General features: G+C 66.8%; 52 protein-coding genes and 3 tRNA genes (2 of these 55 running past the window's edge). 44 read left to right on the top strand and 11 right to left on the bottom strand.

What is annotated here, in order from left to right:
• Positions 1-11 carry the final stretch of a transketolase gene (locus FBZ89_RS12035; RefSeq protein WP_145750229.1) on the top strand. 2,338 nt of this gene lie to the left of the window's left edge, so 11 of the gene's 2,349 nt are visible here — the last part of the coding sequence; its start codon lies off the left edge, out of view; its stop codon occupies positions 9-11.
• Positions 12-65: 54 nt separating this feature from the next.
• On the opposite strand, the gene FBZ89_RS12040 is transcribed toward FBZ89_RS12035, so the two are convergent.
• Positions 66-770, bottom strand: coding sequence for a GNAT family N-acetyltransferase (locus FBZ89_RS12040; protein ID WP_145750230.1), 705 nt, complete (start codon positions 768-770; stop codon positions 66-68).
• 369 nt (positions 771-1,139) lie between these two features.
• Between FBZ89_RS12040 and FBZ89_RS12045 the strand changes: the two genes are divergently transcribed.
• The 32 genes from FBZ89_RS12045 (at position 1,140) to FBZ89_RS12200 (ending at position 32,295) form a co-directional block, all read left to right on the top strand.
• Positions 1,140-1,224, top strand: a tRNA-Leu gene (locus FBZ89_RS12045).
• 108 nt (positions 1,225-1,332) lie between these two features.
• Positions 1,333-2,673, top strand: coding sequence for a trigger factor (gene tig, locus FBZ89_RS12050; protein WP_145750231.1), 1,341 nt, complete (start codon positions 1,333-1,335; stop codon positions 2,671-2,673).
• Between the two features lie 131 nt (positions 2,674-2,804).
• Positions 2,805-3,440: an ATP-dependent Clp endopeptidase proteolytic subunit ClpP gene (gene clpP / locus FBZ89_RS12055; RefSeq protein WP_145750232.1), complete on the top strand. Its 636-nt coding sequence runs from the start codon at positions 2,805-2,807 to the stop codon at positions 3,438-3,440.
• 265 nt (positions 3,441-3,705) lie between these two features.
• Entirely contained in the window at positions 3,706-4,971 is a 1,266-nt protein-coding gene (gene clpX / locus FBZ89_RS12060) for an ATP-dependent Clp protease ATP-binding subunit ClpX (protein ID WP_040849805.1), read from the top strand.
• Between the two features lie 360 nt (positions 4,972-5,331).
• Positions 5,332-7,740 (top strand): endopeptidase La, encoded by a 2,409-nt coding sequence (gene lon / locus FBZ89_RS12065; RefSeq protein WP_145750233.1) that lies wholly within the window; start codon positions 5,332-5,334, stop codon positions 7,738-7,740.
• Between the two features lie 159 nt (positions 7,741-7,899).
• Positions 7,900-8,172 (top strand): HU family DNA-binding protein, encoded by a 273-nt coding sequence (locus FBZ89_RS12070; protein ID WP_004274300.1) that lies wholly within the window; start codon positions 7,900-7,902, stop codon positions 8,170-8,172.
• A gap of 326 nt (positions 8,173-8,498) precedes the next feature.
• Positions 8,499-8,573 (top strand) — tRNA-Val (locus tag FBZ89_RS12075).
• Between the two features lie 311 nt (positions 8,574-8,884).
• Complete coding sequence (locus FBZ89_RS12080) at positions 8,885-9,748, top strand: hypothetical protein (RefSeq protein WP_145750234.1); 864 nt, start codon at positions 8,885-8,887, stop codon at positions 9,746-9,748.
• Entirely contained in the window at positions 9,748-9,960 is a 213-nt protein-coding gene (locus FBZ89_RS12085) for a hypothetical protein (RefSeq protein ID WP_145750235.1), read from the top strand. Before FBZ89_RS12080 ends, FBZ89_RS12085 begins: the two co-directional genes overlap by 1 nt.
• Before the next feature lie 54 nt (positions 9,961-10,014).
• The gene (locus FBZ89_RS12090) at positions 10,015-11,700 is read left to right on the top strand and encodes a Na+/H+ antiporter (RefSeq protein WP_145750236.1); all 1,686 of its coding nucleotides are present in this window, start codon (positions 10,015-10,017) and stop codon (positions 11,698-11,700) included.
• 189 nt (positions 11,701-11,889) lie between these two features.
• Positions 11,890-12,114, top strand: a complete 225-nt coding sequence (locus FBZ89_RS12095; RefSeq protein WP_145750237.1) for a hypothetical protein — start codon at positions 11,890-11,892, stop codon at positions 12,112-12,114.
• Between the two features lie 176 nt (positions 12,115-12,290).
• Positions 12,291-12,367: transfer RNA gene (locus FBZ89_RS12100), tRNA-Asp, on the top strand.
• Positions 12,368-12,813: 446 nt separating this feature from the next.
• Complete coding sequence (locus FBZ89_RS12105) at positions 12,814-13,182, top strand: NADH-quinone oxidoreductase subunit A (RefSeq protein ID WP_040849814.1); 369 nt, start codon at positions 12,814-12,816, stop codon at positions 13,180-13,182.
• Between the two features lie 97 nt (positions 13,183-13,279).
• Positions 13,280-13,852, top strand: a complete 573-nt coding sequence (locus FBZ89_RS12110; protein ID WP_040849827.1) for a NuoB/complex I 20 kDa subunit family protein — start codon at positions 13,280-13,282, stop codon at positions 13,850-13,852.
• Positions 13,853-13,873: 21 nt separating this feature from the next.
• Positions 13,874-14,521: an NADH-quinone oxidoreductase subunit C gene (locus FBZ89_RS12115; protein WP_145750238.1), complete on the top strand. Its 648-nt coding sequence runs from the start codon at positions 13,874-13,876 to the stop codon at positions 14,519-14,521.
• Positions 14,522-14,529: 8 nt separating this feature from the next.
• Positions 14,530-15,723, top strand: coding sequence for an NADH-quinone oxidoreductase subunit D (locus tag FBZ89_RS12120; RefSeq protein WP_145750239.1), 1,194 nt, complete (start codon positions 14,530-14,532; stop codon positions 15,721-15,723).
• Positions 15,720-16,352: an NADH-quinone oxidoreductase subunit NuoE gene (nuoE, locus tag FBZ89_RS12125; RefSeq protein ID WP_145750240.1), complete on the top strand. Its 633-nt coding sequence runs from the start codon at positions 15,720-15,722 to the stop codon at positions 16,350-16,352. Before FBZ89_RS12120 ends, nuoE begins: the two co-directional genes overlap by 4 nt.
• A 5-nt stretch (positions 16,353-16,357) precedes the next feature.
• Positions 16,358-17,638, top strand: coding sequence for an NADH-quinone oxidoreductase subunit NuoF (gene nuoF / locus FBZ89_RS12130; RefSeq protein WP_145750241.1), 1,281 nt, complete (start codon positions 16,358-16,360; stop codon positions 17,636-17,638).
• Positions 17,639-17,658: 20 nt separating this feature from the next.
• Positions 17,659-19,725 carry an NADH-quinone oxidoreductase subunit NuoG gene (gene nuoG, locus FBZ89_RS12135; RefSeq protein WP_145750242.1) on the top strand — a complete coding sequence of 689 codons (2,067 nt, stop codon included), beginning with the start codon at positions 17,659-17,661 and terminating at the stop codon, positions 19,723-19,725.
• Positions 19,718-20,737 (top strand): NADH-quinone oxidoreductase subunit NuoH, encoded by a 1,020-nt coding sequence (gene nuoH, locus FBZ89_RS12140; RefSeq protein ID WP_145608522.1) that lies wholly within the window; start codon positions 19,718-19,720, stop codon positions 20,735-20,737. The genes nuoG and nuoH overlap by 8 nt, the downstream gene beginning before the upstream one ends.
• Positions 20,738-20,827: 90 nt before the next feature.
• A complete protein-coding gene (gene nuoI, locus FBZ89_RS12145) occupies positions 20,828-21,316 on the top strand; it encodes an NADH-quinone oxidoreductase subunit NuoI (RefSeq protein ID WP_088873695.1) in 489 nt (162 codons plus the stop codon).
• 167 nt (positions 21,317-21,483) lie between these two features.
• Entirely contained in the window at positions 21,484-22,092 is a 609-nt protein-coding gene (locus tag FBZ89_RS12150) for an NADH-quinone oxidoreductase subunit J (RefSeq protein ID WP_040846282.1), read from the top strand.
• A 15-nt stretch (positions 22,093-22,107) separates the two neighbouring features.
• On the top strand, positions 22,108-22,416 hold the full coding sequence (gene nuoK / locus FBZ89_RS12155; protein ID WP_040846291.1) for an NADH-quinone oxidoreductase subunit NuoK: 309 nt from the start codon (positions 22,108-22,110) through the stop codon (positions 22,414-22,416).
• A gap of 5 nt (positions 22,417-22,421) precedes the next feature.
• Complete coding sequence (gene nuoL / locus FBZ89_RS12160; protein WP_145750243.1) at positions 22,422-24,368, top strand: NADH-quinone oxidoreductase subunit L; 1,947 nt, start codon at positions 22,422-22,424, stop codon at positions 24,366-24,368.
• 19 nt (positions 24,369-24,387) lie between these two features.
• Positions 24,388-26,073: an NADH-quinone oxidoreductase subunit M gene (locus FBZ89_RS12165; RefSeq protein WP_145750244.1), complete on the top strand. Its 1,686-nt coding sequence runs from the start codon at positions 24,388-24,390 to the stop codon at positions 26,071-26,073.
• Positions 26,074-26,091: 18 nt separating this feature from the next.
• Positions 26,092-27,531 carry an NADH-quinone oxidoreductase subunit NuoN gene (gene nuoN / locus FBZ89_RS12170; protein ID WP_145750245.1) on the top strand — a complete coding sequence of 480 codons (1,440 nt, stop codon included), beginning with the start codon at positions 26,092-26,094 and terminating at the stop codon, positions 27,529-27,531.
• A complete protein-coding gene (locus FBZ89_RS12175; protein ID WP_246172144.1) occupies positions 27,528-28,316 on the top strand; it encodes a biotin--[acetyl-CoA-carboxylase] ligase in 789 nt (262 codons plus the stop codon). The genes nuoN and FBZ89_RS12175 overlap by 4 nt, the downstream gene beginning before the upstream one ends.
• A gap of 17 nt (positions 28,317-28,333) precedes the next feature.
• Positions 28,334-29,125 carry a type III pantothenate kinase gene (locus tag FBZ89_RS12180; RefSeq protein WP_145750246.1) on the top strand — a complete coding sequence of 264 codons (792 nt, stop codon included), beginning with the start codon at positions 28,334-28,336 and terminating at the stop codon, positions 29,123-29,125.
• Positions 29,126-29,169: 44 nt separating this feature from the next.
• Complete coding sequence (locus FBZ89_RS12185) at positions 29,170-30,834, top strand: ribonuclease J (protein WP_186457317.1); 1,665 nt, start codon at positions 29,170-29,172, stop codon at positions 30,832-30,834.
• A 97-nt stretch (positions 30,835-30,931) separates the two neighbouring features.
• Positions 30,932-31,195 carry a DUF1467 family protein gene (locus tag FBZ89_RS12190; RefSeq protein WP_145750247.1) on the top strand — a complete coding sequence of 88 codons (264 nt, stop codon included), beginning with the start codon at positions 30,932-30,934 and terminating at the stop codon, positions 31,193-31,195.
• A 60-nt stretch (positions 31,196-31,255) separates the two neighbouring features.
• Positions 31,256-31,762: a hypothetical protein gene (locus FBZ89_RS12195; RefSeq protein ID WP_145750248.1), complete on the top strand. Its 507-nt coding sequence runs from the start codon at positions 31,256-31,258 to the stop codon at positions 31,760-31,762.
• Positions 31,762-32,295: a hypothetical protein gene (locus FBZ89_RS12200; RefSeq protein WP_145750249.1), complete on the top strand. Its 534-nt coding sequence runs from the start codon at positions 31,762-31,764 to the stop codon at positions 32,293-32,295. The genes FBZ89_RS12195 and FBZ89_RS12200 overlap by 1 nt, the downstream gene beginning before the upstream one ends.
• 78 nt (positions 32,296-32,373) lie before the next feature.
• Here the strand turns inward: FBZ89_RS12200 and FBZ89_RS12205 are convergent, their stop codons facing one another.
• From FBZ89_RS12205 to FBZ89_RS12215, 3 genes are all read right to left on the bottom strand, one after another.
• Positions 32,374-32,718: a YXWGXW repeat-containing protein gene (locus FBZ89_RS12205; RefSeq protein WP_211115201.1), complete on the bottom strand. Its 345-nt coding sequence runs from the start codon at positions 32,716-32,718 to the stop codon at positions 32,374-32,376.
• A 266-nt stretch (positions 32,719-32,984) separates the two neighbouring features.
• A complete protein-coding gene (locus FBZ89_RS12210; protein WP_145750250.1) occupies positions 32,985-33,323 on the bottom strand; it encodes a hypothetical protein in 339 nt (112 codons plus the stop codon).
• 70 nt (positions 33,324-33,393) lie between these two features.
• Positions 33,394-34,575: an iron-containing alcohol dehydrogenase gene (locus FBZ89_RS12215; protein WP_145750251.1), complete on the bottom strand. Its 1,182-nt coding sequence runs from the start codon at positions 34,573-34,575 to the stop codon at positions 33,394-33,396.
• 79 nt (positions 34,576-34,654) lie between these two features.
• Here FBZ89_RS12215 and FBZ89_RS12220 point away from each other — a divergent pair, with 79 nt between their 5' ends.
• On the top strand, positions 34,655-35,212 hold the full coding sequence (locus FBZ89_RS12220) for a DNA-3-methyladenine glycosylase I (protein WP_145750252.1): 558 nt from the start codon (positions 34,655-34,657) through the stop codon (positions 35,210-35,212).
• 44 nt (positions 35,213-35,256) lie between these two features.
• On the opposite strand, the gene FBZ89_RS12225 is transcribed toward FBZ89_RS12220, so the two are convergent.
• Positions 35,257-36,153: a LysR family transcriptional regulator gene (locus tag FBZ89_RS12225; protein ID WP_145750253.1), complete on the bottom strand. Its 897-nt coding sequence runs from the start codon at positions 36,151-36,153 to the stop codon at positions 35,257-35,259.
• A 752-nt stretch (positions 36,154-36,905) separates the two neighbouring features.
• Entirely contained in the window at positions 36,906-38,198 is a 1,293-nt protein-coding gene (locus FBZ89_RS12230) for an NCS2 family permease (RefSeq protein ID WP_145750254.1), read from the bottom strand.
• 76 nt (positions 38,199-38,274) lie between these two features.
• On the opposite strand from FBZ89_RS12230, the gene FBZ89_RS12235 reads away from it, so the two are divergent.
• From FBZ89_RS12235 to FBZ89_RS12245, 3 genes are all read left to right on the top strand, one after another.
• Positions 38,275-38,721 carry a hypothetical protein gene (locus tag FBZ89_RS12235; RefSeq protein ID WP_145750255.1) on the top strand — a complete coding sequence of 149 codons (447 nt, stop codon included), beginning with the start codon at positions 38,275-38,277 and terminating at the stop codon, positions 38,719-38,721.
• Between the two features lie 86 nt (positions 38,722-38,807).
• Positions 38,808-39,356, top strand: coding sequence for a hemerythrin domain-containing protein (locus FBZ89_RS12240; RefSeq protein WP_186457318.1), 549 nt, complete (start codon positions 38,808-38,810; stop codon positions 39,354-39,356).
• A gap of 130 nt (positions 39,357-39,486) precedes the next feature.
• Entirely contained in the window at positions 39,487-41,304 is a 1,818-nt protein-coding gene (locus FBZ89_RS12245; protein WP_145750256.1) for a DUF885 domain-containing protein, read from the top strand.
• Between the two features lie 63 nt (positions 41,305-41,367).
• Here the strand turns inward: FBZ89_RS12245 and FBZ89_RS12250 are convergent, their stop codons facing one another.
• From FBZ89_RS12250 to FBZ89_RS12265, 4 genes are all read right to left on the bottom strand, one after another.
• The gene (locus FBZ89_RS12250; protein WP_145750257.1) at positions 41,368-43,059 is read right to left on the bottom strand and encodes a methyl-accepting chemotaxis protein; all 1,692 of its coding nucleotides are present in this window, start codon (positions 43,057-43,059) and stop codon (positions 41,368-41,370) included.
• 182 nt (positions 43,060-43,241) lie between these two features.
• Entirely contained in the window at positions 43,242-43,730 is a 489-nt protein-coding gene (locus FBZ89_RS12255) for a hypothetical protein (RefSeq protein WP_145750258.1), read from the bottom strand.
• A 216-nt stretch (positions 43,731-43,946) separates the two neighbouring features.
• On the bottom strand, positions 43,947-44,915 hold the full coding sequence (locus FBZ89_RS12260) for a helix-turn-helix domain-containing protein (RefSeq protein WP_145750259.1): 969 nt from the start codon (positions 44,913-44,915) through the stop codon (positions 43,947-43,949).
• Positions 44,916-45,064: 149 nt separating this feature from the next.
• Positions 45,065-46,756 (bottom strand): methyl-accepting chemotaxis protein, encoded by a 1,692-nt coding sequence (locus tag FBZ89_RS12265; RefSeq protein WP_145750260.1) that lies wholly within the window; start codon positions 46,754-46,756, stop codon positions 45,065-45,067.
• A 448-nt stretch (positions 46,757-47,204) separates the two neighbouring features.
• Between FBZ89_RS12265 and proS the strand changes: the two genes are divergently transcribed.
• From proS to FBZ89_RS12295, 6 genes are all read left to right on the top strand, one after another.
• Entirely contained in the window at positions 47,205-48,521 is a 1,317-nt protein-coding gene (gene proS / locus FBZ89_RS12270; protein WP_145750261.1) for a proline--tRNA ligase, read from the top strand.
• Positions 48,522-48,651: 130 nt separating this feature from the next.
• A complete protein-coding gene (locus tag FBZ89_RS12275) occupies positions 48,652-49,932 on the top strand; it encodes a lipoprotein-releasing ABC transporter permease subunit (protein WP_145750262.1) in 1,281 nt (426 codons plus the stop codon).
• Positions 49,925-50,674 (top strand): ABC transporter ATP-binding protein, encoded by a 750-nt coding sequence (locus tag FBZ89_RS12280; protein WP_246172146.1) that lies wholly within the window; start codon positions 49,925-49,927, stop codon positions 50,672-50,674. Before FBZ89_RS12275 ends, FBZ89_RS12280 begins: the two co-directional genes overlap by 8 nt.
• Entirely contained in the window at positions 50,671-51,585 is a 915-nt protein-coding gene (locus FBZ89_RS12285) for a DNA-3-methyladenine glycosylase family protein (protein ID WP_145750263.1), read from the top strand. The genes FBZ89_RS12280 and FBZ89_RS12285 overlap by 4 nt, the downstream gene beginning before the upstream one ends.
• Before the next feature lie 127 nt (positions 51,586-51,712).
• Positions 51,713-52,684 (top strand): aspartyl protease family protein, encoded by a 972-nt coding sequence (locus FBZ89_RS12290; RefSeq protein WP_145750264.1) that lies wholly within the window; start codon positions 51,713-51,715, stop codon positions 52,682-52,684.
• Between the two features lie 11 nt (positions 52,685-52,695).
• A complete protein-coding gene (locus FBZ89_RS12295) occupies positions 52,696-53,733 on the top strand; it encodes an aspartyl protease family protein (protein ID WP_145750265.1) in 1,038 nt (345 codons plus the stop codon).
• A 24-nt stretch (positions 53,734-53,757) separates the two neighbouring features.
• Here the strand turns inward: FBZ89_RS12295 and FBZ89_RS12300 are convergent, their stop codons facing one another.
• The gene (locus FBZ89_RS12300) at positions 53,758-56,220 is read right to left on the bottom strand and encodes an ABC transporter permease (RefSeq protein ID WP_186457319.1); all 2,463 of its coding nucleotides are present in this window, start codon (positions 56,218-56,220) and stop codon (positions 53,758-53,760) included.
• 262 nt (positions 56,221-56,482) lie between these two features.
• Here FBZ89_RS12300 and tcuC point away from each other — a divergent pair, with 262 nt between their 5' ends.
• Positions 56,483-56,729, top strand: partial view of an MFS transporter gene (gene tcuC, locus FBZ89_RS12305; RefSeq protein WP_145750267.1) — the beginning only. 1,040 nt of this gene lie beyond the right edge of the window; the window shows 247 of its 1,287 coding nt (coding positions 1-247); it begins with the start codon at positions 56,483-56,485; its stop codon lies beyond the right edge, outside the window.

Here is a 56,729-nt window from a genome sequence, read left to right on the forward strand (position 1 = left end):
TGCTGGGATAGGTAAAGAGAGGGGAGCCGCCGGCCTGAGGTTCCGCGCCGGTGGCTCCCGGCCCCTCAAAATTCTCCCAGCGCCTTGATCTGAGTCCCGTCGCTGGTGAAGTTCTCCGGCGCGAGCCAGGCCGCCAAACGCTGGCGGCGCGCGGGCCATTCCGCATCCAGAATGGAAAAGACGTTGCTGTCCCAGTTGCGGCCCTTCAGCCACAGGGTCTGGCGCAGCAGCCCCTCATGGGTGAAGCCATAGCGCAGGGCCGCCTTGACGGAGGCGACATTGGGCGGGCCGCAGCGCCATTCCAGGCGGCGGTAGCCCGATTGGCCCGCCCCTTGGCCCAGCGCGTAGTCGATCAGCAGGAACACGCCCTCCGTCCCCGTCACCTTGCGGCTGAGGAGGGGGCCGTAGACCAGGCCCATTTCCACCGTTCCCATGTCGGGGTTGGCGTTCAGCAGCAGCAGCAGGCCGGCGGCCACCGGCGCGCCGCCCGTCTTGTCCATCACCGCGTACATGGTCTGCCCCGGCCGGGGCAGGCGGTCGCGCAGCCACTGGGTGAAGGCCGCCTCGTCCGTGAAGGGGCCGCCGGGAATGTGGTCCCACAGGCCGGCGTGCCGGCCGATCGCCAGCCACAGTCCCTGCGCGTGACGGTCCAGGTCGATCCGTTCCAGATCCACCGTCCGGCCGGGCAGCCGGTCGGCGGTCAGGGCAGGGCGGGGCAGGTCGGGGGTGAGGGGCGGCGGCGATGGGGCGGTCATGGTGGCGGCGGTCATGCGGCGGGGAACCTCGGTTGGCGCGGGTAGCTTTGGGGAAGTACAGCATAACAAGCACTTCGTTGCCGCCGATAGCCGGCTTCATGGGGTGATTGCTCCATGAGTTCCGGAATGGCCGCCACTTTCGGTCTGGCCGGCGGGGCTGGCCGGCGGGGCTGACCGGTGGGGCGGGCGGCGCTCGGCCCTTTGATAGGCTCCACCCTTGGCCTAGATTCCTATTTACGCGGGTGCGCGGGTGCTATAGATCGGACGGCGCCTGGAAGGATCCGGGCGCTATTCCCATGCCTATTCCCTATTGGCGCCGCCGGCGCCGGTGGGGACTGGCTCTCGGGAAGGGGCGTCCAAGCGATCCTAGAGCCGGGTTTGGCCGCGGGCGTGGCGGAACTGGTAGACGCGCCGGATTTAGGTTCCGGTGACGAAAGTCGTGGGGGTTCGAGTCCCTTCGCCCGCACCAAGCACGAGATATCAACCCAACCGCCCGTGGTCCGTCCGGCCCCGGGCACCCAGGGGCCGGGAACGCCGGCATCCGGGGCCGATCAAAGAGACAGGTTCGAATAGTCCCATGAACATCACCGAGACCAGCACCGAAGGCCTGCGCCGCGAATACACGGTCGTCATCCCCGCCGCCGACGTGGCCGGCCGCGTGGACGCCCAGTTGAAGGAAATTGGCAAGACGGTGCGCATGCCGGGCTTCCGCCCGGGCAAGGTGCCGATGTCGGTGCTGAAGCAGCGCTATGGGCAGTCGGTGATGGGTGAGGTGCTGGACAAGGCCATGTCCGACAGCGCCGCCAAGGTGGTCGAGCAGCACAGCCTGCGTCCCGCCCTGCAGCCCAAGGTCGAGATCGTGAAGTTCGAGGTCGAGAACGCCGCCAGCGACCTGGAGTTCAAGCTGGCCTACGAGGTGTTGCCGGAATTCGAGCCCGCCGACCTCAGCGGCGTCGCCATCGAGAAGCCGGTGGTCGAGATCACCGACGAGCAGGTGGACGAGGCCGTGGGCCGCATCGCCGCCGGCCGCAAGACCTCCGCGCCGCTGACCGAGGACCGTCCGGCCGCCAAGGGCGACATCGTCGTCATCGACTTCGACGGTTCGGTCGACGGTGAGAAGCGCCCGGGCATGAAGGGCGAAGGCCATGAGCTGGAGCTGGGCTCCGGCAGCTTCATCGATACCTTCGAGGAACAGCTGGAGGGCACCCGCGCCGGTGACCACCGCACCGTCAACGTCACCTTCCCCGAGGGCTACCACGCCGCCGAGCTGGCCGGTAAGGCCGCCGTGTTCGAGGTGGACGTGAAGGAAGTGAAGCAGGCGGTCGAGGCGACCATCGACGACGAGTTCGCCAAGGGCCTGGGCTTTGACGACCTGGCCGCGCTGAAGACCGTGATCCGGGATCGCCTGGGCGGCGACTACACCGTCATGAGCCGCCTGCGCGCCAAGCGCGCTCTGCTGGACCAGCTGGCCGAGCTGCACAGCTTCGAGGTGCCGCAGGGCATGGTCGATATCGAGTTCGACCAGATCTGGAAGCGCCTGCAGGACGAGCTGAAGGCCGGCGACGCGGGCGAGGACGCCGGCAAGGACGAGGAGGAGCTCCGGAAGGAGTACCGCGACATCGCCGTCCGGCGTGTTCGTTTGGGGCTGGTCCTTTCCGAGATCGGTCAGAAGAACAATATAACGGTGGCGAGGGAAGAGCTGAACCAGGCCGTGCTGGCCGAGGTGCGGCGCTACCCGGGCCAGGAGCGTGAGGTTTTCGACTTCTTCAAGAACAACCCCCAGGCGGTGGAAAGCCTGCGGGCCCCGGTTTTTGAAGACAAGGTTGTCGACTTCATCCTGGGACAGGTTAAGGTGACGGAGAAGCCCGTGTCGGCTGAAGAGCTGATGCAGGACCCCGATGAGGAAGAGGCGGCCTAAGGTCGCGTCTCCCGTCTTCGGTTTCTGACGGGCCTCGGTATTCAAACGGAATGGGGGAGGGATCGTCCCTCCCCCGGACCGGCAACGGGCCCGGGGATGGCCCCCGGGTCGGACGCAGCGCTGGAGCAGGCATGATCGACTTTGAGCCGCAGATGAACACGCTGGTCCCCATGGTGGTCGAGCAGACCAATCGGGGTGAGCGCGCCTACGACATCTATTCGCGCCTGTTGAAGGAACGGATCATCTTCCTCGTCGGTGGCGTGAACGACGCGGTGTCCAGCCTGATCTGCGCCCAGCTTCTGTTCCTGGAAGCGGAAAACCCGACGAAGGAAATCTCCTTCTACATCAATTCGCCGGGCGGCATCGTGACCTCGGGCCTGGCGATCTACGACACCATGCAGTACATCCGCTGCCCGGTGGCGACCCTGTGCATCGGCCAGGCGGCCTCCATGGGCTCGCTGCTGCTGGCGGGCGGCTCCGAGGGCCGGCGCTACTCGCTGCCCAACAGCCGCATCATGATCCATCAGCCCTCCGGCGGCGCCCAGGGCCAGGCGGCGGACATCGAAATCCAGGCGCGCGAGATCCTGAAGATCCGGCACCGCCTCAATGAAATCTACGTGCGCCACACCGGCCAGCCGATCGACAAGATCGAGCGGGCGATGGAGCGTGACAACTTCATGACCGCGGACGAGGCCAAGGCGTTCGGTCTGATCGACGACGTCATCGCCACCCGTCCCGGCGCCGGCGGGACCGCCCAGGCGGCCTAAGGTGCCAACGGTTTAGCGTCCGGGCTCCGGCGGGACTGACCTTCCGCCGGAACGCCCCACCGGGATACCCCGGTATGGGTGTTCGGACACGAAGAGACACACGGGGGGTTGAAAGCCCAGCGTTCCGTGGTGTTGAATGGGCAGGCAGTGGCGGGTGAGCGGTGTTTCATCCCCTTGTCCCGCCGGCCGATCCCGGGAGGATCGGGCCCCGGTTCCGTCATCGTGATGGCTCCGGGTGACTGTCCCGGTGATGTACGGAGCTTTTATGACCAAGTCGACCGGCAGCGATTCGAAGAATACCCTCTACTGCTCCTTCTGCGGGAAGAGCCAGCACGAGGTGCGGAAGCTCATTGCCGGCCCCACGGTGTTCATCTGCGATGAATGCGTGGAATTGTGCATGGACATCATCCGCGAAGAGAACAAGACGACGCTGGTGAAGTCCCGCGACGGCGTTCCCACCCCGCGCGACATCTGCGCGGTGCTGGATGACTACGTCATCGGGCAGAGCCACGCCAAGCGCGTGCTCTCGGTCGCCGTGCACAACCACTACAAGCGGCTGGCACACGGCACCAAGCACAGCGACGTCGAACTGGCGAAATCCAACATCCTGCTGATCGGCCCCACGGGCTGCGGCAAGACCCTGTTGGCCCAGACGCTCGCCCGCATCATCGACGTTCCCTTCACCATGGCCGACGCCACCACGCTGACCGAAGCCGGTTACGTGGGCGAGGACGTGGAGAACATCATCCTCAAGCTGCTGCAGGCCGCTGACTACAATGTCGAGCGGGCGCAGCGCGGCATCGTCTATATCGACGAGGTCGACAAGATCAGCCGCAAGTCCGACAACCCGTCCATCACCCGCGACGTGTCGGGCGAGGGCGTGCAGCAGGCCTTGCTGAAGATCATGGAAGGCACCGTCGCCTCCGTGCCGCCCCAGGGCGGGCGCAAGCATCCGCAGCAGGAATTCCTGCAGGTGGACACGACCAACATCCTGTTCATCTGCGGCGGCGCCTTCGCCGGTCTGGAGAAGATCATCGCCGCTCGTGGCAAGGGCACGTCCATCGGCTTCGGGGCCGATGTGAAGGGTCCGGACGACCGCCGCACGGGCGACGTGCTGCGCGAGGTGGAGCCCGAGGATCTGCTGAAGTTCGGCCTCATCCCGGAATTCGTCGGCCGTCTGCCCGTGGTGGCGACGCTGAACGATCTGGATGAGGAAGCGCTGATCGAGATCCTGACCAAGCCCAAGAACGCGCTGGTGAAGCAATATCAGCGCCTGTTCGAGATGGAGGACGTGAAGCTGTCCTTCGCCGAAGAGGCCCTGAAGTCCATCGCCAACAAGGCCATCCAGCGCAAGACCGGCGCCCGTGGCCTGCGCTCCATCATGGAGTCCATCCTGCTGGAGTCGATGTTCGATCTGCCGGGCCTGCAGGGCGTGGACGAGATCGTCATCAATGGCGAGGTGGTCGAAGGCCGCGCCCAGCCGCTGTACATCTACGCCGACCGGAAGGCGGAGGCGGCACCCGTCGCCTGACGGCCCCCGTGCATCCGCGATAGCCAGTTCGGATAGTTTTGAGACCCGGGAAACCCCTGATCGTGGGGGTTTCCCGGGTTTTATTTTGCCTTCGCCGCCTAATTGGCCCGGAATCCAGGCACTTGGGAACGCTCAGGCCCCATACGCCGGCGCGCATGCTTGCAAAAGCGCGATTTTCCCGCCGCGCGGTCCTTCCGTAGCGCAGATTTCGTCGGGTTCAAGCCCTTGAAGGGGGTGTGTCGGTGTGCCACGTTACCAGGGCGACCTCCCGACGCCGTGCCCATGACGGGGCGGCTGGTGGATGGCGGGCCAGGCCCATTACGGGCTGGCCGCTGAGATTCTGAGTGGAAGGTCAGATCTATGTTGGAAGCCACCCGAGGAACCCTTTACCCGGTCCTCCCCCTGCGCGACATCGTGGTGTTCCCGCACATGATCGTGCCCCTGTTCGTGGGGCGCGAAAAGTCGGTGCGCGCGCTGGAAGACGTGATGAAGGATGACAAGCAGATCCTGCTGGTCACCCAGAAGAACGCCGCCCAGGACGATCCCACGCCCGACGACATCTATTCCGTCGGCACCATCGGCACCGTGCTGCAGCTGCTGAAGCTGCCCGATGGGACGGTGAAGGTGCTGGTCGAAGGCGGGCAGCGCGCGCGCATCGTCAGTTTCGAGCGCAACGAGGACTTCTTCCAGGCCTATGCCGAGCCCATCGAGGAAAAGACGGGCGAAGCGCAGGAGGCGGAGGCCCTGGCCCGCGCCGCGGTGGCCCAGTTCGAACAGTACATCAAGCTGAACAAGAAGATCCCGCCGGAGGTCCTGGTCTCGGTCAACCAGATCGAGGAGCCGGGCAAGCTGGCCGACACCATCGCCTCGCACCTGGCGCTGAAGATTCCGGAGAAGCAGCAGCTTCTGGAAGCGGCGACGGTGGGGGAGCGGCTGGAGAAGGTCTACGCCTTCATGGAAGGCGAGATCGGCGTGCTGCAGGTGGAAAAGCGCATCCGCAACCGCGTCAAGCGGCAGATGGAGAAGACCCAGCGTGAGTACTATCTGAACGAGCAGATGAAGGCCATCCAGAAGGAACTCGGCGAGTCCGAGGATGGCAAGGACGAGGTCGCCGAGCTTGAGGAGCGCATCGCCAAGACCCGCTTCAGCAAGGAAGCCCGGGAAAAGGCGCTGGCCGAGGTCAAGAAGCTGCGGACCATGAGCCCCATGTCCGCCGAGGCGACCGTCGTGCGCAACTACCTGGACTGGATGCTGTCCATTCCGTGGAAGAAGCGCACCAAGGTGAAGAAGGACATCAAGGGGGCCGAGGCCATCCTGGATGCCGATCACTACGGTCTGGAGAAGGTCAAGGAGCGCATCCTGGAGTACTTGGCCGTGCAGCAGCGCATGGACAAGGTGAAGGGTCCCATCCTGTGCCTGGTCGGCCCGCCCGGCGTCGGCAAGACCTCGCTCGGCAAGTCCATCGCCAAGGCCACGGGCCGCAACTTCGTCCGCGTGTCGCTGGGCGGCGTGCGGGATGAGGCCGAGGTGCGCGGCCATCGCCGCACCTACATCGGCTCCATGCCCGGCAAGGTCATCCAGGGTATGAAGAAGGCGAAGTCGTCGAATCCGCTGTTCCTGCTGGACGAGATCGACAAGCTGGGCGCCGATTGGCGGGGCGACCCGTCCTCCGCCCTGCTGGAGGTCCTGGATCCCGAGCAGAACGGCACCTTCAACGATCATTACCTGGAGGTGGACTACGACCTCTCCGACGTGATGTTCGTCTGCACGGCCAACACCCTGCGCATGCCCCAGCCCCTGCTGGACCGCATGGAGGTGATCCGGCTGTCGGGCTACACCGAGGACGAGAAGATCGAGATCACCCGCGGCCACCTGATCGACAAGGAGCTGAAGGCCCACGGCCTGAAGGCGGGTGAGTTCACCATCTCCGACGACGCGTTGCGCGACCTCATCCGCTACTACACCCGGGAAGCCGGCGTGCGCAGCCTGGAGCGTGAGATCGCCAACCTGGCCCGCAAGGCCATCAAGGAGATCTTGATGAAGGGTGTCGACAAGGTGTCGGTCACCCGTCGCAACCTCGACAAGTATGCCGGCGTGCGCCGGTACCACTATGGCGAGGCGGAGAAGGAGGATCTGGTGGGCTGCACCACCGGCCTTGCCTGGACCGAGGTGGGCGGCGAGCTGCTGACCATCGAGGCGGTGATGTTGCGCGGCAAGGGCCGCGTCACCACCACGGGCAAGCTGGGCGACGTTATGAAGGAATCGGTGCAGGCCGCCGAGAGCTTCGTGAAGTCCCGCTCCGCCCAGTTCGGCATCAAACCGACGCTTTTTGAGCGCAAGGACATCCACGTCCACGTGCCCGAAGGAGCTACGCCTAAGGACGGTCCTTCCGCCGGCGTCGCGATGACCACGTCCATCGTGTCGGTGCTGACGGGCATTCCCGTGCGCAAGGATGTCGCCATGACCGGCGAAATCACCCTGCGCGGCCGGGTTCTGCCCATCGGGGGCCTGAAGGAGAAAATGCTGGCGGCTTTGCGCGGCGGCATCAAGACCGTGTTGATTCCAAAGGATAATGAGAAGGATCTCGCTGACATTCCCGATAACGTCAAGCGCGGCCTGACCATCATCCCGGTGTCGACGGCGGACGAGGTATTGGCCAACGCCCTGGTGCAGCCGCTGGTGCCGATCGAGTGGTCGGAGCCGGAAGTCGTTGAGCCTGTTGCCGCGAAAGCCGCGGAAGACGGTAAGGACGACGTGATTCGGCATTGAAGTACGAACCGAAATCGTGTGAATTGAAGGCCTGACGCGACGGCCCCGGGGCGGATAACCCCGGGGCCGTACGTCCGAACCGAATCCCAATCCCGGCGCGTGCCCCGCGACCGGGACGAAATCCAAGATCAGATCCTGCTTCAAGAAGGGGGGCCTTAAGTGAATAAGAACGATCTCGTTGCCGCCGTCGCCGCTAGTGCGGAGCTGTCCAAGGCTGATGCGAACAAGGCGGTCGATGCGGTGTTCGAGGGCATCACCGAAGCCCTCAAGAAGGGTGATGAGGTTCGCCTGGTTGGTTTCGGCACCTTCGCCGTTGCCGAGCGCGCCGCTTCGGAAGGCCGCAACCCGCGCACCGGTGAGGCGATCTCCATCGCCGCCAGCAAGCAGCCGAAGTTCAAGCCCGGCAAGGGCCTGAAGGACGCGCTGAACTAAGAACGGCTAAGCGCCGTTTTACGCCGGTCTTGGGGGGCTGGTCGCCGCAGCCTGCGGCCCGCCCCCAGTTCCGGATGTTCAGGCACGCCGCTCCAACGACGGGGCGGGGCGCGCTCGGGGGGACACCGGCCATGGCCGGCCACAGTCCCGAGCCCAGTGCATATAAAAGGCGGGACACCGATGGGTGTTCCCGTCTTTTTTGTTTCCGCGGCGTAATTTATTTTTCCAGCCCCCCTTTCGCAAAAGGGGTTCCCAAACGCGCCCCGTGCGGCTAAAGCCTCATCTCCCGGCGCCCCGCTTGACGGCGGGGGCTGGTTGGACGCGACGGGCGGTTAGCTCAGGGGTAGAGCAGGTGCTTTACACGCATCGGGCCGGGGGTTCAAATCCCTCACCGCCCACCATCGCCACAGGCTCAGAACGGCATGCCGCCAGTCTTTCGCCCGGACGCCCGCGGCGGGGCGCCGAACGGGTCGACGGCCGGGTCGATAGCGGGGGCCGCTACGCCGTTTGGCCCCGGATTGTCACTTTGACCGGCGGGGCAAACCTGTAATCATCGCCCCGGGTTGCCTATATAGGGGCGATCCGGCGGCACGGGGCATTTCTGTGACTGGCAGCGCGCGCGGAGCCTTCCCATCGTCACCTTTATGCGGTGGGGACGGTGGCGGCCGCGTATTTGAGGACGGCGGCGACGGCGTCCGGTTTTGGAGGGGGCATGGCGTCGAACGGGCAGTCGATCTGGGGGGAAGTGATCGACCTTTATCGCGAGGTGTTCGCCGCCCCCGTGCGTATCGCCCGTTTCCTGGGCATGCCGGCGGTCTTCAGTCTGGCCGCCGCCCTGTTTTTCCAGTTCCGCAGCATCCAGTACCTGGGCCATGAGCCCGACCAGGAACAGTGGGGCGAGTTCGGCTTCATCTTTCTGGTTCTGGTCGTCTTCCAGACCTGGGCGCACATGCGCTCCCTCTCCGCCTGGGGGCGCTGGGTCCGCACGGGGCAGGAACCGGTGACCTTCCTGCAGCCGGGATTTGGCCGCAACGAATGGGCCGCCACCGGCTGGCAAATCCTTTATTTTTTCATGCTGCTTATCGCCTTGATGGTGCTGATGTTCGCCCGCGCCCTGGTCACGGATTCCTCGGTGGAGGATCAGGCGGGCCCGGGTGTGTGGCTCGCCGTCCTGGCCGGGGCCATAGCGGTGGGCGTCCTGGCCCTGCACGTCACGGTGCGCCTCGGTATAGGCCTGATGGCCGTCCTGGCGGGAGAGACGCCGGCCTTCAGCCGCTATTGGGGCGCCTCGTCCGTCCTGGGCTGGCGCCTGACCGGCGTGGTGCTCATCAGCCAGGCGGTGCTGCAGGTGCCCTGCTTCCTCATCAACCGCCTGCTGATGGGGGATTGGCTGACCGCCAGCACCACCTCGCCCCCCGACGTGGTCGTCAGCCTCTTGTGGACCTTGGCCATGGCTGTGGTGAATTTCATCTGCGTCGCCTTGCTGGGCGTGGCCCTGGCCCGGGCGCACCGGGCCTTGAGCCAGGACGGCACGGCCGCCCTGGTCCTGCCGGCCGCGGGTGGCCAGGGGCGGTGATGGGTCTCCTGCCGCCTGACGGGGCCGGGGGACTAACCCGCCAGCATCGTATCTTGCTGATCATCCTGGGCCTGGCCATGATCGGCGGGCGCGTCTGGGATATGAACCATGATCGCAGCGCTGGCCCATGGATGAACGTCCTGGTCATCCTCCTGGGCGCCGTCGTCCTGGCGGCGGCCCTGCTGGCGGGCCGGGGCGGTTCCGGACGCTAATTCGCTCCACCTGGAAACGCCCACCCGCCCCCGCGCCTGGACTAGACCCGCCCCATGGAAACGATGACCGCCGTCCTGATCCTGCTGCTGACCGTGGCGGTTTCCGGCGTCATCAGCCGGTTCGTGACGCGGGTGCCCCAGCCCCTGATCCAGGTGGCGCTGGGGGCGGCCCTGGGTTGGGCGTCGGGCGTGCCCATCGTCCTTAACCCCGACCTCTTCCTGCTGGTGTTCATTCCGCCATTGCTGTTCCTGGACGCCTGGCGATTCCCGGCGACGGAATTGCGGCGCCTGGGCGGCATCATCCTGACCCTGGCGGTGGGCCTGGTGGTGTTCACGGTGGTGGGGGCGGGCCATGTCATCCACTGGCTGCTACCGGCGATTCCCCTGTCCACCGCCTTCGCCCTGGCCGCCGTGCTGTCACCCACCGACGCCGTGGCCGTTTCCGGAATGACGGGCGGTGGCGGCATGCCCCGCCGCCTGAAGCACATATTGGAGGGGGAGGCGCTGCTGAACGACGCCTCCGGCCTGGTGTGCCTGCAGTTCGCGGTGACCGCGGCGCTGACCGGTACCTTTTCCATCGGGGCCGCGACCGCCGCCTTCCTCTGGGCGGCGGGGGGTGGCCTGCTGGTGGGGTTGGTGGTGGTCGCCGCCGTGCGCTTGGCCCAGGGCTGGATCGTCCGCGCGCGGGGCGATTCCCCCGGCGCCACCATCCTGACCATGCTGCTGGTGCCCTTGGCCGCCTATCTGGCGGCGGAGCATCTGGACATGTCCGGCATCCTGGCGGCCGTGGCCGCCGGCATGACGCTGAACCTGCTGCCGCTGGAGGAGTCGGGCGAGGTGGCCACCCGCCTGCAGGGCACGGCGGTGGGCGACATGATCCAGTTCACCCTCAACGGCGTCATCTTCGTGCTGCTGGGCTGGCAGCTGCCCGGCATCCTGGTCCAGGCGCCCATGATCGCCATGCAGGCGGGCGCGCCGCACACCGGCCCCATGGAAACGCAGGTCGGCCTGGGATGGCTGGGCCTGCATGTCCTCATCATCTGCGGCGCGCTGATGGGCCTGAGGGTGGTCTGGGTCTGGCTGTCGCTGGCCATCGGGCGGGTTCTGGGCCGGCGGCGGGGGCGCGGCCGCCCCGGCGGGCCATCCGGCTCCATCCGGCGCCTGATCGGCGTCACCGCCGTCGCGGGCGTGCGCGGGGCCGTCACCCTGGCCGGCGTACTGTCCCTGCCGCAATGGTTGCGCGAGGGGGTGCCCTTCCCCGGGCGCGACGTCGCCATCTTCCTGGCCTCGGGCGTGATCCTGGTGTCGCTGCTCTTGGCCAGCCTGACGCTGCCCTGGCTGCTGCGGGGCCTGAACATGCCGGAGGAGGATGCGGCGGTGGAGGAGGAGAGGGTGGCGGAGGCGGCCTTGGCCCGCGCGGCCCTGCGCCGGCTGGAGCAGGCCCACCATGCCGTCTCCCCCGCCGCGTCGGAGGCCGACCTTTATATCGAGGCGGCGCTGCGCCTGATGGAGTTTTACCGCCGGCAGGTGGAGGACCCGGACATGCCGGTGGGTGCGCGGGCCCAGAACCGGCGGCGCCTGGCCATCGAAGCGGAGCTGCGGCTGGCGGCGGTCCGGGCCAAGCGCGACGAGCTGGCGCGTCTGCACCGCACCCACGCCATCAGCGACGAGACCTGGCGCCGCATGATGCACAGCCTGGACATGATGGAAGCCTCGCTGGGCCGCTCCCGGGTCCTGTAGATCCCGGAAACGGCGCCGCGCCGCCACTTGCGGTGGCGTCCAGGCTGGCCGCGGGGCACATGGCTGCCCCTATCCAACAGCAGTGGTCGTTTTCCCGTCGGGCGCCTCCCCGGAAAGTGCTACCCTTGGACCAGCCCCGGACGCATGAGTCCGGGGGGCCTGCCTGGCAACGAACCGGAGCATAGGATCATGGAGAGTGATGGGCGCCGCCTGGGCGATCGGATTCTGAGCGCGCTGGAACTGGCGGTGGAGCAGGGCAACCTTACGGTGGCGGAGCCGCTGGCCCAGGCCCTGGAACTGAGCATGACGGCCTTCGGCGGGCCCGATGCCGTGGACCATCGCGGCGTGCCGATACGCCTGCTGGACGCGCTTGACCAGCTGGACAACCTGCGTCGCGCGCAGAAAGTCGCCTAAAATCAGTTACTTATAAAAAAATCAAAAAAATCGCCGCCGCCGCGTTTTTCTTGTTTGACAAGGGGTGGGCGTTTTTACTACAAACCGCGCACCGCAGCGACGCTGACGGCGCGAAACGCACCGAACGATGAAACGGACGGCGCGAAATAAGGCCAGAAAGCAAAGTTGCGAACGACGCGGGTGTAGCTCAGTTGGTTAGAGCGCCGGCCTGTCACGCCGGAGGCCGCGGGTTCAAGTCCCGTCACTCGCGCCACTTCATCGAGCCTGGACAGAAGGTTCGATGCGTTAGCAAGGCCGCGCTGGCAACAGCGCGGCCTGCTTGCTTTCCGGGTTCTCGCACCTGCGGTAGAGTGGCGGTTGAGAGTGGCTCTCAACAACTCCGTTTCCGGACATTTCCCCCATATTTTCAGCGCCTTGGCCCCTGCGGGACGCATGGCGTAATTTGCTTTCCTTGGGCACGGCACCCGCCTATATTCCAACACGCCCGGCCCCAAGCCGGGCTTTTGTTGCAGGCGTCCGGACCTCCGCATGGGTCCGGAGGTTATGTCCAGAACCGGCGGGCAGGCCGGGTGGGGCCAAAAACCGACAATCAGATGTGTGGGCCTGGGCTTCATGCACTTGGTTGCGGCTGGCACCTTCCGCAAGCCCCGTCGGGCCAACCGGGACGAAATTTGGGGCACACTCATGTCCAGTCAGGTTATGTCCACCGAGCTGCTGAGCCAGTATCTGCCGATCATCATCTTCCTGGCCATCGCCGGGGTGATCGCGGCGGCGATGGTCTTCGGCTCCATGCTGGTCGCCAAGCAGAAACCGGATAGCGAGAAGCTGTCGGCGTACGAATGCGGCTTCGAGCCGTTCAACGACGCCCGCAGCAAGTTCGACGTGCGCTTCTACCTGGTCGCCATCCTGTTCATCATCTTCGACCTGGAAGTGGCTTTCCTGTTCCCCTGGGCCGTGTCGCTGGGTCGCATCGGCCTGTTCGGCTTCTGGTCCATGATGGCCTTCCTGGGCATCCTGACCATCGGCTTCATCTACGAATGGAAGAAGGGCGCGCTGGACTGGGAGTGATCCCCCGGGGGGGGGGACCCCAGCCCGGCGCTTGAGCCTTTTCCCTCGTTCCTTTGCATCGCTGCCCGTTCACACCGGAGCCAGACCCGTGACGTCTTTGCCAACCCACTCTTCCGTTTCCCCCGCCGGTGTTCCCGCCGGTGCGGGCGCGCCCCTGCCGCCGGGCCCCGCCCAGGACGCCTACATCAAGGCCGTGACGACGGAGTTGCAGGACAAGGGCTTCGTCGTCGCCAAGCTGGACGCCCTGCAGGAATGGGCGCGCACCGGGTCGCTGTGGCCCATGACCTTCGGTCTGGCCTGCTGCGCCGTGGAAATGATCCACGCCTACATGAGCCGCTTCGACCTGGACCGGTTCGGTGTGATCCCACGCCCCAGCCCGCGCCAGTCGGACGTGATGATCGTGGCCGGCACCCTGTGCAACAAGATGGCCCCGGCCCTGCGCAAGGTCTACGACCAGATGGCGGAGCCGCGCTGGGTCATCTCCATGGGCTCCTGCGCCAACGGCGGCGGCTATTACCACTACAGCTATTCCGTGGTGCGCGGCTGCGACCGCATCGTGCCCGTGGACATCTACGTTCCGGGCTGCCCGCCCACGGCTGAGGCGCTGGTCTACGGCGTGCTGCAGTTGCAGAAGAAGATCAAGGGCGGTAACCGCCTGGTTCGGCGCTAAGCGGCCCTCGAGGGATCGGGAATGAACGAAGAAACCCTACAGGCGCTGGGCGCCAAGATCGCGGCGGCCCTGCCGGGCGCCGTGACCGGCACTGAGGTCCAGAACGGCGAGCTGGTGGTTCGCACCACGCGTGAGGGCTTGCTGCAGACCCTGACGGTGCTGCGCGACGACGCCGGCTGCCGCTGCACCCAGCTGGTGGACATCACCGCGGTGGACTGGCCGTCCAAGCCGGAGCGGTTCGAGGTCAACTACATGCTGCTGTCGGTGTCCAAGAACCTGCGCGCGCGGGTGAAGGTCACCACGGATGAGGACACGCCCGTCCCGTCCTGCGTCCCGCTGTTCCCGGCCGCCGGCTGGTATGAGCGCGAGACCTGGGACATGTTCGGCGTGTTCTTCGCGGGTCACCCCGACCTGCGCCGCATCCTGACCGACTACGGTTTCGAGGGTCACCCCCTGCGCAAGGACTTCCCCCTGACGGGCTACGTCGAGGTCCGCTACGACGACGAGCAGAAGCGCGTCGTCTATGAGCCGGTGAAGCTGACGCAGGACTTCCGGGCCTTTGATTTCATGTCGCCCTGGGAGGCGATGACCGATGTGCAGCTGCCGGGCGACGAGAAGGCGGTCATCCCGCTGGGCGCGTCGCTGCGCGACGGCAGCGTGAAGAAGTGAGATCGGCCATGGCCAATCCTGTCGAAAGCCAAATCAAACCCTACACGATGAACTTCGGGCCGCAGCACCCTGCCGCCCACGGCGTGTTGCGCCTGGTTCTGGAGATGGACGGCGAGATCGTGGAGCGGGCGGACCCGCACATCGGTCTGCTGCATCGCGGCACCGAGAAGCTCATTGAGTACAAGACCTACATCCAGGCGATGCCCTACTTCGACCGGCTGGACTACGTGTCCCCGATGTCGGAGGAGCACAGCTTCGTCCTGGCCGCGGAGAAGCTGTTGGGCATCACCCCGCCCAAGCGCGCGCAGCACATCCGCGTGCTGTTCGCCGAGCTGACCCGCATCCTGAACCACCTGCTGAACGTCACGACGTTCGCCATGGACGTGGGCGCGCTGACCCCGGCCCTGTGGGGCTTCGAGGAGCGCGAGCTGCTCATGGAGTTCTACGAGCGGGTGTCGGGTGCCCGCATGCACGCCAACTACTTCCGCGTGGGCGGCGTCCATCAGGACCTGCCGGCCGGCATGCTGGACGACATCGAGGTCTACGCGGCCAAGTTCGAGAAGTTCGTCGACGACGTGGAAGGCTTGCTGACGGCCAACCGCATCTTCAAGCAGCGCCTGGTCGACATCGGCATCGTCTCGGGTGACGAGGCGCTGGCCTGGGGCTTCACCGGCCCGGTGCTGCGCGCCTCCGGCATCCCGTGGGACCTGCGCAAGGCCCAGCCCTACGACACCTACGCCGAGTATGACTTCGACGTCGCCGTGGGCAAGACCGGCGACTGCTACGCCCGCTACCTGGTGCGCGTGGAGGAGATGCGGCAGTCCAACCGGATCGTGCAGCAGGCCGTGGCCAAGCTGCGCCAGACCCCGGGTGCGGTGAAGGTGGACGACCGCAAGATCGCCCCGCCGCCGCGCGGCGATATGAAGCGCTCGATGGAATCGCTGATCCATCACTTCAAGCTGTACACCGAGGGCTACCACGTCCCCGCCGGCGAGACCTACACCGCCACGGAATCGCCCAAGGGCGAGTTTGGCGTGTACCTGGTTTCCGACGGGTCCAACCGTCCTTATCGCTGCAAGATCCGGCCGACGGGCATCGCCCATCTGCAGGGTGTTGATTTCATGTCCCGGGGCCACATGCTCGCCGACGCCGTCGCGATCATCGGCTCCATCGATGTCGTGTTCGGAGAGATCGACCGATGAGCGCTTCCGAGACCCCTGCCGGTCCGGCGACCTTCGAATTCACCGCCGACAACCTGGCCCTGGCCCAGCGGATCATCGCCAAGTATCCGGAAGGCCGCCAGGCGAGCGCCGTGATGCCGCTGTTGGACCTGGCCCAGCGCCAGCACGACAACTGGCTGCCCCGCGCCGCCATGGACTACGTCGCCGGCATGCTGGGCATGGCCCCCATCCGCGTGTACGAGGTCGCCAGCTTCTACACCATGTACAACCTGAAGCCGGTGGGTAAGCACTTCGTGCAGGTCTGCACGACCACGCCCTGCTGGCTGCGCGGCTCGGACGAGGTGTTGGCGGCGTGCAAGCGCAAGCTGGGCATCGGCCCGGGCGAGACCACGGCCGACGGCCAGTTCACGGTGGTCGAGGTGGAGTGCGCCGGCGCCTGCGTCAACGCACCCGTCATCGCGCTCAACGACATCTATTACGAGGATCTGGACGGCCCCTCCACCGAGGCGCTGCTGGACACCCTGATCCGGGGCGAGACGCCCAAGCCCGGCCCGCAGAACGGCCGCATCAATTCCGCGCCCATCGGCGGTCCGACGACCCTGATCGAGATGGCGCAGCGTAACGGCGTCAAGCCGGCGTCGCAGGAGTAAGGCCGATGTTGCGCGACGAAGACCGCATCTACACCAACCTCTACGGCTATGAGGACTTCCGCCTGGACGCCGCCCGCAAGCGCGGCGACTGGGATGGTACCAAGGACATCCTGGCCCGTGGTCGCGACACCATCATCGAGCAGGTGAAGGAATCGGGCATGCGCGGCCGCGGCGGCGCCGGTTTCTCCACCGGCCTGAAGTGGTCCTTCATGCCCAAGAAGGTGGACGGTCCCGTCTACCTGGTGATCAACGCCGACGAGGGCGAGCCCGGCACCTGCAAGGACCGCGAGATCCTGCGCCACGATCCGCACAAGCTGATCGAAGGCTGCCTGATCGCCGGTTTCGCCATCGGCGCCACCGCCTGCTACATCTACATCCGCGGCGAGTTCTACAACGAGGCGTCCAACGTCCAGGTCGCCATCGACGAGGCCTACGCCGCCGGCCTGATCGGCAAGAACGCCTGCGGCAGCGGCTACGACTACGACATCTACCTGCACAAGGGTGCGGGCGCCTACATCTGCGGCGAGGAAACTGCGCTCATCGAGTCCATCGAGGGCAAGAAGGGCCAGCCGCGCAACAAGCCGCCGTTCCCCGCCAACGCCGGCCTGTATTCCCGCCCGACCACGGTCAACAACGTGGAAAGCATCGCGGGCGTTCCCACCATCCTGCGTCGCGGCCCCGCCTGGTTCGCCGGCATCGGCCGCCCCAAGAACGTGGGCACCAAGCTGTTCTGCATCTCCGGCCACGTGAACAAGCCGTGCAACGTGGAAGAGGAGATGGGCATCCCCCTGAAGGAGCTCATCGAGCGCCATGCGGGCGGCGTGCGCGGCGGCTGGGACAACCTGCTGGCCATCATCCCCGGCGGCTCCTCCGTGCCAGTGATGCCCAAGAGCGTCTGTGACACCGTGCTGATGGACTTCGACAGCCTGCGCGAGGTCGGGTCCGGTCTGGGTACGGCCGCCGTGATCGTCATGGACAAGTCCACCGATATCGTCCGCGCCATTGCCCGCCTGTCGAAGTTCTACATGCATGAGAGCTGCGGCCAGTGCACGCCCTGCCGCGAAGGCACCGGCTGGCTGGCCCGCGTCATGGACCGCATGGTTCGCGGCCAGGCCCGCCTGGAAGAGATCGACATGCTGCAGGACGTCACCAAGCAGATCGAAGGCCGCACCATCTGCGCCCTGGGCGATGCCGCCGCCTGGCCCGTGCAGGGCCTGATCCGGCATTTCCGTCCGGAGATGGAACGCCGCATCGCCGATTATCGCCAGAGCATCGCTGCCGAGTGATCGGTGGAAGGATTTGAGACATGCCGAAACTGACCATCGACGGTATCGAGCTTGAAGTGGCGCCTGGCACCTCCGTGCTGCAGGCCTGCGAGCAGCTGGGCATCGAGGTTCCGCGCTTCTGCTATCATGAGAAGCTGTCGGTCCCGGCCAACTGCCGCATGTGCCTGGTGGAGATGGAGAAGGCGCCCAAGCCCATCGCCAGCTGCGCCATGCCCTGCGGCGAAGGCATGGTGATCAAGACTGACACCGAGACCGTGCACAAGGCGCGCAAGGGGGTGATGGAGTTCCTGCTCATCAACCACCCGCTGGACTGCCCCATCTGCGACCAGGGCGGCGAATGCGACCTGCAGGACCAGGCCGTGGGCTATGGTTTCGACCGGGGCCGCTATGGCGAGGAAAAGCGCGCGGTCAAGGACAAGAACCTGGGCCCGCTGATCAAGACGATCATGACGCGCTGCATCCACTGCACGCGCTGCATCCGCTTCAGCGATGAGATCGCGGGCGTGTCCGTGATGGGCGCCACCGGCCGTGGCGAGCACATGGAGATCGGCACCTACGTCGAGGCTGCCGTCTCGTCCGAGCTGTCGGGCAACCTGGTGGACGTGTGCCCGGTGGGCGCGCTGACCTCCAAGCCCTACGCCTACACCGCCCGCCCCTGGGAACTGCGCAAGACGGAATCGGTGGACGTCCTGGACGCCGTCGGTTCCAACATCCGCATCGACACCCGCGGCGGCGAAGTGCTGCGCATCCTTCCCCGCCTGAACGAGGCGGTGAACGAGGAATGGATCAGCGACAAGACCCGCTACGCCCATGACGGCCTGAAGCGCCAGCGCCTGGACCGCCCCTACATCCGCGAGAACGGCAAGCTGCGCGCCGCTTCATGGGAAGAGGCCTTGGCCCTGACCGCCTCCAAGCTGAAGGGTGCCGCGCCGGAGAAGATCGCCGCCATCGCCGGCGACCTGGCCGATGCCGAAAGCCTGCTGGCCCTGAAGGACCTGCTGGGCGGCATGGGTGTGGCCAGCCTGGAAAGCCGCCAGGACGGCAGCGCCATCGACGCCGCCGACCGCGCCGGCTACATCTTCAACAGCACCATCGCGGGCATCGAGCAGGCGGACCAGATCCTCCTGATCGGCACCAACCCGCGCTGGGAAGGCAGCCTGGTCAACGCCCGCATCCGCAAGCGCTACCTGCAGGGTGGCCTGACCGTCACCGTGCTGGGCCCGCGCGTCGACCTGACCTTCCCCATCGAGCACCTGGGCAACGACGCCACGCTGCTGAACGCCATCGCCGACGGCAGCCACCCCTACGCCGAGACGCTGAAGGCCGCCAAGAAGCCCCTGCTGATCCTGGGCTCCGGCGCCCTGGCCCGTCCGGACGGCGCCGCCGTCTGGGCCGCCGCCCGCGCGGTGGCCGAGGCTTGCGGCCTGGTGCGCGAGGATTGGAACGGCTTCAACGTCCTGCACCGCGCGGCCTCCCGCGTAGGCGCCCTGGACCTGGGCTTCCTGCCCGCCAAGGGCGGCCGCGACCTGGCCGGCATCCTGGACGGCGCCCGCAAGGGCGAGGTCGAGGTGGTCTACCTGCTGGGCGCCGACGAGATCGACGCCCAGAACTTCGGCCGCGCCTTCGTGATCTACCAGGGCCACCACGGCGACCGGGGCGCCCATCGCGCCGATGTCATCCTGCCGGGTGCCGCCTACACCGAGAAGAACGCGACCTACGTCAACACCGAGGGCCGCGCCCAGCATACCCGCCAGGCCACCTTCCCGGTGGGCGAGGCGCGCGAGGATTGGAAGATCGTCCGCGCGCTGTCGGGCGCCCTGGGCAAGCCCCTGCCGTATGACACCCTGCAGCAGCTGCGCAAGCGGCTGGCCGACGCCAACCCGGTGTTCGCCCAGATCGACCGCGCCACGCCGGCCGCCTGGGGTGCCTTTGGCACCGCCGGTGCCGTGGCCGCCGCCCCCTTCACCCTGCCGGTGGAGAACTTCTACATGACCGACGCGATCAGCCGCGCCTCGGCCACCATGGCCGAATGCACGGAGGCCTTCGTGTCGCCCGCCGTTGCCGAGAGGACCGGTACCCATGGCTGATTTCCTCGCCCTGCACCTGGGGCTGCCCCTCACCTGGGCGACCCTGGTGGCGATCATCCTGAAGATCCTGGTGATCACGGTGCCGTTGCTGATCGCGATGGCCATGATGACCTATATGGAACGCAAGGTGCTGGCCGCCATCCAGCTGCGCCAGGGCCCGATCCTGGTCGGCCCCTTCGGTCTGCTGCAGCCGTTCGCCGACGGCCTGAAGCTGATGACCAAGGAAACCATCATCCCGGCCGGCGCCAACCGCGCCGTGTTCCTGGTCGCGCCGATGATCACCTTCATCCTGGCGCTGGTGGCCTGGGCGGTCATCCCCTTCGGCGAGGGCCTGGTGCTGTCCGACATCAACGTCGGCGTGCTCTACCTCTTCGCCATCAGCTCGCTGGGCGTCTACGGCATCATCATGTCGGGCTGGGCGTCCAACTCGAAGTACGCCTTCCTGGGCGGCTTGCGCTCCGCCGCGCAGATGGTGTCCTACGAGGTTTCCATCGGCTTCGTCATCATCACCGTGCTGCTGTGCGTCGGCTCGCTGAACCTGTCGGACATCGTCCGGGCGCAGACCCACCTGTGGTTCTGCATCCCGCTGTTCCCCATGTTCGTCGTGTTCTTCATCTCGGCGCTGGCGGAAACCAACCGCGCCCCCTTCGACCTGCCGGAAGGCGAGTCCGAACTGGTGGGCGGTTTCCACACCGAATACTCGGCCATGACCTTCGCCCTGTTCTTCCTGGGCGAGTACATCAGCATGCTCCTGATGAGCGGGATGACCTCCATCCTGTTCCTGGGCGGCTGGCAGCCGTTCCCCCTCCTGGGCTTCATCCCCGGCCCGCTGAACCTGATCATCAAGATCTGCCTGCTGATGTTCGTGTTCATCTGGGTGCGCGGCACGCTGCCCCGCTACCGCTATGACCAGCTGATGCGCCTGGGCTGGAAGGTCTTTCTGCCGTTCTCCCTGGTCTGGGTGATCCTGACCTCCGGCTTCCTTGTCTACTTCGACAAGCTGCCGCACTGAGCGATGCGTCCCCGCCCCGGGGCGGGACTTTGGTACTGACTTGTGACCGCGGGGGGAGCCGCCCCCCGCATCAAGGAATGAGGTGACGACATGGCCTGGCTCGACCGTACGGCGCGCGGCCTGTTCATGACCGAGCTGGTGAAGGGCTTCGCCCTGACCTTCAGCTACATGTTCAAGCCCCGGGTGACGCTCAACTACCCGTATGAGCGCAGCCCGCTCAGCCCCCGCTTCCGCGGCGAACATGCGCTGCGCCGCTACCCAAATGGGGAAGAGCGCTGCATCGCCTGCAAGCTGTGCGAAGCGGTGTGCCCGGCCCTGGCCATCACCATCGAAGCGGAACCCCGTGAGGACGGCTCGCGCCGGACCACCCGCTACGACATCGACATGACCAAGTGCATCTACTGCGGTCTCTGCCAGGAGGCCTGCCCCGTGGACGCCATCGTCGAGGGGCCGAACATCGAGTTCGCCACCGAGACGCGCGAGGAGCTTTTCTACAACAAGGAAAAGCTGCTGGCGAACGGCGACCGCTGGGAACCCCTGCTGGCGGCCAACATCGCCGCGGATGCGCCCTACCGCTAAGCCTTGAGTGCGCCTTTAACGCCTTCTGACGCCTAACCCCGTGACACCCGCGCGCGGGATCGCCCGCGCCCCCGACGTCGAGTCAGGGACCCAGACGATGGGCCCGGTTACCGGAGAGAAATCTTGATCGCCAACGTCCGCAACCCGCACCGGAAGGAGAGCCGCCGATGATACTGCCCGCTCTCGCCTTCTATCTGTTCGCCGCCGTGCTGGTGCTGGCCGGCATGCTGGTGATCACGGCGCGCAACCCGGTGCACTCCGTCCTGTTCCTGATCCTGGCCTTCTTCAACGCGGCCGGCCTGTTCGTGCTGATCGGGGCGGAATTCGTGGCGATGATCCTGGTCATCGTCTACGTGGGTGCCGTGGCGGTGCTGTTCCTCTTCGTCGTCATGATGCTGGACATCAACTTCCAGGAACTGCGCAAGGGCTTCCTGCGCTACCTGCCGGCGGGCCTCGCCGTGGGGGCGGCCCTGCTGGCGGAACTGGGCCTGGTGATCTCCGGCTGGGTCTACGCCGGCCCGGCGGACAGCGTCCGCGCGGCGCCGACGCCGGAAAGCGTGGGCAACGCCCAGGCCCTGGGCGACCTGCTCTACACCCAGTACGCCTTCATCTTCGAGGCCTCCGGCCTGGTGCTGCTGGTCGCCATGATCGGCGCCATCGTGCTGACCCTGCGCTCGCGCAAGGGCGTGCGCCGCCAGGTCATCGCCGACCAGTTGGCCCGCCGCCGCGAGGACGTGGTGGCCGTGGTCAAGGTCCAGACCGGGGAGGGCGTGTAAACCATGGGAAACATGATGGATATCGGCCTGGGCCACTACCTGTCGGTGGCGGCCATCCTGTTCATCCTGGGTGTGTTCGGCATTTTCCTGAACCGCCGCAACGTCATCATCATCCTGATGTCGATCGAGCTGATCCTGCTCGCCGTCAACATCAACCTCGTCGCCTTCTCGGTCTTCCTGCACGATCTGGTGGGACAGGTGTTCGCCCTGTTCATCCTGACCGTTGCGGCTGCCGAGGCCGCCATCGGCCTCGCCATCCTCGTCATCTACTTCCGCAACCGTGGCTCGATCGCGGTTGAGGACATCAACCTGATGAAGGGTTGAGGGCCATGGCCGTTATCGCAGCAATCTTCCTGCCGCTCCTCGCGGCGTTCATCGCCGGCTTCTTCGGCCGTCGCATCGGTGACCTGGGCTCTCAGCTCGTCACCTGCGGCGCCATGGTGGTGGCACTGATCCTCTCCGTCATCCTGTTCATCGACGTGGCCGTGAACGGACACGCCACCGTGGTTCCGCTGGCCAACTGGGTTGCCAGCGGCGACTTCCACGTCGATTGGGCCCTGCGCGTCGATACCCTGACCGCGGTCATGCTGATCGTGGTCAACGGCGTATCGACCATGGTCCACATCTACTCCGTCGGCTACATGAGCCATGACCCGGACAAGCCCCGGTTCATGTCCTACCTCAGCCTGTTCACCTTCATGATGCTCATGCTGGTGACCTCGGACAACCTGCTGCAGATGTTCTTCGGCTGGGAGGGCGTCGGTGTCGCCTCGTACCTGCTGATCAACTTCTGGTTCGAGAAGAAGAGCGCCAACGACGCCTCCATGAAGGCGTTCCTGGTGAACCGCGTGGGCGACTTCGGCTTCGCGCTGGGCATCTTCTCGATCTTCATCATCTTCGGCAGCGTCGAATTCGGCACGATCTTCCCGGCCGCCGCCGGCAAGGCCCACGCCACCTTCAACTTCCTGGGTTGGCATGTGTCGGCGCTGGACTGCGCCTGCTTGCTGCTGTTCGTCGGCGCCATGGGCAAGTCGGCCCAGCTGGGCCTGCACACCTGGCTGCCGGACGCGATGGAAGGCCCGACCCCGGTGTCGGCCCTCATCCACGCCGCCACCATGGTGACCGCCGGCGTCTTCATGCTGGCCCGCATGAGCCCGGTGTTCGAGTACGCCCCCACCGCGCTGGCCGTGGTGACCGTGCTGGGCGCCCTGACCGCCTTCGTCGCCGCGACGATCGGCATGACCCAGTTCGACATCAAGCGCGTCATCGCCTATTCGACGATGAGCCAGCTGGGCTACATGTTCTTCGCCATCGGCGTGTCGGCCTACCAGGCCGCCGTCTTCCACCTGATGACCCACGCCTTTTTCAAGGCCCTGCTGTTCCTGGGCGCCGGTTCCGTCATCCACGCCATGTCGGGCGAGCAGGACATGCGCAAAATGGGCGGCATCGCCAGGCTCATCCCCTTCACCTATGTGGTGATGTGGATCGGCAACCTGGCCCTGGCCGGTGTCGGCATTCCCGGCGTGTACGGCTTTGCGGGCTTCTACTCCAAGGACATCGTCCTGGAGGCGGCCTATGGCTCCGGCACCGCCGTCGGCCACTTCGCCTACTGGCTGGGCATCGCCGCCGCCTTCATGACCGCCTTCTACTCCTGGCGCCTGCTGATCATGACCTTCCATGGCAAGCCGCGCGCCTCCAAGGAGGTCATGGACCACGTGCATGAAAGCCCGCTGGTCATGACCGGTCCGCTGACCGTGCTGGCCATCGGCGCCCTGGTCGCCGGTATCGGCGGCTACGAGTGGTTCGTGGGCCATGCCGCCCGCGCCGAATTCTGGCGCGGCGCCATCCAGGTCCTGCACGCCCATGACAGCATCCACGCCGCCCATGAGGGGCCGGAGTGGGTGGGCCTCCTGCCGCTGATCGTCGGCCTAGCCGGCATCGGCCTGGCGTACGTCTGCTACATGTTCGTGCCCGGCATCCCGGCGACCTTCACCAAGATCGTGAAGCCGCTGCATGTGCTGGTCTTCAACAAGTACTTCTTCGACCAGATTTACGACGTGCTGTTCGTGAAACCGGCCCAGGTCCTCGGCTTCGGCCTGTGGAAGGCCGGTGACGGCGCCATCATCGACGGCCTGGGCCCCGATGGTGTCGCCAAGACCACCCGCGGCGTGGCCGCCGGCGTCAGCCGTTTGCAGTCCGGGTACGTCTACCACTACGCATTCGCCATGGTGATCGGCGTGGTCGCGCTGGTCGGCTGGTTCTACTTCAAGCCCTGAGCAGGACGAGGCATCTAAGATGGCTGATTGGCCGATCCTGTCGCTGACGACGTTCCTTCCGTCGATTGGCGCCCTACTCATCCTGCTGGTGCGCGGCGAAGAACAGGCCGTGGCGCGAAACGCGAAGGCGATCGCCCTCGCGACCTCGCTTCTCACCTTCATCGTTTCGCTGTTCATCCTGGTGAAGTTCGACCCCTCCAGCGCCGGCTTCCAGCTGGTGGAGGAACACAGCTGGATCCCCGCCTTGGGCATCCAGTACCTGCGCGGTATCGACGGCGTGTCCGTCTGGTTCGTGCTGGCCTCGACCTTCCTCACGCCCGTCTGCGTGCTGGCCTCCTGGGACAGCATCGAGAAGCGCGTGAAGGAGTTCATGATGGCGCTCCTGCTGCTGGAGACCATGCTGGTCGGCATGTTCACCGCGCTGGACTTCATCCTGTTCTACATCTTCTTCGAAGGTGTCCTGCTGCCGATGTTCCTGATGATCGGCGTGTGGGGTGGTCCGGGCCGCATCTATGCCGCCTACAAGTTCTTCATCTACACCTTCGTCGGCTCCGTCCTGATGCTGCTGGCCATCGTCGCCATGTACCTGCAGGTCGGCACGATGGACATGCGGGTGATGCTGGACCACACCTTCGACCCGTCCATGCAGAAGATCCTGTGGCTGGCCTTCTTCGCCGCCTTCGCGGTGAAGACCCCGATGTGGCCGTTCCACACCTGGCTGCCCTTCGCCCACGTGGAGGCGCCGACCGCCGGTTCGGTCATGCTGGCTGGCGTCATGCTGAAGATGGGCGGTTACGGTCTGATCCGCGCCAACCTGCAGATGCTGCCCATCGGCTCGGCCACCTACACCAACCTGGTGTTCGTGATGTCGGTCGTCGCCATCATCTACACCTCGCTGGTGGCGCTGGCGCAGACCGACATGAAGAAGATGATCGCCTATTCCTCCGTGGCCCACATGGGCTACGTCAGTATGGGCATCTTCTCCGCCAACGCCCAGGGCCTGGACGGCGCCATGTTCCAGATGCTGTCGCATACCGTGGTGTCGGCGGCCCTCTTCCTCTGCATCGGCGTGGTCTACAACCGCCTGCACACCCGTGAGATCGCGCGCTACGGCGGCATGGCGCACAACATGCCCAAGTACGCCGTGGTGTTCATGCTGTTCATGCTGGCCTCGGTCGGCCTGCCCGGCACCTCGGGTTTCGTGGGTGAGTTCCTGTCCATGCTGGGCGCGTACGAGGCTAACACCTGGGTGGGCCTGTTCGCCTCCACCGGCCTGGTGTTCGGCGCCGCCTACATGCTGCTGCTCTATCGCAAGCTGTTCTACGGCAAGCTGGAGAAGCCGGACGTGATCGCCATGCCCGACCTGAACGGGAAGGAGATCCTCTACTTCGCCCCGCTGGTCGCCATCGTCATCATGATGGGCGTCTACCCGAAGAGCTTCAGCAGCGTGTACGCCGCGTCGCTGGACCACATCCTGTCGCACCACCGCGAGGCCCTGGCCGCCGAGGGTCTGACCCCGCCGGTCGCCAACCCGGCCTCCGCCTTCGTCCCGGCCGCCAACGCCGGGACCCTCTCGGCCCATCCGGCGACCAGCGAGACGCCGGGCACCGAGCCGGCGGTTGAGCCGACCACTTCTGAAACGCCCGCCGAAGCGCCCGCCCAGAGCGAGCCCAAGGCGGACGCCAACCCCGACGCCGGCCACTGATCCAGCGGGAAACGATCCATGCAACCTGTCCTTACCGATCTGATCCCGGCCCTGCCTGAGATCTTCCTGGCCGTGGCGGCGCTGGCGCTGCTGATGCTGGGTGTGTTCAGCGGCAAGAACGGCACCCGCCTGGTCAGTGGCCTGGCTGTGGTGGCGCTGGTGGTCACCGCCGTGCTGCTGTTCCGCCAGGAAGGCTACGACGTGGCCTTCTCCGGCCTGTTCATCACCGATGGCTTCGCCGTCTTCTCCAAGCTGCTGGTCCTGCTGGGTACCGGCCTTTCCATCATCATCGCCCAGAACTTCATCGCCCGCGAGGACATGGACCGGTTCGAATATCCGGTGCTCATGCTGCTGGCCACCGTCGGCATGATGATGATGGTGTCGGCCAACGACCTGCTGACCCTGTATGTCGGCCTGGAACTGCAGAGCCTGTCGCTCTACGTCATCGCGTCCTTCCGCCGCGATTCCGCCAAGAGCACCGAGGCCGGCCTGAAGTACTTCGTGCTGGGTGCCTTGTCCTCCGGCATGCTGCTGTATGGCATCAGCCTGATCTACGGCTTCGCCGGCACCACCAACTTCATCACCATCGCCCAGGTTCTGCAGGCCGGTCCGGCATCTCTGGGCGTCATCGTCGGCTTGGTCTTCGTCGCCGCCGGCCTGGCCTTCAAGATTTCCGCCGTGCCCTTCCATATGTGGACGCCGGACGTGTACGAGGGCGCCCCCACCCCGGTTACGGCCTTCTTCGCCGTGGCGCCCAAGGTGGCCGCCATCTGCCTGTTCATCCGCGTGCTGGAGGGGCCCTTCGGTTCCCTGCTGCCGCAATGGCGCCAGGTGATCGAGTTCTGCTCCGTCGCCTCCATGGTGGTGGGCTCCCTGGCGGCCATCCGCCAGAGCAACATCAAGCGCCTGATGGCCTACAGCTCCATCGCCAACATCGGCTACGCCCTGGTCGGCGTGGCGGCGGGCACCGCCGAGGGCGTGCAGGCCGTGCTGATCTACATGGCGATCTACCTGGTGATGACCGTCGGCACCTTCGCCATCATCATCGGCATGCGCCAGAAGGGTAAGGCCGTGGAAGAGATCGCCGATCTGGCGGGCCTCTCCAAGACCAACCCCATGCTGGCCCTGGCCCTGGCCGTCTTCATGTTCTCCATGGCGGGCGTTCCGCCGGCGGCCGGCTTCTTCGGCAAGCTGCTGGTGTTCATGGCCGCATGGAAGGCCGGGCTGTACCCGCTGTCCATCATCATGGCGCTGACCAGCGGCATCAGCCTCTACTACTACCTGAAGATCTGTAAGGTCTCCTGGTTCGACGACGTCAAGGAGCCGCTGGACCGTCCCACGGCCGGCTTGTCCTGGATCGTCACCGCCACCGCCTTGGTGGTGTTCCCGGTGGCCCTGGTGATCGGCACCCCGGTGCTGAACGGCGCCGCCGCCGCCGCCGCCAGCCTGTTCCATTGAGCGGGCGGGCGCTGACCCCCAGCACCCCGTCCCACCGTCTGCCGGAGTGGATCCGGCCGACGGTGCTGGAGCGCTGCGGCAGCACCAATGATATCGTCAAGGACATGGCCCGTGCTGGCGCGCCGGAAGGCACGCTGGTGCGGGCCGTTCGCCAAGAGGCGGGGCGTGGCCGGCGCGGCCGCTCCTGGACCTCGGAGCCTGGCAATCTCTACTGTACCCTGTTGCTGCGCCCCGGCGGCACGCCCCAACGGGCGGCCGAGCTGTCCTTCGTCACCGCGCTCGCGGCGGGGGAGGCGGTGGACGGCCTCATCGCCGCCGCGCCCAAGCTGAAATGGCCCAACGACGTCCTGGTCGAGGGCGCCAAGATCGCTGGTATCCTGCTGGAATCCGAGGCGGAGGCGGACGGTAGCGTCGCCTGGGTGGCCGTCGGCATGGGCATGAACGTGCGACACCATCCGGACACCCCGGGCTACGCCACCACGTCCCTGCTGACCCAGGGCGCGGATGTGGAGCCCGACCTGGTCATGGCCGCCTATGCCCGCGCCTTTGACCGTTGGTACCGCCGCTGGCAGAATTATGGTTTCGCGCCCGTGCGCGCCGCCTGGCTGAACGCTGCCCAGGGTATCGGCGGTCCCGTCGCCGTCCGCCTGCATGACCGCGCGTTCGAGGGACGCCTGGTCGATCTGGACGCCGATGGCGCCCTGCTGGTGGAAACCGCCGGCGGCACGGTGAAGGTCACGGCCGGCGACGTCTTCTTCCCCCACGCTGTCCAGTCCACCGCCTGAGATAGGGAGCCCGCCCCATGCTGCTCGCCATCGACGCCGGCAACACCAACGTGGTCTTCGCCATCTATGACGGCGACACGCCCCGGGGCCGTTGGCGCATTTCCACCGACAGCCGCCGCACCTCCGACGAGTACGCGGTGTGGCTGACATCGGCCATGGCCCTGAAGGGGCTGGCGGCCCAGGATGTCAACGCCGCCATCCTGTCCTCCGTCGTCCCGGCGGCCACACCCGACCTGATCCGGCTGTGCATGGATCATTTCGGCTGCGTACCCATGCGCATCGGCGACCCGGCGGTGGACGTGGGCATCGAGATCCGCATCGACAACCCGCGTGAGGCCGGCGCCGACCGCCTGGTCAACGCCGTTGCGGCAACGGAACGATATCCGGCGCCGCTGGTCGTCCTGGATATCGGCACCGGCACCACCTTCGACGTGGTCGATGCCGACGGCGCCTTTGCCGGCGGCATCATCGCCCCCGGGCCCACCCTGTCGCTGGATGCCCTGCACCGCGTGGCCGCCCAATTGCCCAAGGTGGACATCGCCAAGCCCGACCGCGTCATCGGCCGCGGCACAGTGGGCGCCATGCAATCCGGCATGTATTGGGGCTATACCGCGATGATCGAGGGCCTGCTGCGCCGTATCAAGGCAGAGCTGTCGCCCAGCGGCACACCCCCCGTCACCGTCATCGGCACGGGCGGTATGGTGCGGGTGTTCGCGGAGGAAACGGGCATGGTCGATCACATCGATGCCGACCTGACCCTACGCGGCCTCTTGCTCATCCATCGCCGCAACGCCAAATCAGGGGGCTGACGCCCCGTTCGCCCATCCCGCCGTTTCCCGTTTTCCAGGTTTCCATGATCGACGATTTGCTGTCCCCCGACGCCCTGTATTTCCTGCCGTTGGGTGGGTCCGGCGAAATTGGTATGAACCTCAACCTCTATCGTCACGCCGGCAAGTGGCTGATGGTCGACCTGGGCGTCAGCTTCGGCGATGACGCCGCGCCGGGCGTGGACGTGGTCATGCCCGATCCCGAGTTCATCGCCGAGCGCCGGGAAGACCTGGCCGGCCTGGTGCTGACCCACGCGCATGAGGACCATTTGGGTGCCGTGCAGTACCTATGGACTGAGCTGCGCTGCCCCGTCTACGCCACGCCCTTCACCGCCGCCGTGCTGCGCGCCAAGTTGCGCGAGACGGAGTTCAGCGGCCTGGTGCAGATCATCGAGGTGCCGCTGTCCGGCCGCTTCCAGGTCGGCCCCTTCGATATCGAGCTGATCAGCCTCACCCATTCCATTCCCGAGCCCAACGCCCTGGTCATCCGCACCCCCGGCGGCACCGTCCTGCACACCGGCGACTGGAAGCTGGACCCCGACCCCCGCGTGGGCGCGCCGGTGGACGAGGCGGCGCTGATCGCCCTGGGGCACCAGGGGGTCACCGCCTTGGTCTGCGACAGCACCAACGCCACCGTGCCCGGCACCTCGGGGTCGGAGGGCACCGTCGCCGTGGGGCTGGAGGAGCTGATCGGCCGTTACCCCGGCCGCCGCGTGGCCGTGGCCTGCTTCGCCACCAACGTCGCCCGCCTGCATTCCATTGCCAAGGCCGCCGCCGCGCACGACCGCCAGGTGGCCCTGGTGGGCCGCAGCCTGCGCCGCATCAATGGGGCGGCGCGCGCCACCGGCTACCTCAAGGATCTGCCACCCTTCGTCACCGAGCATGACGTGGGCTATCTGCCGCGCGAGGCCCAGGTGTTGATCTGCACCGGCAGCCAGGGGGAGCCGCGCGCCGCCCTGGCCCGTATCGCCGATGGCGACCACCCCGAGATCGACCTGGAGCCGGGCGACGTGGTGGTCTTCTCCTCCCGCGAGATTCCGGGCAACGAAAAGGCCATCGCCAAGGTGCAGAACGGCCTGATCCGCCGGGGCATCGAGGTGGTGACGGCCAGCGACGCCGATGTCCACGTCTCCGGCCATCCGGCGCGGGATGAGCTGGCGCAGATGTACCAGTGGGTGCGTCCTTTCCTGGCCGTGCCGGTGCATGGTGAGCAGCGCCACCTGAAGGCCCACGCCGACCTGGCGCTGGAATGCCAGGTGCCACGCGCCCTGGTGCCGGAGAATGGCGTCGTCATCCGCATCGGCCCGGGAGAGCCGGAGATCATCGGCACCGTGCCTTCGGGCAAGCTGTGCCTGGACGGTCGCCGCCTCGTGCCCCTGGGGGGCACTCTGCTGCGCACGCGCAACCGCATGGTCTTCAACGGCGCGGCGGTCGTCACCCTGGTGATGGACGATACCGAGCTGCTGGCGGACCCCAAGCTGTCGGTCATCGGCCTGCTGGACGGGGAAGAGGACGCGCTGTTCATCGAGGGCCTCGTCAAGGGCATCGGCCAGGCGGTGGACAAGCTGGCCGAGGCGGAGCGGCGGGATGACGCGGCCGTGACCGAGGCCGCGCGCCTGGCCGTGCGCCGCACCTTCCACGCGGCCCAGGGCCGCAAGCCGGTGACCGAGGTGCACCTGGTACGGGTTTAGGCCGACAGGGGAAGCGGCGCCCCTGGGACGCCGCCAAAACGGCCCGGGTGCGCGCCTTTCCGCGCGCTGACCGCGGGCCCTGGGGATGGGAAGCGTCATGAGCCTGGTCACGCTGGTCGCGATCTATTTCACGCTGTGGTGGGTGGTTCTGTTCGCGGTGCTGCCCATTGGCGTGCGGCGCGATGACAGCCCGCAAAAGGGCAATGATCCCGGTGCCCCGGTATTTCCCGACCTCAAGCGCAAATTCATATGGACGAGCCTGATTTCAGCGGTAATTCTCGGGCTCGTCTGGGCTGTTTTTCATTTTGGCCTCATTAACTACGACCAGCTGTTCGATCCCCCGGGGAATGCGCCTTCTTGAGGCGAGCGGGGTTGGCGCGGCCGGTCGCGGTTGGTCCGGGCCGGTACGGTCGTCTGGGGAATGCTGATCCAAATCCTGATGGGGTTTTCCGCCCTGCTGCTGCTGGCCGCCATTCTGCTGTGGCTGTGGCGGCAGACCGTGGAATTGCGCCTGCGTAAGTCGCTGGGATCTTCCACCGACAAGATGCGCGCCGTTTCCAACGAGAAGACGCAAGTTCTGTCCTTCCTGGAGCAGCAGCGTATGGCGCTGGGCTCGAAGCGGTCGGACGCGGCCAAGATGCGCATGGCCATTTCCCAGCTGCGCATCGACAACAACGACATGCGCGCCCGCGACTTCTACGTCCTGCACCAGATCGGCGAGCCCTCGAAGGATAAGGAGGAGTACGCCTGCACCCTCATGCCCTCGGCCACGGTGGAACCGGGGCGCGAGCTGCCGGCCGCCCTGCGTGGCATCGACCACCGCGGCAGCATCTGGGCTGAATCGGAGGCCGCCGCCCGGCGCCAGATTGAAATGCACTTCCCGGAAAAGGGCCCCTTGCGCCCCACCGGCTTCCGTCGGGGGGCGTGATGGAACTGGGTTGGTTGATGCTGTTGATGATCGGCCTGCTGGCGGCGCTGCTGTTCCGCCAGTGGCGGGAACTGACGGTGCGCCGGCTGGAACTGAGCCGCCAGCTGGAAAAGCGCGAGGCCCTGGTGGCCCAGTTCCGGCAGGAGATCGACGGCACCTCCGGTGAGCTGGAACAGATCACCAACACCATGGACACGGTGGACACCACGCTGGAGGAACTGCGCGAGGAGCTGGACAACCTGGACAAGGAGCGCAAGGCCCTGCGCGAACGGCGGCTGCAGCCCCTGGTCCTGCTGGACCGCCAGACCTTGAATGCGCAGCACTTCTGGGAACTGACCATCTCCAACCCCGATTTCGGCGAGACGGCGACCGCCCGCATGGCGCCGTCCGATTATGTCGACGATTGGGTGTCCGGCCGCGTCTACCTGGTGGGGGCCGATACGGCGGAGGAGGCGACCAAGCGCGCCGCCCAGCGCTTCAGCGCCTCCATGGGATACCGGGTCCTGGGCGCCGTGGCTTTCCGCCGGCGTTGAAGACCCCTGAATACGCATAAGGAAGGGGCGGCACCGGTGGACCCGATGCCGCCCTTTTTCATTCAGCCCTGGCCGTGGTTAGCGCCAGTGGCCCTCGACCCACATATGGCGGCCGTCGGGGCGGGTCCGCCAGTGGCCGGGCACCCAATGGGCATGGGGATGGGGCGGGGCGGCGTAATGGCCTTCCTCCCAGTCCCAGCGATCATGCCAGGCCCAGTGGCCGCCCACCCAGACATGGCCGGGTTCCGGCGGCGGGGGAATCACCTCGTGACGCGGCGGCGGCGGGGCCTCGCGCACCCACAGGTCCACGCCCACCTGGGCGTTGGCCGTGCCGGCGCCGGCGATGAACAGGCCACCGGTCAGGGCCACGGCCAGGGCGGCGGCGCTGACGGTGACGCGGGCGGACTTCATGACGGACTTCATGGGGTCACCTCTTGGTTTGATCGGGCCGATATCATTGGCGCCACCGTTGTTACGAAGAAGACGGCAAGGTCCCGTCGCATTTAACGCAGGTAAACGCCAATCACCCGGCCATCACCGCCAATGAGGCCAAGGATTGATGGCAAAATAGTGTCGCCGCCGGCTCCACATTTTGTCCGCTCTACTGGAAAATGTTCATATGTCCACCGGTGGCTATGTCGTCCGGGCTATCCAGTCCGGTTGAGGCGTTTTGCCGCCATTTGGATGGATCAGGGCGTGGCCCAAGAAAACTGCTGCGCCACCTGAAGCAGCATCAGGGCGCCCAATACCGCCACGCCGCCCAGGCAGCCCAGGATGATGGCGTAGCCGCCATAGAAGAAGGGATGGGGCGGGCGGCCGTTGCGGATCATTTGGCGCGCCAGCAGGAAAAACATCCACACGCCGGAACACAGCGCGCCGATGCCGAACACCAGGCGCAGCACCAGCACCACGGCCATGGTGCCGCCGATGAACCCCGCCGCCACGCTGACGGCGGCCAGGGTGACGAAAAAGGCCAGCACGTTGCGGAACAGGCGGCGGCGGGCGGCGGGCGACAGGGTCGGGGTCATGGGCGGAGGGGACGCTCTCAGCGGATCAGAGGATGGGGGATCAGAGGCCAGCGGATCAGAGGCCAGGGGATCAGAGGACGGCGCTGTACAGGGCCACGGCATCGTCCAGGGTGACGGGGCGGGGGTTGTTGACCAGCAGGCGCTGCACCTTCATCGCGTCCGCCGCCAGCAGGGGGATGTGATCGGCGGTGACGCCCACGTCCGCCAGGCGCCGGCCGAAGGGCATGGCGCCCATCAGCCGGGTCATGGCGTCCACGAAACCGTGGGAAGCGGCCGTATCGTCGGCGCCGCTCAACGCCGGGTCGATCAGGCGGCCCAACTCGGCATAGGCCCGCTCCGCATGGCCGCGATTGAAGGCCAGGATCGGGGCCAGCACCAGGGCGTTGCTGTGGCCGTGCGGCACATGGAAATGGCCGCCCAGGGGATAGGCCAGGGCGTGCACCGCCGCCACCGGCGCGTTGGCGAAGGCCATGCCGGCCAGAAGCGAGCCCTGCAGCATGGCGGCGCGGGCCGCCACGTCGCGGCCGTCGGCCAGCACACGGGGCAGGTTGGCATACAGCAGCGTCAGCGCCCGGGTGGCCAGGCTGTCGGACAGGGGGTTTTTCTTAAGCCGGCTGGTGTAGGCCTCGATGGCATGCACCATGGCGTCGATGCCGGTCATGGCCGTCACCGCCGGGGGCAGGCCCAGGGTCAGCGTCGCGTCCAGCACGGCGGCGTCAGGGTAGAGCAGAGGACTGACCACGCCCTTCTTCTCATGGCTGGGCGTGGTGACGATGGCGATGGCCGTCACCTCTGAGCCCGTGCCCGCCGTGGTCGGCACCTGGATCAGCTTCAGCCGGGGGCCACGCGCCAGGTTGATGCCGTAAATGTCGGGCAGGTTCTGCGGATGGCCGGCCAACAGGGCTACCAGCTTGGCCGTGTCCAGGGAACTGCCGCCGCCCAGGCCGATGACGGCATCCGCCTGGGCCGCGCGGGCGGTGGCCACGGCGTGCAGCACCACCGCCTCCGGCGGGTCAGCCTGTACCTCGGTGTACAGCACGGTCTCGATGCCGGCGGCACGCAGGCCGGCCAAGGCCGGTTCCACCACCCCGGCCTTCACCAGGCCGGGATCGGTCACCACGAAGACGCGCCCCACCCCAAGGTCGCGCGCCAGTTCCCCCAGCCGCCCGGCCCCACCCACCTGGGCCAGGATGCGGGGCGTGGTCTCGAACGTGAAGTCGGTGTGATGGGCGTCGGTGATCGCTGGGGTCATTTGGGGTTTCCTCCTGCCGCGTCCCCTTCTAGCATCCGCCCGCGTCATCCTCCTACCCTTCACCACAGGATTTCAGCCCATGTCGGGATATTGCGTCATCGCCCCGGGCCATCCCTTCCACGGGCCTTACCATGAGCGGGAACATGGTTTCCCAACGACGGATGAGGCGGTGCTGTTCGAGCGCCTGATGCTGGAGGTCAACCAGGCCGGCCTGTCCTGGCTGGTGGTGCTGCGCAAGCGGCAGGCCTTCAACGCCGCCTTCCATGGCTTCGACGTCGATAAGGTGGCCGCCCTCGGACCCAGTGACGTGGAACGCCTGATGCAGGACGCCGGCATCGTGCGCAACCGCCTGAAGATCGAGGCCGCCATCCACAACGCCCGGGTCATCCAGGGTCTGCGCGCCAGCCACGGCGGCTTCGCCGCCTGGATCGCCGCGCACCATCCCCTGACCAAGGCGGCGTGGGTGAAGCTGTTCCGCCGCACCTTCCGCTTCACCGGCGGCGAGATCGTGGGCGAATTCCTGATGAGCATCGGCTATCTGCCGCTGGCCCATGCCGAGGACTGCCCTGTGGATCATGAGCTGGCCGCGCTGGGCCAGCCCTGGCGCAAGGCCGTGGCCGAGGGGTTTGCATATTAGTATGTGGTCCTCAGGTGCCGGTGCCAGCATGCGCTGGTTTACCTTCAGCCTGTCGCTTTGAACGTCGCGACCAGTGTCGCCAAGGCTGCGCGGCTGCGCCGGTCGCTGACGGCAGAGCGCAGCACGACCGGCGCGCTGGGCAGGGGCGGCAGGCCGAAGCGCCCGCCCACCTCGATGGCGCCCAGGGGCGCCGCGCGCGGCGCCAGGGCCGCGACGCCCAGGCCCGCCAGCACGGCGGCGCCCACCGCGGCCACACCGCCGCCCACGAACACTTCCGTCCACGCGATGCCGGCGGCGTCCAGCGCCCGCACGGCATGGCCGCGCACACCGCACGGGGCGGACAGGGTGGCGATGGGCAGCGGGGCGGCCGGCGGCGGCTCCCAGCCCGGGGCAGCGAACCAGCACAGCGGGTCGATGAACAGCGGCTCCCCCGCCTCGGCCGCCAGTTCCGCCGGGCGTCCGTCCAGGGGTGGTTCCAGCCGCAGGATGGCGGCATCCAGTTCTCCGCGTTCCAGCAGGCCGCCCAGGTCGCGCGAGGCGGCGATGCGCACCTCCATCACCAGGGCGGGGTCACGGCCCTGCAGGCGGGCCAGCAGGCCGGGCAGATCGCGGCCGGCGACGTGGTCGCTGATGCCGATGACCAGGCGATGCGGCGCCTCCTCCAGCCCGGCCAGGGCCAGGTCGTGCGCCGTCAGAAGCCGGCGCGCCGGTTCCAGGAAGGCGGCACCCTGCGACGACAGCCGCACCTGGCGCGGCGTGCGTTCCAGCAGCCGCTGGCCCAGCCTGTCCTCCAGCCGTTTCAGCTTCAGGCTGATGGCCGACTGGGTGGTGCCCAGCGCCTCCGCCGCGCGGGTGAAGCTGCGCAGCGTGGCCACCAACACGAAGGCGTGCACGGCGTCCAGGTCCAGGGGCCGGAAGGAAGCGGCAGTGGTGGTCGTCATGATCACAAGCGGCAATGAATAAAGGGCGTTGGGATTTTAAACGGAAATCCCGATGGTCGTCCATGGGAGGGGGTTTGGCGTCGATGTGGGCGGCCGATTGCCTATTATTCAGGCTGATACCGCAACCACGGGGGCTTTGCCGTCGTCCTGGGCATTTCGCCTCGGCCGACGGTGCTAGCCGCGATCGATTGGCGCGGTCGTCCGGCAGGGGCGATCTCCGCCATTACGGATAGACGGCGGCGCGGCCTTCGGCGGCGCAACATGAAAAGGGGATGATTCGGGGCCGATTCTGTTGCGCTGCGGAGCGTTTGCGAAGCGTCGCAGGGTAGCGTCAGCTTATATATTGAGCAATTGTCAGCTCACAAGCTGGGCAATTGACTAATCATTATGCAAAAGCACAGAAAAAGCACAAAAAGAAAGGCCAGCCCACCGTTAGGGCTTGCCTTTCGAAAACTCGGCGTAGCATTATCCAAGCGTTGGAGGGTACATCCCCCTCTGACATTGAGTCGCTTGGTGGCGATTCCTCCCTAAACTCAAGGCCGCGCCGCGCTATCGCGAGCGCGGTCTTTTTTATGCCCTTGTGTTTACGAGGGTGGAGTATAGGGAGACGAAATCATTCCGTCATCTGTTTTTTGATCATTTTCGAGGCATGATGCCCGAAAGGCGGCCTTTTCGGTCAAAAACAGCGGCCAATCATAAATTTCACTCAACGAAAGCCAGGGGATTCCCCAGGCGGATCAAGGACCTGGCATTTAAGCCAGGGCGAAGCGCAGCACAAAGAGTGCCGCCAGAATGGGCAGGGCCAAACCCAATTCCCGCCCCTTGCCGGTCAGCAGCTTGATGGCGCAGTGGGCGATCAGGCCGAAGGCGATGCCGTCGGCGATGGAGAAGGTGAAGGGCATGGCCAGGGCCGTGATCACCGCCGGAACCGAGTCGGTCACGTCGTCCCAATCGATCTCCGCCAGGCCGCGCACCATCAGGCAGGCGACGTAGAACAGCGCCGGAGCGGTGGCGTAGCCCGGGATGGCGGCCGCCAGCGGCGACAGGAACAGGGCGGCCAGGAACAGCAGGCCGACCACCACGGCGGTCAGGCCGGTGCGCCCGCCGGCGAAGGTGCCGGCGGCACTCTCGATATAGGCGGTGACGGTGGAGGTGCCCAAGGCCGCGCCGGCGGTGGTGGCCAGGCTGTCGGCCAGCAGGGCCCGCTTCAGCCGGGGCAGGCGGCCTTGGGCGTCCAGCAGCCCGGCGCGGTGGGACACGCCCACCAGCGTGCCGGCGGTGTCGAACAGGTCGACGAACAGGAAGGCGAAGATGATGGCGGTCAGGCCCATGTTGAAGGCGCCGGCCACATCCATCCGCAACAGCGTGGGCGCCGGGTTGGGTGGCAGGGAGACGGGGCTGCCGATCAGGGGCGTGACGCCCAGCGCCATGCCGGCCAGCGCCGTGCCGATGATGGCGATGACCACGGCGCCGGTGACCCCGCGCGCCGCCAGCACCACCAGCGCCAGGAAGCCGGCGCAGGCCAGCAACGCCTGCGGCTTGCCCAGGGGCCCCAGGGTCACCATGGTGGCGGGATGGGCCGCGACGATGCCGGCGTTCTGCAGGGCGATCAGGCCCAGGAACAGGCCGATGCCGGCGGAGATGGCGTGCTTCAGCCCCGTCGGGATGGCGTTGACGATGGCCTCGCGCACCGGCAGCAGGCTCAGCAGGGTGAAGCCCACGCCCGACAGGAAGACGGCGCCCAGCGCCACCGGCCACGGATAGCCCATGCCGCCCACCACCGAATAGGCGAAGTAGGCGTTCAGCCCCATGCCCGGGGCCAGCGCGATGGGATAGTTGGCGTACAGCCCCATGATGAAGCAGCCCAGGGCGGAGGCCAGACAGGTGGCCACGAACACCGCCCCCGGATCCATGCCGGCCTTGCCCAGCACCTGGGGGTTCACGAAGATGATGTAGGCCATGGTCAGGAAGGTGGTGACCCCGGCCAGGATCTCCGTACGCACGGTGGTGCCATGGGGCGTCAGCCCGAAAAAACGATCAAGCACGTGATGCCCCCGCGTTATTCTCAAGGATCGCGCCCATGGTCGGCGCGGACGCCCTCGCCAAGCAAGGACAAAGCCAATGCCGCGGATCGCTGCTGTGATGACCGGCCTGCTGATGCTGGCGGCCGGTGCCGCCTGGGGGCAGGGGGCGCCACAGAGGAGCACGTCGAAAGGCCCCACCATCGCCGTCGATCCCGCCGCCTGCCAATGGGCGGTGCGGCATGAGCCGGCGCCCGATGTCGCCTATCAGCCGGGCGTGGATGTGGACGGCAATCCCGTCGCGCCGGCCGATCTGGACGGCGGTGTCCGCCTGCCGGCGCCCCAGCGCATCGAGATCCCGCTGACGGCGCGCCTGGCCCGCGCGCTGCCGCGCGCCCCCGGCACGGCTTGGCCCCGGGCCGACGCCTATCTGGGCCTGCTGACGGTGGAGGGGGACCAGGTGCTGTTCAACGGCCAGCCCCTGACCGATCCGGCGGCGGATGAACTGGCGGCGCTGTGCCGCCAGCAAGAGCTCTCGGGCCGCTGAGGCGCACCGAAGCGGAACCTTGGGCGCGCGCGGAGGGTTTCAGGGGCCCGACAACGGCGCCAACCATCCGCAGAAGGAGCGCACCCATGGCCACGGCCCACAAGACCGCCGCCCACAGCAGCCACACCAAGGCCAAGACCCGCACCAAGCCGCGCCGCACCCGGCGCACCGCCACGCGTGATCCGCTGGCGGTCAGCCTGTTGAAGAAGGACCACCGCGAGGTCGAAGGCTGGTTCGACGAATACGAGCAGTTGGACGGCGATGATGAGAAGCTGGCGCTGTTCAACAAGATCGCCCTGGCCCTGAAGGTCCACACCGCCATCGAGGAAGAGATTTTCTATCCCGAGGAACGGGGCGAGGTGGAGGACGACATGCTGGACGAAGCCTATGTCGAGCATGACGGCGCCAAGAAGCTGATCGCCGAGATCGAGGCCATGAAGCCCGGCGACGCGTTCTATGACGCCAAGGTCAAGGTGCTGGGTGAATACATCAAGCACCACGTCAAGGAAGAGGAACAGCCCGGCGGCCTGTTTTCCCAGGCCAAGCGCGGCGACGAGGACCTGAACGAGATGGGCGAGCGCCTGAAGGCCCGCAAGGAGGAACTGATGGCGGAGTGGGGCAAGGCCTACTCCTGACGGCGGCATGGCGCCCGTGGCCCCTCCGGCGGGGCGCGGGCGCCGCCTGTAACCATCGCGTTACAGGCCGGGCCTTTTTCGCGGTCCCCGGGGGCGGTAGTCTCGTCCATCAAATTATAATGGGGACTTCATGTTCAATCGTCGCGCCTTCCTGGCCGCCAGCGCCGCCTCGGTCGCCCTGGCCACGGTCCGCCCCGGCTTCGCCGCCCAAAACTCCAAGCCCGCCGCCGACCTGAACCACCTGCTGGACGTCTTCTTCCAGGAAGACCTGCGGCGCAGCCCCGAAAGCGCCACCATGGCCGGCATGGACACCGGCAAGCTGGCCGGCCTGCGCGCCAAGCTGGACGATCGCAGCCCCGCCGGGCGCAAGGCCGACACCGCCGCCACGGAAAGCCAGCTGCGCCGCCTGAAGGCCATCGATCGCAAGGCGCTGACCGGCATCGACGCCGTGAACTACGACAGTGTGGAATATGTCCTGGCGGAGGCGGTGGAAACCGACCGCAAATTCCCCTTCGGCTCCGGCGGGTCGCCTTATGAGCTGTGCCAGTTGCAGGGCGCCTATCAGTCCATCCCAAACTTCCTGGACGTGCACCACCCCATCGAGGTCAAGGCCGACGCCGATGCCTATCTGGCGCGGCTGGAGGCCTTTGCCGGCGCGCTGGACACCGAGACGGCGCAGTTCAGGCATGATGCCGCCCAGGGCATCCTGGCCGCCGACTTCATGCTGGACACGACGCTGACCCAGCTGCGCGCCCTGCGGGTGGACGCGGGGGCGTCCGGCCTGGTGTCGTCGGTGGCCAAGCGCGCCAAGGACAAGGGGCTGGGCGACGCCTACGGCGCCCAGGCGGCCAAGATCTACACCGACAAGGTCGGCCCGGCGCTGGACCGCCAGATCGCGGCGGTGGAGGCTGCCCGCAAGACGGCCACGCACGACGCCGGCGTCTGGCACATCAAGGACGGCGAGGCCTGGTACGCCCAGGGCCTGAAGTCCAGCACCACCACCACCCTGTCCCCGGATGAGGTACACCAGATCGGCCTGGACCAGGCCAAGGAGATCGGCGCGCGGCTGGAATCGCTGCTGGCGGCCCAGGGCCTGACCCAGGGCACGGTGGCGGAACGCATCAAGGCCCTGCGCGCACGGCCCGAGAGCACCTATCCCAACACCGACGAGGGCAAGGCCCAGCTGGTGGCCGACCTGCAGGTGAAGCTGGACGACATGGCGTCGCGCCTGCCGCGCATGTTCCGCGACATCCCCAAGGCCAAGGCGCGGGTGCAGCGCGTGCCGGCGGCCATCGAGGCCGGCGCGCCGCTGGCCTACTACGAATCCCCGCCGCTGGAAGGCGACCGGGTGGGCACCATCTACTTCAACCTGCACGACACGGCCGAATGGCCCAAATGGTCGCTGCCCACCACCGTCTACCACGAGGGCATTCCCGGCCATCACCTACAGGGCTGCATCGCGCAGGAGACCAAGGGCATCCCGCTCTACCGCGCCAACATGTTCTTCTCCGGCTATGGCGAGGGCTGGGCGCTGTATGCCGAGCAGCTGGCCGACGAGCTGGGCATGTACGACGCCGACCCGCTGGGCCGCATCGGATTCCTGAAGTTCCTGCTGTTCCGCGCCGGCCGCTGTGTCATCGACACCGGCATGCACCACAAGCGGTGGAGCCGGGAACAGGCGGTGAAGTACATGGTGGATCTGACGGGCGACACCGAAAGCGCCATGACGCGCGAGACCGACCGCTACTGCGCCTGGCCGGGCCAGGCCTGCAGCTACAAGATCGGCCACACGCTCTGGAACCGCCTGCGCGACCAGGCCAAGACCGCGCTGGGCGACAAGTTCGACATCACGGACTTCCACCAGGTGGGCCTGAACTCGGGCGCCGTGCCGCTGGACGTGCTGCAGACCATGGTGGGCGATTACATCGCCCGCGTCCAGCGGGGCTGACCCGGTTCCCGGGCCCGGACCGTCGCGTTCGGGCCCGGATTGGCCGGGTGGGTCGAGCCTGTCTCAGGCCGCCTTGGTATCCGCCAGGAACGTCTCCACCAGGCCGCGCATCTTTTCCGCCTCCCGCGCCATGGAGGTCGCGGCCATCAGGACATCGTGGGCGGAATGCCCCGTTTCATCGGCGGCGGTGGAGACGCCCTGGATGTTACGGGTGACGCTGTCGGCGCCCATGGCGGCCTGCTGCGCGTTGCGGGCGATCTCCTGCGTGGCGGCACCCTGCTGCTCCACCGCCGACGCGATGGTGGTGGCGATGCCATTGATGGTTTCGATGGTGTCGGAGATGGCACCGATGGCGGCCACCGCCTCTCGCGTCGCGCCTTGGACGGTGGCGATCTGGGCACTGATCTCCTCGGTGGCCTTGGCGGTTTGGTTGGCCAGGCTTTTCACTTCGCTGGCCACGACCGCGAAGCCTTTGCCGGCCTCTCCTGCCCGGGCGGCCTCGATGGTGGCGTTAAGCGCCAGCAGGTTGGTCTGGCTGGCGATGTTGGTGATCAGGCCCACGATCTCCCCGATCTTCTGCGCGCTCTGCTCCAGGCCGGCCACAATGGTGCCGGTGTGGGTCGCCTGGCGCACCGCGTCGCCGGCCACGCTGGCGGCATCGGCCACCTGGCGGCTGATTTCCTGCGTGGACGATGCCAGCTCTTCCGTCGCGGCCGCGGCGGTCTGTACGTTGCTGGTCGCCTCCACGGCGGCGGCGGCCACGGTGGTCGCCTGCCGGGTCGTTTGCTCGGCGGAGGCTGACAACGAACTGGCGCTGGCCTGCATCTGGGCGGCGGCGGCGGCCACGGTGCCGATGACCTCCTCGGCCTGCGCGTCGAAGCTGTGGGTTAGGCGCTCCAGCACGGCGGCGCGGGAAGTCCTGGCAGTCTGCTCCTTCTCCTGTTCGGCGCGCAGGCGCTCGGCTTCGCGGGCGTTGTCGCGGAAGACCAGGGCGGTCTTGGCGATGTCACCGACCTCGTCGCGACGCTCCGTGCCCTGGATGGTGATATCCAACCGGCCGTGGGCCAGGTCCTGAAGATCGCGGACGATGTGGCCGATGGGCGTCACCAGTCCGCGCCGGGCGATCAGCAGGCCTATGGCCATGCCGAGGGCGATGCCGCCCGCCGCCACGCCGATCACCATCCAGGACAGTTTGCGGGCCAACGCCTGGCCGTCATCCGCCACGACGGTCCCGTCCTTGTCCAGCACCTCCTCCAAGGCTTCGATCTGATCGGCAAGGGACGTTGCCGCGGCACGGGCCCGGCTCACCTGGTCCAGAACCTCCTGGCGCGCAGTGTCATTCTGCAGGTTGGCGTGACGGCGGCCAACGGCGACGGTGGATTGAAAGTTTTGTTCATAAACGCGGAACGTCGATTTTATCTGAGCCAAGGCCGGGCGATATTTTTCTTCGGCTTGGCTTTCCAATGCCGCCATCGTTTGGTTGAAGTCCGTGATGCGTTTTTGCGCGTTGGCCACCGCGTCCTCCACCTCCGCCGGGCTGGCAGCGATGCGGTATTCGGCGCGGTTCATCCTAAGGATATTGGCCCGCAGATCGCTGGCCTGTTGCAGGTTCGTGCCCATCACGTCCAGGCGACGGGCTGTCGCCGACAAACTGGACATACCGACGTAGCTGGAGGCGGCGATAGCAATGGCGCAGAGCGACATCACGGCGATGACCAAACAGAACTTAACAATGATTTTGGTATTCTCTAGCATGATTTGACCTTATTTAGTTAGCTATCACTAGCACGCGTCTTCCTGATCATTTCCACTAAAGCGGGCTTTATTTTTAGGTTAGATAATGTGCTTTTTATTAAAATTTGAAGCACGCAAGTCGCTAGTGCGCCGTCAGACGGATTTTTCTGCGCGGTGGGGAGGGGCCGTCATCCCAACCGGGATCAATGCGGCATCTCGTGGAGGAAGGGCAGTGCCGGCGCGGTGTCGGGCGTCAGGCTGAAGATGCCGATGGCCGTGGTCATCGCGTCGCTGTCGCCGTGGCGGACAGGCAGGGACAGAAGGCCGTGGATCCGTCCTGAGAGGGCCACCTCGTCATAGGCCGGCCATGACCGCGCGTTGCGTAGGTAGGATATGGAAATCGGTTGGCAAACAGCGGCGTCGAAACAATTGGCCAGAATGCCGCCGGCGTTCCACCCGACATAATGCCAGCGCGGCGGCTCACGCCAGAAATCGGCCATGGCCAGGAAATCGTGATAGCAGGCGCAAACCCGATCCAGGAACCGTGGCCACGTGGGCAATGCGTCGCCGGTGGCCTTTTCCCGCAGCCAGGAAGCCAGGATGTTCAGGTGGCCCGGATGCTCGACGCTTCTGAAGTAGGGGGCATGGACCAGGGCCCGCGCCACCACCTCTTGATCAGTCAGGCGACTCATCCATTCCCCCACCCGCCCAAGCCCTGACGCAACCGGGGGTCCGAATGTGACCATGCCCTTGTTGCCAAATCAGCATATGGGTCATTCGCCGCAGCCGGCAATTCTGGTCACGGCTGGGTCGGGGGGGCTGCATTCCGGGACAATATTTCTTGCACTGAGCGGATAATGTCATGGCCGGCTATGACGCCGGCGGTCCTGATCGCGCATTTTTGGGGGTTAATCCAGGTGCAGGCGCCGATACACGCTTGGCGACAGCGCGAATGTTTCCAGGAAACGGCGGCTGAAGTGACTGGGATTCGCGAAGCCCGCCAGGGCGCTGATCTCGGTTATGCTTTTGGCGGAAAAGCGCGCGTCGCACAGCAGCGACCGCGCGTAGTCCAGCCGCATGGCGGTCAGTTCACGCCCGAAGCTGGTGCCTGCGGCGGCGAACAGGGCATGCAGGGTCCGCTTGGCGATGCCCTGCTGTTCGGCGAAGCGCGAGGGGGTCAGTGCCGGATCATGAAGCGCCTCGCGCATGGCGCGGCGCAGCCGGTGGAATGTCATCCGCTGATAGCGCTTCATTTCCCCCGATGCCCGACCGGCCGCCAGCGTCAGAAGTGCTGCGATTTGGCCGGCTACTTCCCCGAGGGGCAGGGGCAAATTCGCCATTGTTGCCGGTGTGACTTCCTTCAGCACGCTAGCCAGGGCGCGCGCCCAGCCGGTACTCGGATCGATGCGGGTTAGCGCCAGGTCCTCCGCGCAGGGCATGCGGGCGCTAAGCCATGCCCGCGGCATCTTCAGCGCCTTCGCCTGGGTGCGCGACATGAAACGCAGGGAAAACCCTGCCGCATCGTCCAACAGAATGAACTGCCCTGCGCTCAGCGGAAAGTCGGTGCCGGTCGCGTCGGAGACGACGACGGATCCGTCATCGACATATAATAGGCAAAAGTCATCGACCAGATCGCGCGCGATGTATCGTCCGGGCCGATTGGCAACATAGGGTTCAACGCTCAAGGCCAGCAATCGCGCCGGCCCTAGGGACGCTGCCGTGACTGCCGCCTGGAACGGCGCCTCCCGGGGAAAATCCAGCAAAAGGCCCGGCCGCCGAGCGCTTACCTCATCAGCCCAGAACGCCTTGGCTTCGCCGGGCGGCAATCCGGCCGTCGATAAATGCACGTAAGACTTCGTCGCGTCGGCGGAAGACATGCGGCATTCCCCGATAAGCACAGCCCAACCCTATCAGGGTAACCCATTAGGTGCAAATTTGCACCTTTTTGAGACCGTGAAGGTTTGCCTCCTTCATTAAAATGGCTCGGAACGTTGGAGCCCCGAGCCCTGGTTGTCGATTTCGGGGGTCAGGCGGCCTTGGCGTCCACCAGGAACTGTTCCACCAGGCCCCGCATCTTCTCGGCCTCCCGCGCCATCGAGGTCGCCGCGGTCAGCACGTCATGGGCGGAATGGCCCGTCTCATCCGCGGCCTGCGAGACGCCCTGGATGTTGTGGGTGACGCTGTCGGCGCCGGCGGCCGCCTGCTGCACGTTGCGGGCGATTTCCTGCGTCGCCGCACCCTGCTCCTCCACCGCCGAGGCGATGGTGGTGGCGATGCTGTTGATGTTCTCGATGGTGCCGGAGATGGCGCCGATGGCGGTCACCGCCTCGCGCGTCGCTTCCTGGACCTGGGCGATCTGGGTACTGATCTCCTCGGTGGCCTTGGAGGTCTGGTTGGCCAGGCTTTTCACCTCGCTGGCCACGACGGCGAAGCCCTTGCCCGCCTCACCGGCGCGTGCCGCCTCGATGGTGGCGTTCAGGGCCAGCAGGTTGGTCTGGCTGGCGATGTCGGTGATCAGCTTCACCACGTCGCCGATGCGTTGGGCGGTCTGCTCCAGGCCGGCCACGATGGTGCCGGTGTGGGTGGCCTGGCGCACGGCGTCGCCGGCGACCGTGGTCGATTGCGCCACCTGTCGGCTGATCTCCTGGATGGAGGAGCTGAGTTCCTCGGCGGCGGCGGCGACGGTCTGCACGTTGGCCGAGGCCTCGACGGCGCCGGCGGCCACGGTGGCGGACTGGCGGGTGGTCTGCTCGGCCGAGGCGGACAGCGAGCTGGCGGTGGCCTGCATCTGCGTCGCGGCGGAGGCGACGGCGCCGATGACGTCGCCGGCCCGCACGTCGAAGGTGCGGGTCAGGTTTTCCAGGGTGGCGGCACGGGCGACGCGGGCCGCCTGTTCCTTTTCCTGTTCGGCGCGCAGGCGTTCCGCCTCGCGGGCATTGTCACGGAAGACCAGGGCGGTCTTGGCGATGTCGCCCACTTCGTCGCCGCGCTCGGTGCCGAAGATCTCGATGGCCAGGCGGCCGTGGGCGAGGTCCTGCAGGTTGCGCACGATGTGGGTGATGGGGGCGATCAGGCCGCGGCGGGCGATCAGCATGCCGACGACGATGCCGATGGCGATGCCGACGACGGCGACCGCGACGATCATGATGGTCAGGTCGCGTGCGACGGTCTGGGCGTCCTGGGCGACGGCGGCGCCGTCCTCGTCCAAGGTCTCCTGCAACACCTTGATCTTGTTGCTGAGCGCGGTGGAGGCGGTGCGGGATTGCGCGACCTCGTCCAGGATTTCCTGGCGGGCGGCCTCGTTCTTCAGGTCCGCATGCTTGCGGCTGGCGGCCAGCGTGCCGTCGAATTCCGTCTTGTAGGCGGCGAAGGCGGTCCTGATTTCCGCCAGCATGGGGCGGTACTTGCCTTCCACCTGCTGGTCCAGCAGGGTCATGTTCTTGGTGAACTCGTCGATCCGGCCGGCGACGTTCTTGGCGACGTCCTCGGTGTCCTTGGGATCGGCGGCCATGCGGTATTCACCGCGGTTCATGTAAATCACGTTGGCGTTCAGCCGCGCCGCCTGGTGCAGGTTGGTCCCCATGACGTCCAGGCGGTGCGTCGCGACCGCCAGCTTCGACATGCCGATGTAGCCGGCGACGCCGATGGCGACGGCGGAAAGCGCCATGACGAGGATGACCAGGTTAATCTTTGTTAGGATTTTGGCGTTGGCCAACATGATTTCGGTCCTTTGGGCGGCGGGCTTTCCCGGCGTGATAACAGTGATTGGTTAATTGCCGGTAAAAATCACAAGACGGATTTCAAGGTCAACGCATAGCCCCCATTCATTATTGCTGGTCAGGCATAATTTAGATGTATTCCAGATCTCAAATTTAACGGTTATTGACCAATAAAGTGGAAATCGCAAACAACCAGCGGCAAAGTTTCCTGTGAACGTGTTGGTACTGATGGCGTGGCTCGTGGGCTTTGACATCGCGGGCGCCATGACATGGCTATTCGGCGAGAATTGATCGGTTATACCCGCCATGCGTTTGCGTGGGGCGGCCATCGGCGGGACATGTCCGAAATCACCTTGCGCCCCGCCGCCATGGACAGGGGGGGCGTCATTGCCTAAAGTCGCGGCTCCATTTCCGTAATCCAGTTCATGAAGGCGACGGGTTCCCGCGATGCGCTCCTCCCAGTTTTTCCTGCCCACCCTGAAGGAAACCCCGGCGGAGGCGCAGATCGCCTCGCACCGGCTGATGCTGCGCGCCGGCATGATCCGGCAGACCAGCGCCGGCATCTACGCCTGGTTGCCGCTGGGCTGGAAGGTCCTGCGCAAGATTTCGCAGATCGTGCGGGAGGAGCAGGACGCCGCCGGCGCCCAGGAACTGCTGATGCCCACCATCCAGTCGGCGGAGCTGTGGCGCCAGTCGGGCCGCTATGACGATTACGGCAAGGAGATGCTGCGCATCACCGACCGTCACGATCGCGAGCTGCTGTACGGCCCCACGAACGAGGAGATGATCACCGACATCTTCAAGACGTTCGTGCGCAGCTATAAGGACCTGCCGAAGAACCTGTACCACATCCAGTGGAAGTTCCGGGACGAGATCCGCCCCCGTTTCGGCGTCATGCGCGGCCGTGAGTTCCTGATGAAGGACAATTACTCCTTCGACTTGGACGCCGAGGGCGCCAAGCTGTCCTACCGCAAGATGTTCCTGGCCTATCTGCGCACCTTCGCCCGCATGGGGCTGAAGGCCATTCCCATGCGCGCCGACACCGGCCCCATCGGCGGCGACCTCAGCCATGAGTTCATCATCCTGGCCGAGACGGGCGAGAGCGGCGTGTTCTGCCACAAGGATTGGCTGAACCTGGACGTGCTGCAGAACCCGCCGGAGGCCGGCAGCGACCTTAAGGACTTCTTCGCCAAGTACACCAGCATCTATGCGGCGACGGACGAGAAGCACGATCCCGCCACCTGCGAGGTGCCGGAGGACCAGCTGGTCTCCGCCCGCGGCATCGAGGTCGGCCACATCTTCTATTTCGGCACCAAGTACTCCAAGCCCATGGGCGCCGTCGTGGCCGGCCCGGACGGGGAACCGGTGGCGGTGGAGATGGGCAGCTACGGCATCGGCGTGTCGCGCCTGATGGGCGCCATCATCGAATCCAGCCATGACGAGAACGGCATCATCTGGCCGGACGCCGTCGCGCCCTTCCAGGTCGGCCTGATCAACCTGAAGGCCGACGACGCGGCTTGCGCCAGCCTGTGCGAGGATCTCTATGCCAAGCTGAACGCCGCCGGCGTGGAGACGCTGTACGACGACCGCAACGAGCGGCCGGGCGCCAAGTTCGCCGACATGGACCTGATCGGCTTGCCCTGGCAGCTGACCGTGGGCCCGCGCGGCCTGAAGGCCGGCGTGGTGGAGCTGAAGCGCCGCGCCACCGGCGAGAAGCGCGAGCTGCCGGTCGAGGCGGCGCTGGCCGAGCTGATCAAGGCCTGACCAGGACAAGAAACGGGACGCCCGCTCCTGGCGCGCGTGGTAGGAGCGGGCGCCTTTTTTCCGCCCAGAATCACGCGCATCCCATCACGCGCATTGCCTCATCACTTCCCACCTCGACGGCCAGGCCTTCATGATCTTTTCCGCCTTTGAACGCATGGTCGCGATGCGCTACCTCCGGGCGCGCCGGCAAGAGGGGTTCATCTCCGTCATCGCCGGCTTTTCCCTGCTGGGCATCGGCCTGGGCGTGGCCACCCTCATCATCGTGATGTCGGTGATGAACGGCTTCCGCACCGAGTTGCTGGGCCGCGTGCTGGGCCTGTACAGCCATCTGGAAGTTCAGTCCCTGCTGGGCCCCATGCCGGAAAACGACGCGGTCACCCAGCGCCTGTTGACCGTGCCGGGTGTCACGACCGTCATGCCGACGGTGGAAGGGCAGGCCCTGATCACTCAGGACGGGACGGCCAGCGCCGCCTACGTCCACGGCATCACGCCGGAGGATTTCCGCCGCCGGCCCATCGTGTCCACCCACCTGGTCGAGGGCGCGGCCGAGGCCTTCGGCGCCGCCACCGGCGCCACGGGGGACGAGGCGAACCTGGGCGACGGCATCGCCATCGGCAGCCGCATGGCCAAGCGCCTGAACCTGCACGTCGGCGACCAGCTGCGCCTGGTGAGTCCGCGCTTCAATCAGACGGCCTTCGGCTCCATCCCCCGCGCGCGCACCTATCCCGTGGCCGCCATCTTCGACGTCGGCATGTACGACGTGGACAACAGCCTGATCTTCATGCCGCTGGCGGCGGCGCAGACCTTCTTCGGCGTGGCCAACGGCTACACCTCCATCGAGGTCTTTGTGCAGGACCCCACCCACATTGACCCCTACCTGGCCGCCGCCACCCGCGCGGCGGGGCAGGAGTACCGCGTCTATGACTGGCGCCAGCGCAGCGCCGCCTTCGTCAGCGCCATCGACGTGGAGCGCAACGTCATGTTCCTGATCCTGTCGCTGATCATCCTGGTGGCGGCGTTCAACGTCATCAGCAGCATGATCATGCTGGTGAAGGACAAGGGTCGGGACATCGCCATCCTGCGCACCATGGGCGCCAGCCGGGGCATGGTCCTGCGCATCTTCTTCCTGACGGGCGCCAGCATCGGGGTGGTCGGCACCGTCTTCGGCATGGTCCTGGGCGTGCTGTTCACCAAGAACATCGAGGCTATCCGCCAGTTCCTGCAGGCCATCATCGGCCGCGACCTGTTCAACGCCGAGATCTATTTCTTCACCCAGATCCCGGCCAAGCTGGACTGGATGGAGGTGACGCAGGTGGGCGTCATGGCGCTGTTCCTGTCCTTCGCCGCCACCGTCTACCCCTCCTGGCGGGCTGCCCGTCTCGATCCGGTGGAGGCCCTGCGCTATGAGTGACGTGTCCGTCATGGAAAAGCCCATCATCCCCGCCACCGGCGATACCGTGTTGGAACTGTCCGGTGTCGTGCGCCGCTTCCAGCAGGCGGGCGCGGTGCTGGAGGTGCTGCGCGGTGCCGCCTGTTCGGTGCGCCGGGGGGAGATCGTGGCCCTGGTGGGGCCCAGCGGTGCGGGCAAGTCCACCCTGCTGCACATCGCCGGGCTGCTGGAGCATGCCGACGGCGGCGTCATCCGCATCGACGGACGCGACGCCGCCACGCTGGACGATGCCGGCCGCACCGCCCTGCGAAGGGAGACCATCGGCTTCGTCTACCAGTTCCACCACCTGCTGCCGGAATTCAGCGCGGAGGAGAACATCATCCTGCCGCAGATGATCGCCGGCGTCTCCAAGGCCGCCGCGCGGGAACGGGCCCGGGAGCTGCTGGCCCAGGTGGGCCTGGCCGCGCGGGGCAGCCATCGCCCGGCCCGCCTGTCGGGTGGCGAGCAGCAGCGCGTGGCCATCGCCCGCGCCCTGGCCAACCGGCCCAGCCTGCTGATCGCGGATGAGCCCACGGGCAACCTGGACCACCACACCTCTGACGATGTGTTCGCCCTGCTGACCCGCCTGGTGCGGGGCAGCGGCACCGGCCCGGGCGGACGCAAGGACGGCTTCGGCGCCCTGGTCGCCACCCATAACCTGGACCTGGCGGCCCGCATGGACCGGGTTGTGGAACTGCGGGACGGCGTGCTGGTGGAGTCTTGAGCCAACTGACTCTGGACCTGCCGCCGGGCTTCGACCCCGATGCCGCCTGGCGCTATCACGGCCGCGACTGGTACCGCGACCGTGACGCCCCGGCGGAACGGGTGGCCGGCCCCGCGTTGACCAAGGCGCTGGAATTCGACGGCCGGGCCTACCTGCTGACCCTCACCGCGCCGGCCGGCGGCGGCCCCCTGGTGATGGGCATGGACAGCGACGATCCCGTGATCCTGGCCCGCGCCCAGCGGGTGGCCTTGCGCATGCTGGGCCTGACGCCGGCGTTGGCCGATGCCGCCGCCGGGCTGGAGGCGCGGGCGAGCCGTGATGCGACGACGGCGCGCCTGGTGGGAAACCGCTGGGGCTACCGCCCGCCCCTGGCGGCCACGGTGTTCGAGGCGCTGGCCTGGGCCATCATCGGCCAGCAGATCAACCTGACCTTCGCCGCCGACTTGCGCCGCCAGCTGATCCTGCTGGCCGGCCGGCCGCACCCCTCGGGCATGATCGCGCACCCGGCGGCGGCGGCGGTGGCGGTGCTGGATCCGGCGTTGCTGGCCGCCCGGCGCTTCTCCCGCTCCAAGGCGCGCTACCTGATCGACGCCGCGCAGGCGGCGGTGGACGGCCGGCTGGACCTGGCGGCGCTGGAGCGGCTGGACACCGACGCGAGCGGCGAGGCGGCGGCCGAGGCGGCGCTGCTGGCCCTGCGCGGCATCGGGCCGTGGACCACCAACTACGTCCTGATGCGCGGCTGCGGCCTGCCCGACCGGGTTCCGGTGGGCGACGCCGGCCTGACGGCCGCGCTGCAACGCTTCCACGCCATGGACCGCCGCCCCACGGCGGAGGAGCAGGCCACCCTGATGCGCCCCCACGCTCCCTGGCGCAGCCTGGCCACCGCCCATCTGTGGGCCAGCCTGGCCTGAGGCGCCGCGGCGGAATGGCGCAGGCCTTCCAATCCTCCGATTCGGTTCCTGACACCGCCAGGGGCCGCCTTGCCGACCGGGGCGCAATTCTGAGATAAGGAACCCACAACCTTATGGGACGGTCGGCATGCGATTCACCCTTTTAGGTGTCTTTCTGATGTCGGCCTTGGCGCTGGCTGCGCCGGCGGCATCGGCCGATCCTGCCGATTGCAAACTGGCGAAGGTGGCCGAACTGCCGCTGCGCCTGGAACACAACCAGGCGTTGGTGGAAACCACCATCAACGGCCAGCCGGTACGGGCGCTGTTGGACACCGGCGCCGACCTCACCACGGTATCGAAGTCTGGTGCGGAACGGCTTGGCCTGGAGCTTACCGGCAATGAGCGTGTGCACGGCATTGGCGGTGAGGTGCGGATGGGCATGGTGATGGTTTCAAAACTGGCGGCGGGCGACTGGTGGGCGGCCAATACCATCATTCACGTCGCGGAGCATGACGACCCGGCGGCGGGGGTCGAAATGATCCTGGGCCAGGACATCTTCGCCCAGTACGATATCGATCTGGACGTGGCCGACGGTGCCGTTCGCTTCTTCCAGCCCCGGGATTGCGCCGGCGTGCCGCTGGCCTATTGGGCCCAGACCTACGTCCAGGCGCCCCTGCGCGTCCTTAACGGGGGTGTGCGCCGTCACAACCAGGTGCGGGTGGCCATCAACGGCTATGAGACCTGGGCCTTGCTGGACACCGGCGCCATGGCCACCCAACTGTTTACCCGCACCGCGCACCGCGCCAATGTCAATGAGGACGGGGCCGGCATCACGCGGGGCCCCACCTTTCACGGCGTGGGCGGGAAGTCGGTGTCCACCTGGGTCGGCAGCTTCGACACATTCACCATCGGTGAGGAGACGATCCGGGGTGTCCGTTTGGATTTCGGCGACTTTTCCACCGGCTTCGACCCCGACGCCGCCGAGATGTTCGGCATGATGCTGGGCATGGATTTCATCAAGGCGCACCGCATCTACATCGCCAACAGCCAGGGCAAGATCTATTTCACCAACGTGTCCCGGCCCGTCTTCGCACCGCCGCAGCCGGCGGTCGCGAACTGAGGGGGCAGGGAATGCGGCTGGTCGCCTTGGCCACGGCCATTCTGACGGGTGTCCTGACCGTCCCGATGCCGAGTCCGGCGGCGGATGCGGCCCACTGTACCCTCGCCAAGGTGATGGAACTTCCCGTGCGCCTGGAGGGCGGACGGGTGGTGGCCGATGGCACAATCAACGGCAAGCCTATCCACATCATCCTCGACACCGGGTCCTACAAGACCCTGATTCCCCTGCCGGCCGCCCGCCGCCTGGACCTGGATCCCGAGCTGCTGGCCTCAGTAGGTCACGGCAAGGGTATCGGCGGGACGGCGGCCATGGGGTCGGTGCCGGTACGCTCGCTGACCATCGGCGACTGGCGGGCCGACGCCATGAATATGCAGATCCTGGACAAGGATTTGGGCCCGAACGCGGACCTCCTGCTGGGCCAGGACTTCTTCAGCCAGGCGGATCTGGAGCTGGACGTGGCTCATGGCATGGTCCGCATGCTGCGCCCGGAGAATTGCGAGGATGTGCCGCTGGCCTATTGGTCGGACCATTATGCCGAGGTGCCGATGCGCCTGCCTCAGGGGCGGCGCACCGGCAACGAATTGCGTGTCGCCCTGAACGGCTATGAGTTCTGGGCCAAGCTGGACACGGGCGCGCCCAGCAGCAGCGTCCAGGCCTGTGTCGCCCACTTGGCCGGGGTACACGAGACGGACCCCGGCGTTGTGGCGGGGGCCGACAGCCACGGCATCGGCAAGAAGGCCGTGCCCACCTGGGTCGGCACCTTCGACCGCTTGACCGTGGGCGACGAGGTGTTGCGCCCAGTCCGTCTGCGTGTGGGTGATTTCGGCGGCTGTGAGGATGTGCAGCGCGCGGAATTCCACGGCATGCTGCTGGGCCTGGATTTCATCCGCGCCCATCACATCTACCTGGCCAACGGCCGTGGCCGCGCCTACCTCACGCTGCTGGATGAACCGGGGGCGGCGAACCGGGCGCCCATCTTTACTCCCTTCGTGAAACAAGGCCCCGGTGATCCCTCTGGTGAGAGGGGTGTGTCGGAGGGAGGCTACTGAGATGGTTCGGCGGGGCGCCATGGCTCATTCATATCTTAGCGCCCGCACCGGCCGTTCGCGGGCGATGTGGGCCAGGTGGCCGGCCACGGTCGCCCAGGCCAGCGCCAGTGCCAGGGCGCTGGCGGCCAGGAACCAAAGCGGATCGATGTCCACGCGATAGGCGTAGCCCTGGAGCCAGCGCCGCAGGGCCCACCAGCTGACGGGCCAGGCGATCAGACAGGCCAGGCCGACAGGCTTGAAAAACTGCCACAGCAGCAAGCGCAGGATTTGCGGCAGTGTGGCGCCCATGATCTTGCGGATGCCGATCTCCTTGGTACGCCGTTCCGCCGTGAAGGCGGCCAGGCCGTAAAGGCCGAGGCAGGAGATGAAGATGGCAAGGCCGGAGAACAGGGCGAAGATTTCGCCCATCCGGCGCTCCTGGTCATACAGGTGTCGATACCGGTCGGACACGAACCAGCGACGGATGGGCGCGTCGGGGACCAGGGCGGCCCAGTCGCGGTCGAGGGCGGTCAGACCCTGGGCAGTCTCGCCGGCCCGCAGGCGCACCATCATGACGGAAAAGCCGTCACCGACATGGAAGATGGCGGGCGACACCGGTCGGTGGATGGACCGGAAGTGGAAATCCTCCACCACGCCGATGACGGTCCCCCGGATGGTCAGTCTGGACCCGACCGAGCCCACGGTCTTCAGCACCACCTGACCGATGGCGGCCTCCGGGCTGGTGAAGCCAAGGCGGCGGACGCCGGAGCGGTTCAGCACCACGGCGGCCGGCAGTTCCACATCGGTCACGCCGGGCGGGGGCGGCTCACCGGCCAGCATCCACGCCGGCCGGTGCACCTTGTCGGACGGCCGGCCTGGGTCAAAGGCGCGGCCGGCGATCAGACGCAAGCCCATGGTCTGGATGTAGCCGAAGCTGACCCCTTCGCCGCGCATTGTGACCGGGGCGGCATCCCCGGGCCGGCGCACCAGCTCATCTTCCCCCTCGTCTGGATCGCCCAGGGCGATGGTGCTGGCCGCCACGTCGGCGATGGCGGGTTCGCGCCGCAGCATGTCCATGAAGGCCGGCCATTTGCCCGGCGCGCCCAGCGTCTGGCCCAGTGACACCATGACCATGTCGTCGCGCTGGAAGCCCAGGGCCTTGTGCTGGGCGTAGAGGTATTGGCTGTGCACCACCGCCGCCGTGACCAGCAGGCCGATGGACACGGCGAATTGGAACACCACCAGCAGGGCGCGCAGCCGCCCGGCGCCGGTGGCACCCGACGCACCCTTCAGCGCCGTGGCCGGGGCGACGCCGGACAGGACGAAGGCGGGATAGGCGCCGCTGGCCGCACCTGTGACAAGCCCGATGCCCACCAGCAGGCTCGCCAGGGCCGGGTCGCGGTAGTCCAACACCAGTGAGACACCCACCAGGCTTGAATAGACGGGCAGGGACATCTCCACCAGGGCGATGGCCGGCACCATGCCCATGAGGGTCAGCAGCAAGGCCTCCGTCATGAATTGGGTCATCAGGCGCCGCCGGCTGGCGCCCACCGTTTTGCGCACCCCCACTTTCCGTGCGTGCAGGGAGGCGCGGGCGGTGGCCATGTTGGTGAAGTTGATGACGGCGACTGCCAGGATCAGCACCGCCACCAGGGACAGCAGCGACAGGGTATCCGCGTCCGTGCCCGGCTTGGCGTCGTCCTCGATGGGGTCGGTGTGGATGGCGCGCAGCGCCCGTAGTTGGGGCGCGTACAAGTCCGCCAGGCGTAGGGGGCCCTGCGGCGTTTGGGCGTCCGGGGCGGTGCGGCGGTACCATTCGGCCAAGTCGCGGGCCACGCCGGCGGCGGGAACGCCCGGCGCCAGTCGGATGTAGGTGCGCCAGTCCAGCTCGAACCAGTCGCCGTCCGGCTCCGGCTGGGACAGGATGACCGAATGGGTGGGCACCATCATCGCGTAGGGGCCGAAGTGGGTATTCTCCGGCAGGTCGGCGACGACGGCGCTGACCGTCAGGTCATGGCTGTTGACCACCAGGATCTGGCCGACGGCGGGGCGGTCGCCGAAATAGCGGTGGGCGCTGTCCCGCGTCAGCACGACGGACGCGGGGTCGGCCAGTGCCGTGCGCGCGTCGCCAGCCAGCATCGCGCGCTGGAACATTTCCAGGAAATTGGGATCGGCCACGCCGATGATCTCCTGAAACAGGCGGTCGCCCTGACGCACCGCCACCCGTTCGCCGGTAATGCGCGTTACCGCCTCCACCTGGGCGTGACCCTGGGCGAAGGCTGGGCCCAGGGCGCGGCCGGTCTTGGCGATGCGCCGTGGCGCCTGGCCCAGGTCATGGACCTCGGTGTCGATCTGGTAGAGGCGGTCGGCGTTGGCGAAGAAGGCGTCGTAGGACAGCTCATGCCGCACGAACAGCAGGATCAGGATGGCCGCCGCCAGCCCCGTGCCCAGTCCCAGCACGTTCAGGGCCGCGTACAATTTGTGCCGGGCCAGGACCCGCAAGGCCATAGTCAGATAGTGCCTCACCAACCACCCCTTCGGCATCGCGGCGTGCCGGTTGTTTCGGTTTCCTGTTTTGCACGCATGCTACGCAATAAGCGGGCCGCGTATAAGTTCTTGTTTACGAAGGATGTCATCGGTAGTTGGCGGTGTGCGCGCGCGGACACTGTACGGAAACGGACGCCACTGTCGCCCGCGACGTTGCACCCCTTGGCGGTGGCGGGGTCGTCGTGGCAGGGTGGGGTGGTGAAGGAATGGTTGGCGGTGCGAAATGGGGATGATGTCGGTGGACGCGGGCCGGTGGCACCAGGTGATGACGGTGGTGCGGGTCGCCAGCGGCAACTTCCTGGAAATGTACGACTTCATGGTGTTCGGCTATTTCGCCGGCGCCATCAGCCGGGCCTACTTTCCCAAGGGCAGTGACACCGCCGGCTTGCTGCTGACCTTCGCCACCTTCGGCGCCGGCTTCCTCATGCGGCCCATCGGGGCCCTGGCGCTGGGCGCCTATATCGACCGCA

It is taken from the genome of Nitrospirillum amazonense (genome assembly GCF_007828045.1).
Lineage (GTDB): Bacteria > Pseudomonadota > Alphaproteobacteria > Azospirillales > Azospirillaceae > Nitrospirillum > Nitrospirillum amazonense_C.

Coding starts and splice junctions, on each gene's coding strand:
- FBZ89_RS12040 (WP_145750230.1), bottom strand. CDS start 770: ATGACCGCCGCCACCATGACCGCCCCATCGCCGCCGCCCCTCACCCCC.
- tig (WP_145750231.1), top strand. CDS start 1,333: ATGAACATCACCGAGACCAGCACCGAAGGCCTGCGCCGCGAATACACG.
- clpP (WP_145750232.1), top strand. CDS start 2,805: ATGATCGACTTTGAGCCGCAGATGAACACGCTGGTCCCCATGGTGGTC.
- clpX (WP_040849805.1), top strand. CDS start 3,706: ATGACCAAGTCGACCGGCAGCGATTCGAAGAATACCCTCTACTGCTCC.
- lon (WP_145750233.1), top strand. CDS start 5,332: ATGTTGGAAGCCACCCGAGGAACCCTTTACCCGGTCCTCCCCCTGCGC.
- FBZ89_RS12080 (WP_145750234.1), top strand. CDS start 8,885: ATGGCGTCGAACGGGCAGTCGATCTGGGGGGAAGTGATCGACCTTTAT.
- FBZ89_RS12085 (WP_145750235.1), top strand. CDS start 9,748: ATGGGTCTCCTGCCGCCTGACGGGGCCGGGGGACTAACCCGCCAGCAT.
- FBZ89_RS12090 (WP_145750236.1), top strand. CDS start 10,015: ATGGAAACGATGACCGCCGTCCTGATCCTGCTGCTGACCGTGGCGGTT.
- FBZ89_RS12095 (WP_145750237.1), top strand. CDS start 11,890: ATGGAGAGTGATGGGCGCCGCCTGGGCGATCGGATTCTGAGCGCGCTG.
- FBZ89_RS12105 (WP_040849814.1), top strand. CDS start 12,814: ATGTCCACCGAGCTGCTGAGCCAGTATCTGCCGATCATCATCTTCCTG.
- FBZ89_RS12115 (WP_145750238.1), top strand. CDS start 13,874: ATGAACGAAGAAACCCTACAGGCGCTGGGCGCCAAGATCGCGGCGGCC.
- FBZ89_RS12120 (WP_145750239.1), top strand. CDS start 14,530: ATGGCCAATCCTGTCGAAAGCCAAATCAAACCCTACACGATGAACTTC.
- nuoE (WP_145750240.1), top strand. CDS start 15,720: ATGAGCGCTTCCGAGACCCCTGCCGGTCCGGCGACCTTCGAATTCACC.
- nuoF (WP_145750241.1), top strand. CDS start 16,358: ATGTTGCGCGACGAAGACCGCATCTACACCAACCTCTACGGCTATGAG.
- nuoG (WP_145750242.1), top strand. CDS start 17,659: ATGCCGAAACTGACCATCGACGGTATCGAGCTTGAAGTGGCGCCTGGC.
- nuoH (WP_145608522.1), top strand. CDS start 19,718: ATGGCTGATTTCCTCGCCCTGCACCTGGGGCTGCCCCTCACCTGGGCG.
- nuoI (WP_088873695.1), top strand. CDS start 20,828: ATGGCCTGGCTCGACCGTACGGCGCGCGGCCTGTTCATGACCGAGCTG.
- FBZ89_RS12150 (WP_040846282.1), top strand. CDS start 21,484: ATGATACTGCCCGCTCTCGCCTTCTATCTGTTCGCCGCCGTGCTGGTG.
- nuoK (WP_040846291.1), top strand. CDS start 22,108: ATGGATATCGGCCTGGGCCACTACCTGTCGGTGGCGGCCATCCTGTTC.
- nuoL (WP_145750243.1), top strand. CDS start 22,422: ATGGCCGTTATCGCAGCAATCTTCCTGCCGCTCCTCGCGGCGTTCATC.
- FBZ89_RS12165 (WP_145750244.1), top strand. CDS start 24,388: ATGGCTGATTGGCCGATCCTGTCGCTGACGACGTTCCTTCCGTCGATT.
- nuoN (WP_145750245.1), top strand. CDS start 26,092: ATGCAACCTGTCCTTACCGATCTGATCCCGGCCCTGCCTGAGATCTTC.
- FBZ89_RS12180 (WP_145750246.1), top strand. CDS start 28,334: ATGCTGCTCGCCATCGACGCCGGCAACACCAACGTGGTCTTCGCCATC.
- FBZ89_RS12185 (WP_186457317.1), top strand. CDS start 29,170: ATGATCGACGATTTGCTGTCCCCCGACGCCCTGTATTTCCTGCCGTTG.
- FBZ89_RS12190 (WP_145750247.1), top strand. CDS start 30,932: ATGAGCCTGGTCACGCTGGTCGCGATCTATTTCACGCTGTGGTGGGTG.
- FBZ89_RS12195 (WP_145750248.1), top strand. CDS start 31,256: ATGCTGATCCAAATCCTGATGGGGTTTTCCGCCCTGCTGCTGCTGGCC.
- FBZ89_RS12200 (WP_145750249.1), top strand. CDS start 31,762: ATGGAACTGGGTTGGTTGATGCTGTTGATGATCGGCCTGCTGGCGGCG.
- FBZ89_RS12205 (WP_211115201.1), bottom strand. CDS start 32,718: ATGAAGTCCGTCATGAAGTCCGCCCGCGTCACCGTCAGCGCCGCCGCC.
- FBZ89_RS12210 (WP_145750250.1), bottom strand. CDS start 33,323: ATGACCCCGACCCTGTCGCCCGCCGCCCGCCGCCGCCTGTTCCGCAAC.
- FBZ89_RS12215 (WP_145750251.1), bottom strand. CDS start 34,575: ATGACCCCAGCGATCACCGACGCCCATCACACCGACTTCACGTTCGAG.
- FBZ89_RS12220 (WP_145750252.1), top strand. CDS start 34,655: ATGTCGGGATATTGCGTCATCGCCCCGGGCCATCCCTTCCACGGGCCT.
- FBZ89_RS12225 (WP_145750253.1), bottom strand. CDS start 36,153: ATGACGACCACCACTGCCGCTTCCTTCCGGCCCCTGGACCTGGACGCC.
- FBZ89_RS12235 (WP_145750255.1), top strand. CDS start 38,275: ATGCCGCGGATCGCTGCTGTGATGACCGGCCTGCTGATGCTGGCGGCC.
- FBZ89_RS12240 (WP_186457318.1), top strand. CDS start 38,808: ATGGCCACGGCCCACAAGACCGCCGCCCACAGCAGCCACACCAAGGCC.
- FBZ89_RS12245 (WP_145750256.1), top strand. CDS start 39,487: ATGTTCAATCGTCGCGCCTTCCTGGCCGCCAGCGCCGCCTCGGTCGCC.
- FBZ89_RS12250 (WP_145750257.1), bottom strand. CDS start 43,059: ATGCTAGAGAATACCAAAATCATTGTTAAGTTCTGTTTGGTCATCGCC.
- FBZ89_RS12255 (WP_145750258.1), bottom strand. CDS start 43,730: ATGAGTCGCCTGACTGATCAAGAGGTGGTGGCGCGGGCCCTGGTCCAT.
- FBZ89_RS12260 (WP_145750259.1), bottom strand. CDS start 44,915: ATGTCTTCCGCCGACGCGACGAAGTCTTACGTGCATTTATCGACGGCC.
- FBZ89_RS12265 (WP_145750260.1), bottom strand. CDS start 46,756: ATGTTGGCCAACGCCAAAATCCTAACAAAGATTAACCTGGTCATCCTC.
- proS (WP_145750261.1), top strand. CDS start 47,205: ATGCGCTCCTCCCAGTTTTTCCTGCCCACCCTGAAGGAAACCCCGGCG.
- FBZ89_RS12275 (WP_145750262.1), top strand. CDS start 48,652: ATGATCTTTTCCGCCTTTGAACGCATGGTCGCGATGCGCTACCTCCGG.
- FBZ89_RS12280 (WP_246172146.1), top strand. CDS start 49,925: ATGAGTGACGTGTCCGTCATGGAAAAGCCCATCATCCCCGCCACCGGC.
- FBZ89_RS12290 (WP_145750264.1), top strand. CDS start 51,713: ATGCGATTCACCCTTTTAGGTGTCTTTCTGATGTCGGCCTTGGCGCTG.
- FBZ89_RS12295 (WP_145750265.1), top strand. CDS start 52,696: ATGCGGCTGGTCGCCTTGGCCACGGCCATTCTGACGGGTGTCCTGACC.
- FBZ89_RS12300 (WP_186457319.1), bottom strand. CDS start 56,220: ATGGCCTTGCGGGTCCTGGCCCGGCACAAATTGTACGCGGCCCTGAAC.